At 52.2% G+C, this 57,671-nt stretch carries 50 protein-coding genes, 1 tRNA gene and 1 pseudogene (2 of these 52 running past the window's edge); 31 read left to right on the top strand and 21 right to left on the bottom strand.

Annotated features, from left to right (window positions below; translation table 11 throughout):
- Positions 1–1,151, top strand: partial view of a TonB-dependent receptor gene (locus DW189_RS01200; RefSeq protein ID WP_117506592.1) — the 3' portion only. 1,078 nt of this gene lie to the left of the window's left edge; the window shows 1,151 of its 2,229 coding nt (coding positions 1,079–2,229); its start codon lies off the left edge, out of view; its stop codon occupies positions 1,149–1,151.
- Positions 1,152–1,157: 6 nt separating this feature from the next.
- Entirely contained in the window at positions 1,158–1,727 is a 570-nt protein-coding gene (gene pnuC / locus DW189_RS01195; RefSeq protein ID WP_117506591.1) for a nicotinamide riboside transporter PnuC, read from the top strand.
- 88 nt (positions 1,728–1,815) lie between these two features.
- Here the strand turns inward: pnuC and DW189_RS01190 are convergent, their stop codons facing one another.
- Together DW189_RS01190 and DW189_RS01185 are read right to left on the bottom strand one after the other, a co-directional pair.
- Positions 1,816–2,448 carry a DUF1080 domain-containing protein gene (locus DW189_RS01190; RefSeq protein WP_117506590.1) on the bottom strand — a complete coding sequence of 211 codons (633 nt, stop codon included), beginning with the start codon at positions 2,446–2,448 and terminating at the stop codon, positions 1,816–1,818.
- Between the two features lie 58 nt (positions 2,449–2,506).
- Positions 2,507–2,890, bottom strand: a complete 384-nt coding sequence (locus DW189_RS01185; protein WP_117506589.1) for an MmcQ/YjbR family DNA-binding protein — start codon at positions 2,888–2,890, stop codon at positions 2,507–2,509.
- Between the two features lie 86 nt (positions 2,891–2,976).
- Between DW189_RS01185 and DW189_RS01180 the strand changes: the two genes are divergently transcribed.
- Positions 2,977–3,552 (top strand): hypothetical protein, encoded by a 576-nt coding sequence (locus DW189_RS01180; RefSeq protein ID WP_117506588.1) that lies wholly within the window; start codon positions 2,977–2,979, stop codon positions 3,550–3,552.
- Positions 3,553–3,643: 91 nt separating this feature from the next.
- Here the strand turns inward: DW189_RS01180 and DW189_RS01175 are convergent, their stop codons facing one another.
- Genes DW189_RS01175 through DW189_RS01155 form a run of 5 tightly spaced genes read right to left on the bottom strand, consistent with a single transcriptional unit; the run spans position 3,644 to position 8,882 of the window.
- Complete coding sequence (locus tag DW189_RS01175; RefSeq protein WP_117506587.1) at positions 3,644–4,636, bottom strand: diacylglycerol/lipid kinase family protein; 993 nt, start codon at positions 4,634–4,636, stop codon at positions 3,644–3,646.
- A 6-nt stretch (positions 4,637–4,642) separates the two neighbouring features.
- Positions 4,643–6,106 (bottom strand): aminoacyl-histidine dipeptidase, encoded by a 1,464-nt coding sequence (locus tag DW189_RS01170; protein WP_117506586.1) that lies wholly within the window; start codon positions 6,104–6,106, stop codon positions 4,643–4,645.
- A 2-nt stretch (positions 6,107–6,108) separates the two neighbouring features.
- Positions 6,109–7,101 carry a PhoH family protein gene (locus DW189_RS01165; protein ID WP_117506585.1) on the bottom strand — a complete coding sequence of 331 codons (993 nt, stop codon included), beginning with the start codon at positions 7,099–7,101 and terminating at the stop codon, positions 6,109–6,111.
- A gap of 3 nt (positions 7,102–7,104) precedes the next feature.
- Positions 7,105–7,701: a porin family protein gene (locus tag DW189_RS01160; RefSeq protein ID WP_117506584.1), complete on the bottom strand. Its 597-nt coding sequence runs from the start codon at positions 7,699–7,701 to the stop codon at positions 7,105–7,107.
- A gap of 11 nt (positions 7,702–7,712) precedes the next feature.
- On the bottom strand, positions 7,713–8,882 hold the full coding sequence (locus tag DW189_RS01155; RefSeq protein WP_229107374.1) for an MFS transporter: 1,170 nt from the start codon (positions 8,880–8,882) through the stop codon (positions 7,713–7,715).
- 215 nt (positions 8,883–9,097) lie between these two features.
- On the opposite strand from DW189_RS01155, the gene DW189_RS01150 reads away from it, so the two are divergent.
- Entirely contained in the window at positions 9,098–11,155 is a 2,058-nt protein-coding gene (locus DW189_RS01150; RefSeq protein WP_055211185.1) for a cation:proton antiporter, read from the top strand.
- A 648-nt stretch (positions 11,156–11,803) separates the two neighbouring features.
- Here DW189_RS01150 and DW189_RS01140 read toward each other — a convergent pair.
- Entirely contained in the window at positions 11,804–13,147 is a 1,344-nt protein-coding gene (locus DW189_RS01140) for a toxin-antitoxin system YwqK family antitoxin (RefSeq protein WP_117506582.1), read from the bottom strand.
- A 308-nt stretch (positions 13,148–13,455) separates the two neighbouring features.
- On the opposite strand from DW189_RS01140, the gene DW189_RS01135 reads away from it, so the two are divergent.
- The 7 genes from DW189_RS01135 (at position 13,456) to DW189_RS14340 (ending at position 17,272) form a co-directional block, all read left to right on the top strand.
- On the top strand, positions 13,456–13,668 hold the full coding sequence (locus DW189_RS01135) for a 4Fe-4S binding protein (protein ID WP_117506581.1): 213 nt from the start codon (positions 13,456–13,458) through the stop codon (positions 13,666–13,668).
- A complete protein-coding gene (locus DW189_RS01130; RefSeq protein ID WP_022332303.1) occupies positions 13,665–14,033 on the top strand; it encodes a hypothetical protein in 369 nt (122 codons plus the stop codon). Before DW189_RS01135 ends, DW189_RS01130 begins: the two co-directional genes overlap by 4 nt.
- 11 nt (positions 14,034–14,044) lie before the next feature.
- On the top strand, positions 14,045–14,218 hold the full coding sequence (locus DW189_RS14345; RefSeq protein ID WP_022332302.1) for a hypothetical protein: 174 nt from the start codon (positions 14,045–14,047) through the stop codon (positions 14,216–14,218).
- A 20-nt stretch (positions 14,219–14,238) separates the two neighbouring features.
- The gene (locus DW189_RS01125) at positions 14,239–14,652 is read left to right on the top strand and encodes a hypothetical protein (protein ID WP_147326486.1); all 414 of its coding nucleotides are present in this window, start codon (positions 14,239–14,241) and stop codon (positions 14,650–14,652) included.
- A gap of 139 nt (positions 14,653–14,791) precedes the next feature.
- A complete protein-coding gene (locus DW189_RS01120) occupies positions 14,792–15,613 on the top strand; it encodes a hypothetical protein (RefSeq protein WP_117506579.1) in 822 nt (273 codons plus the stop codon).
- 7 nt (positions 15,614–15,620) lie between these two features.
- Positions 15,621–16,619, top strand: coding sequence for an XAC2610-related protein (locus DW189_RS01115; protein ID WP_141417521.1), 999 nt, complete (start codon positions 15,621–15,623; stop codon positions 16,617–16,619).
- Complete coding sequence (locus DW189_RS14340; RefSeq protein ID WP_022332298.1) at positions 16,616–17,272, top strand: hypothetical protein; 657 nt, start codon at positions 16,616–16,618, stop codon at positions 17,270–17,272. Before DW189_RS01115 ends, DW189_RS14340 begins: the two co-directional genes overlap by 4 nt.
- Positions 17,273–17,351: 79 nt before the next feature.
- On the opposite strand, the pseudogene DW189_RS01105 reads toward DW189_RS14340, so the two are convergent.
- Positions 17,352–17,788, bottom strand: a pseudogene (locus DW189_RS01105) (Arm DNA-binding domain-containing protein); the annotation flags it as partial.
- A 477-nt stretch (positions 17,789–18,265) separates the two neighbouring features.
- On the opposite strand from DW189_RS01105, the gene der reads away from it, so the two are divergent.
- On the top strand, positions 18,266–19,570 hold the full coding sequence (der, locus tag DW189_RS01100) for a ribosome biogenesis GTPase Der (RefSeq protein WP_117506576.1): 1,305 nt from the start codon (positions 18,266–18,268) through the stop codon (positions 19,568–19,570).
- A gap of 245 nt (positions 19,571–19,815) precedes the next feature.
- On the opposite strand, the gene DW189_RS01095 is transcribed toward der, so the two are convergent.
- Together DW189_RS01095 and DW189_RS01090 are read right to left on the bottom strand one after the other, a co-directional pair.
- Positions 19,816–20,409 carry a DUF417 family protein gene (locus DW189_RS01095; protein ID WP_117506575.1) on the bottom strand — a complete coding sequence of 198 codons (594 nt, stop codon included), beginning with the start codon at positions 20,407–20,409 and terminating at the stop codon, positions 19,816–19,818.
- Between the two features lie 87 nt (positions 20,410–20,496).
- Entirely contained in the window at positions 20,497–21,330 is an 834-nt protein-coding gene (locus DW189_RS01090) for a helix-turn-helix domain-containing protein (protein ID WP_117506574.1), read from the bottom strand.
- 238 nt (positions 21,331–21,568) lie between these two features.
- Between DW189_RS01090 and DW189_RS01085 the strand changes: the two genes are divergently transcribed.
- Complete coding sequence (locus DW189_RS01085) at positions 21,569–23,068, top strand: catalase (RefSeq protein WP_117506573.1); 1,500 nt, start codon at positions 21,569–21,571, stop codon at positions 23,066–23,068.
- 253 nt (positions 23,069–23,321) lie between these two features.
- Here the strand turns inward: DW189_RS01085 and DW189_RS01080 are convergent, their stop codons facing one another.
- Genes DW189_RS01080 through DW189_RS01070 form a run of 3 tightly spaced genes read right to left on the bottom strand, consistent with a single transcriptional unit; the run spans position 23,322 to position 27,202 of the window.
- Positions 23,322–24,815 carry a DEAD/DEAH box helicase gene (locus DW189_RS01080; RefSeq protein ID WP_117506572.1) on the bottom strand — a complete coding sequence of 498 codons (1,494 nt, stop codon included), beginning with the start codon at positions 24,813–24,815 and terminating at the stop codon, positions 23,322–23,324.
- A gap of 24 nt (positions 24,816–24,839) precedes the next feature.
- A complete protein-coding gene (gene miaB, locus DW189_RS01075; protein ID WP_390613183.1) occupies positions 24,840–26,216 on the bottom strand; it encodes a tRNA (N6-isopentenyl adenosine(37)-C2)-methylthiotransferase MiaB in 1,377 nt (458 codons plus the stop codon).
- Positions 26,213–27,202: a YitT family protein gene (locus tag DW189_RS01070; RefSeq protein WP_117506571.1), complete on the bottom strand. Its 990-nt coding sequence runs from the start codon at positions 27,200–27,202 to the stop codon at positions 26,213–26,215. Before DW189_RS01070 ends, miaB begins: the two co-directional genes overlap by 4 nt.
- Positions 27,203–27,343: 141 nt before the next feature.
- Between DW189_RS01070 and plsY the strand changes: the two genes are divergently transcribed.
- The 4 genes from plsY to DW189_RS01050 all read left to right on the top strand — a co-directional run bounded on the left by plsY (position 27,344) and on the right by DW189_RS01050 (position 31,851).
- Positions 27,344–28,048, top strand: a complete 705-nt coding sequence (plsY, locus tag DW189_RS01065) for a glycerol-3-phosphate 1-O-acyltransferase PlsY (RefSeq protein ID WP_018695323.1) — start codon at positions 27,344–27,346, stop codon at positions 28,046–28,048.
- A 126-nt stretch (positions 28,049–28,174) separates the two neighbouring features.
- On the top strand, positions 28,175–29,875 hold the full coding sequence (locus DW189_RS01060; protein WP_117506570.1) for an AMP-binding protein: 1,701 nt from the start codon (positions 28,175–28,177) through the stop codon (positions 29,873–29,875).
- Positions 29,876–30,044: 169 nt separating this feature from the next.
- Entirely contained in the window at positions 30,045–31,115 is a 1,071-nt protein-coding gene (locus tag DW189_RS01055) for a sensor histidine kinase (RefSeq protein WP_117506569.1), read from the top strand.
- Entirely contained in the window at positions 31,108–31,851 is a 744-nt protein-coding gene (locus tag DW189_RS01050) for a LytR/AlgR family response regulator transcription factor (RefSeq protein WP_117506568.1), read from the top strand. The genes DW189_RS01055 and DW189_RS01050 overlap by 8 nt, the downstream gene beginning before the upstream one ends.
- On the opposite strand, the gene DW189_RS01045 is transcribed toward DW189_RS01050, so the two are convergent.
- Positions 31,846–32,298: a type I restriction enzyme HsdR N-terminal domain-containing protein gene (locus DW189_RS01045; protein WP_055203175.1), complete on the bottom strand. Its 453-nt coding sequence runs from the start codon at positions 32,296–32,298 to the stop codon at positions 31,846–31,848. The two genes, DW189_RS01050 and DW189_RS01045, sit on opposite strands and share 6 nt — an antisense overlap.
- A 121-nt stretch (positions 32,299–32,419) precedes the next feature.
- Here DW189_RS01045 and DW189_RS01040 point away from each other — a divergent pair, with 121 nt between their 5' ends.
- From DW189_RS01040 to DW189_RS01030, 3 genes are all read left to right on the top strand, one after another.
- Positions 32,420–33,724, top strand: coding sequence for a glycoside hydrolase family 2 TIM barrel-domain containing protein (locus tag DW189_RS01040; RefSeq protein WP_117506567.1), 1,305 nt, complete (start codon positions 32,420–32,422; stop codon positions 33,722–33,724).
- Positions 33,725–33,851: 127 nt separating this feature from the next.
- Positions 33,852–33,924 (top strand) — tRNA-Lys (locus tag DW189_RS01035).
- A gap of 166 nt (positions 33,925–34,090) precedes the next feature.
- Positions 34,091–35,302, top strand: a complete 1,212-nt coding sequence (locus tag DW189_RS01030; protein ID WP_117506566.1) for a site-specific integrase — start codon at positions 34,091–34,093, stop codon at positions 35,300–35,302.
- A gap of 68 nt (positions 35,303–35,370) precedes the next feature.
- On the opposite strand, the gene DW189_RS01025 is transcribed toward DW189_RS01030, so the two are convergent.
- Positions 35,371–36,210, bottom strand: coding sequence for a hypothetical protein (locus tag DW189_RS01025; RefSeq protein WP_117506565.1), 840 nt, complete (start codon positions 36,208–36,210; stop codon positions 35,371–35,373).
- 148 nt (positions 36,211–36,358) lie between these two features.
- On the bottom strand, positions 36,359–37,192 hold the full coding sequence (locus DW189_RS01020; RefSeq protein WP_117506564.1) for a hypothetical protein: 834 nt from the start codon (positions 37,190–37,192) through the stop codon (positions 36,359–36,361).
- 744 nt (positions 37,193–37,936) lie between these two features.
- On the opposite strand from DW189_RS01020, the gene DW189_RS14720 reads away from it, so the two are divergent.
- Together DW189_RS14720 and DW189_RS01005 are read left to right on the top strand one after the other, a co-directional pair.
- Positions 37,937–38,260, top strand: a complete 324-nt coding sequence (locus tag DW189_RS14720) for a helix-turn-helix domain-containing protein (RefSeq protein WP_349908730.1) — start codon at positions 37,937–37,939, stop codon at positions 38,258–38,260.
- Between the two features lie 827 nt (positions 38,261–39,087).
- Positions 39,088–40,320 (top strand): ImmA/IrrE family metallo-endopeptidase, encoded by a 1,233-nt coding sequence (locus DW189_RS01005; protein ID WP_117506561.1) that lies wholly within the window; start codon positions 39,088–39,090, stop codon positions 40,318–40,320.
- Between the two features lie 39 nt (positions 40,321–40,359).
- Here the strand turns inward: DW189_RS01005 and DW189_RS01000 are convergent, their stop codons facing one another.
- Positions 40,360–41,295: a Fic family protein gene (locus DW189_RS01000; RefSeq protein WP_117506560.1), complete on the bottom strand. Its 936-nt coding sequence runs from the start codon at positions 41,293–41,295 to the stop codon at positions 40,360–40,362.
- A 149-nt stretch (positions 41,296–41,444) separates the two neighbouring features.
- Here DW189_RS01000 and DW189_RS00995 point away from each other — a divergent pair, with 149 nt between their 5' ends.
- The 3 genes from DW189_RS00995 to DW189_RS00985 all read left to right on the top strand — a co-directional run bounded on the left by DW189_RS00995 (position 41,445) and on the right by DW189_RS00985 (position 42,562).
- Positions 41,445–41,831, top strand: coding sequence for a DUF6908 domain-containing protein (locus DW189_RS00995; RefSeq protein WP_117506559.1), 387 nt, complete (start codon positions 41,445–41,447; stop codon positions 41,829–41,831).
- Complete coding sequence (locus DW189_RS00990; RefSeq protein ID WP_117506558.1) at positions 41,828–42,103, top strand: hypothetical protein; 276 nt, start codon at positions 41,828–41,830, stop codon at positions 42,101–42,103. Before DW189_RS00995 ends, DW189_RS00990 begins: the two co-directional genes overlap by 4 nt.
- A gap of 228 nt (positions 42,104–42,331) precedes the next feature.
- Positions 42,332–42,562, top strand: a complete 231-nt coding sequence (locus DW189_RS00985; RefSeq protein ID WP_117506557.1) for a YodC family protein — start codon at positions 42,332–42,334, stop codon at positions 42,560–42,562.
- An 893-nt stretch (positions 42,563–43,455) separates the two neighbouring features.
- On the opposite strand, the gene DW189_RS00980 is transcribed toward DW189_RS00985, so the two are convergent.
- From DW189_RS00980 to DW189_RS00970, 3 genes are all read right to left on the bottom strand, one after another.
- Positions 43,456–45,204, bottom strand: coding sequence for a SusD/RagB family nutrient-binding outer membrane lipoprotein (locus tag DW189_RS00980; protein WP_044054481.1), 1,749 nt, complete (start codon positions 45,202–45,204; stop codon positions 43,456–43,458).
- Between the two features lie 19 nt (positions 45,205–45,223).
- Positions 45,224–48,256 carry a SusC/RagA family TonB-linked outer membrane protein gene (locus DW189_RS00975; protein WP_117506556.1) on the bottom strand — a complete coding sequence of 1,011 codons (3,033 nt, stop codon included), beginning with the start codon at positions 48,254–48,256 and terminating at the stop codon, positions 45,224–45,226.
- Positions 48,257–48,715: 459 nt separating this feature from the next.
- Positions 48,716–49,456, bottom strand: a complete 741-nt coding sequence (locus tag DW189_RS00970; RefSeq protein WP_009599008.1) for a hypothetical protein — start codon at positions 49,454–49,456, stop codon at positions 48,716–48,718.
- Between the two features lie 1,636 nt (positions 49,457–51,092).
- On the opposite strand from DW189_RS00970, the gene DW189_RS00965 reads away from it, so the two are divergent.
- The 6 genes from DW189_RS00965 to DW189_RS00945 form a co-directional block, all read left to right on the top strand.
- Positions 51,093–52,235: a site-specific integrase gene (locus tag DW189_RS00965; RefSeq protein ID WP_117506555.1), complete on the top strand. Its 1,143-nt coding sequence runs from the start codon at positions 51,093–51,095 to the stop codon at positions 52,233–52,235.
- 709 nt (positions 52,236–52,944) lie between these two features.
- The gene (locus DW189_RS14335) at positions 52,945–53,118 is read left to right on the top strand and encodes a hypothetical protein (protein WP_162508140.1); all 174 of its coding nucleotides are present in this window, start codon (positions 52,945–52,947) and stop codon (positions 53,116–53,118) included.
- Positions 53,087–54,433: an ATP-binding protein gene (locus tag DW189_RS00960; protein WP_174760543.1), complete on the top strand. Its 1,347-nt coding sequence runs from the start codon at positions 53,087–53,089 to the stop codon at positions 54,431–54,433. Before DW189_RS14335 ends, DW189_RS00960 begins: the two co-directional genes overlap by 32 nt.
- 23 nt (positions 54,434–54,456) lie before the next feature.
- Positions 54,457–55,629 carry a hypothetical protein gene (locus DW189_RS00955; protein ID WP_117506554.1) on the top strand — a complete coding sequence of 391 codons (1,173 nt, stop codon included), beginning with the start codon at positions 54,457–54,459 and terminating at the stop codon, positions 55,627–55,629.
- Positions 55,630–55,637: 8 nt separating this feature from the next.
- Complete coding sequence (locus DW189_RS00950; RefSeq protein WP_117506553.1) at positions 55,638–57,308, top strand: ATP-binding protein; 1,671 nt, start codon at positions 55,638–55,640, stop codon at positions 57,306–57,308.
- A 6-nt stretch (positions 57,309–57,314) separates the two neighbouring features.
- A protein-coding gene (locus tag DW189_RS00945; protein WP_117506552.1) for an ATP-binding protein crosses the window boundary here: on the top strand, positions 57,315–57,671 show its 5' end (the start). The gene runs 1,218 nt beyond the window's last position; the window shows 357 of its 1,575 coding nt (coding positions 1–357); the start codon lies at positions 57,315–57,317; its stop codon lies beyond the right edge, outside the window.

Genomic DNA, 57,671 nt, shown 5'->3' with positions numbered 1-57,671 from the left:
ACCACCTGGGAGGCATCAACGCCTCGGCAGCCTATTCGGTACGCAACCTCGACCTCACGTTCGGCGGTTCGTGGAGCTATTACTCCTGTCCCCACTGGGGCACGCTGGACTGGGTGGACGGACTGAAGAAAAGCGACATCCGGGGACGCTGGTACGACAACGATGTCGACAAACAAGACGCCAACGTCTTCGTGCGCGCCAACTGGACAGTCGCCCGGGGGTTGCGCCTGTTCGCCGACATGCAATACCGCTATGTGCATTACCAGGCATGGGGCGTCAACGACAACTACAACTGGGACACCTCCGCGATGCAACCTATCGACGTAGATAAGAAATACCATTTCTTCAACCCGCGCGCGGGCATCCATTACACGCTCGCCGACCGCCACAACTTCTACGCATCGTTCGCCGTCGCACAGAAGGAGCCTACGCGCAGCGACTTCACCGACCGTTATATGTTCTCCGGCGACAACTCCTATCCTTCGTCCGAGAAACTCTACGACTATGAACTGGGCTACCGGTACGACGCGCCGAAATTCAGCGCGGGCGTGAACCTCTACTACATGAAATACAAGGATCAGCTGATCGCCACGGGCATGGTCAACGACGGCGACGACGCCCTGAACACGAACGTGGAGGACAGCTACCGCCGGGGCATCGAACTTTCGGCGCAGTGGAAAGCCACGGGCTGGTTCACGCTCAGCGGGCACGCCACGTTCAGCCAGAACAGGATCGAGGATTACGTCGACGCCCTCAAGGACAGCCCTACCTTCGGGCAGAACCTGGGCGACATGACCATCTCCTACTCGCCCGACGTAATCGCCGGGGTGCTCTTCGACTTCCACTGCAAGGGCTTCGAGGCCGTATTCCACACGCAGTATGTCGGCAAGCAGTATTTCACGAACAACGAAATCGACGCCCTGTCGCTCGACAGCTATTGCACGACCAACCTCAACCTGGGCTATACGCTCCGCACGAAAGCCGCCCGCAGCGTCCGCTTCGGGCTCATGGTCTACAACCTCTTCGATTCGGAGTACTGCGGCAATGGGTACGGCTATTCCTACATGGACGACGGCAAGCGTACGGACGTCGCACTCTACTTCCCGCAGGCCCCGCTGAACGTGCTGGCCAACGTGACGGTGAAATTCTGAGAACGGATGGACTGGAAACTCGTACTGCAAATCGCCGGGGTCGTGCTGGGGCTGCTCTACCTGTGGCTGGAATACCGGGCCGACATCCGCCTGTGGATCGTCGGGCTCATCATGCCGCTGGTGCACGGCGCCCTCTACTACAAGGCGGGGCTTTATGCCGACTGCTCGATGCAGGCCTACTACGTACTGGCCGGCCTTTACGGGTGGATCGTATGGCATAACGCACCGCGCAGGAAAGCAGCGGCCGACCAGATCGGGCATACGCCCCTGCGCCAGGCTGCGGGGCTGGTCGCCGTCTACGCCGCAGCGCATACGGGCATCTACTTCCTGCTCGTGGCATTCACCAATAGCACCGTGCCGTTCTGGGACGCGATGACCACGGCCGGAAGCATCGTGGCGATGTGGATGCTCTCGCGCAAGTACGTCGAGCAATGGCTCGTATGGCTGGCCGTAGACCTGGTAACGGTGGGGCTGTACCTCTACAAGGGCATCCCGCTGACGGCAGGCCTGTACGCCCTCTACTCGGCGCTGGCAGTCGCGGGCTACCTTCGCTGGAAAGCAAAAATGCGCGCATAGCAATCCGGCCTCAAAACGACGGAAGGCCGTCCCCTGCTGCGGGGACGGCCTTCGCTTTCCGAGTATCCGGGCCGCTGTGCCGGATGCCCTATTTCACATCGGTGAGGTAGACATTACGGAACTCCAGGGTGCCGCCTTCGCTCTGGAGCGCAATGTAGCCCGTGCGGTTCGTACCCGAACATTCGTTCTGCAATATGCCGTTGATATAGACGGTCATCCGGTCACCCTGGCAAACGATCTCGGCCTCGTTCCACTCGCCTGCAGGCTTCTCGCAATCGGCATCGCCGATACGCGCCTTTATAGGGAATTTGCCGACGGGTTCGATCCCGGCGGCCCTTGCACCCCCGAGCAACACCAGGTCGCCCGCACGCCCGGCCATGAGCTGGCATTCGATCCCTTGAGGCCAGACCTTGTCGCCCTCCTGCACGCGCTGGAAAATGCCGCTGTTCGTTGCTTCGCCGATCCAGCGCCACTCGGCGTGGAGCCTGTAATCGCCGTACTGCCGCGCGGTACGCATGTAGCCGAACGGCTGCCCCGCGATACGGATATTGCCGTCCCGGACGGTGAATACCTCCCCGGCAGGCACTTCGCCCAGGCTGTCGACGACGCATACCCAACCCGCAAGGTCTTTGCCATTGAAAAGTTCGGTTCGGGCATTTCCGTCGCACGAACCCAAAGCCAGCGCACAAACCAGCGCTGCGAAAAGAAATCGGATATTCATAGTTTATCGAGTTATTTGATCGGACAATCTCAGGGCCGGGCAGGATCCGGCACAGCGGCTATTCGGGCAGGCCGTGTTCCCCGACATAGGCCAGTATCTCCTCGCGCAGGGACTTGGGCGTAACGTTCTGCCGCAGCACGAGCAGGTAGGAATTGCGGATCTGCGTCCGGATAAAGGCATCGGGCAGGTCGCCCGTCGTGCGGATGTCGTTCCAGTGCTTTTTGCTCGAATGCCACGCAGGCGTGACGTCGGGATACTCCTCGCGCAGGGAAACCGCCTCGTCGGGATCGCACTTTACGGCGACCCGCCCGAAATTCTCCATATCGGCATAGGCATACATCTTCCCGCCGACCTTGTAGACCAGCGTAGTTTCGTCGAAGGGCGTACATTCCTCGGTCAGGGGCAGCGACAGGCAGTAGTCGCGAAAAGCCAGGACATCCATAGCAAACTGATTTTCGGGTAAAGATATGAAATTTTTGGCACACGGATTGCGTTCCTGCCATAAGTAAAACCAAAATCAAGGAAACGATGAAAAAAATTCTCCTCTGTGTATCCCTGCTCTCGATGTTCGCGGCAGGCTTCGTAGGCTGCTCGCAAAAGCGGGAGTGGAACCACGAACAACGCAAGGCCATGCGCGAAGCGCTGCGCAGCTACCGCCAGATGGTTTACCTCGACGACCTGACCGACGCCGAGTTCGTACTCTTCACCGACCAGGTGGCCGGGGAGCTGGAAGGCACCTATCCCGTCTACGCAACCTTCGTGGAGATGCCGGGCGTAACCGACACGGTCGACATGGTGGTCGTCACGACCATCGTGGACGAACTGAACGCCGACGCACGCAACATGCGGCATATCTTCCCCTACAACTACCTCGTAGCGCAGGGCGTGCTCCCCGCAGGCCTCGACCACGACCAGCAGAAGGCTTTTTACAACTGCTTCGCCGGGAAGGTGAACGCCACCTACAACACGATGTCGCAATTCTTCAATGCCATCCTGGCCGATACGACCGACATGTCGCAGCTGCGCCAGTTGCAGGGGCAGTGCGCCAACGACCTTTTCGAATGGGTGATTACCGAAGTCGACGTGATCGAGAGCGTCAACTGACGCATCGCACGACCAAACGCAACCGGGCGGGATTTTTCAAAAAATCCCGCCCGGTTATCTTTACCCCGCCACTCCGGCGGCGTAACAAGCGCTACACCTCCGGCACCGTGCACGAACACGACGTCTCGGGGCGTTTGTCGTAAAATTCCTTGGACACCACGATCCGGATCGCCTTGTGGAGGATCGAGAATTCGAGCGGCGTTTCGCCCAGCAGCTCCCCGTCCACCTCGACCGATATTTCGGGCGACGACTCGATGCGGATACGGCTGCCGCGCTCCTGGAGGATATGCCGGATACGGTAGATACCGCCGTTGAACAGGTAGTGGAACCGGAACAGCAGGTGCCAGAAATGCACCGGCCGGATGAGCGACACGTCGAGCATGCCGTCGTCGGCCACAGCCTCGGGAAGCTGCTGCATACCGCCGCCGTTGTACTTGCAGATACCGATGGCGATGCTCAGCAGCAGGTTATTGTAGACCAGCCGGTCATCGACCCACACCTTCATTCCGGTAGATTTATAACGGAAGAACTGCTTTACCAGACACCACGTGTAGATCCAGCGGTTCTTGCGTCCCTTCTTCTTGAGGTGCGAGAACTTGCGCACCACATGGGCGTCGAAGCCCGCACCCGCGACATTGGCCATGTAGCGGCTCTGACGGTAGTGCGACTCCTCGTAGGAGACCACGCCCACGTCCTGCAGGAACGAATACCCTTCGCTGATCGCCTTCACGGCGTCCTGGTAGCGGTTCGAAATGCCGAATGTGCGCACCCAGTCGTTGCCCGTACCGACGGCGACCACCGCAAGCAGCACCTCGTCGGGGCAGACCTTCTGCTGGATGAACAGGCCGTTGACCACCTCGTGCAGGGTGCCGTCGCCCCCGACGACGATGATATGCCGATACCCCTCATTGACGGCCGTCACGGTAAGTTCCGTGGCGTGGAACTTATGTTCGGTGAAGACCGGTTCGCAGAGTATCTGCGCATCGCGCAGGTAGCGCGATATCTGCGGGAAATGGTCAAGCCCGCGGCCGCCTCCGGCCACGGGATTGACGATGACGAACCATTTGACCTTTCCGGCTTCCAAAACACGCTACTTTTTGGGGATGTTGCGCAGCGTGTCGACCATGAACTCGTAGAACTTGCCGACCGATGCGATCTCCACCTTCTCGTCGGGCGAGTGCGGGTAGCAGATCGTGGGGCCGAACGAGATCATGTCCATCTTGGGGTATTTGCTGCCGATGATGCCGCACTCCAGCCCGGCGTGAATCGCCGTCACGGCGGGCTGCTTGCCGTAAAGGGCTTTGTACGAAGCGGTCATGGCCTTCAGGATCGGCGAATCCATGTCGGGGTTCCATCCGTCGTAGCTGCCCGAAAGCTGCACCTTGGCGCCGGCCAGTGAGAACACGGCGGCAATGGCCTCGCCCAGCGCGGCCTTTTCGGTGTTGACCGAACTGCGCAGCAGGCATTGCAATTTGACCGTCTTTCCGTCGGACACCACGCGTGCGAGGTTGCTCGAAGTCTGCACCAGCCCCGGCATGGCCATCGACATCTTCTGCACGCCGTCGGGGCAGCCGACCACTGCCTTCGTAAGTTTCTCAGCCACCTCGCGGGCAACCATCTCCGCAGGGGCTTCGCACTCCCTGATCTTGACCGACACGGCATCCTCGATGCCCGCGTATTCGGCCCTGACAACCTTCTCATACACCTTCAGCTCCTTGGCGAATGCCTCGTACTCTTTCGTTTTGACCATCACCACAGCCTCGGCCTCGCGAGGGATGGCATTACGCAGGCCACCGCCGTCCACCGAACACAGCAACACGTCGCACGACGCCGAAGCGGCGTTCAGGAAGCGGAACAGCACCTTGTTGGCATTGGCACGCTGGCATCCGATCTGGATGCCCGAGTGGCCGCCCTTGAGCCCCTTGACCGTGATCTTCGCAGCGGTATAATTCCGTGCGGGCGTCTTCTCCGCCGTATATTTGAAGGTGACGTTGGCATCGAGCCCGCCGGCACAGCCCACATACAGCTCGCCTTCGGTCTCCGAATCGAGGTTCAGCAGGATATCGCCGCGGAGCAGGCCCTTTTTCAGCCCGAAGGCACCGTCCATGCCGGTCTCCTCGGTTGCGGTAAACAAGGCCTCGAGGGGGCCGTGCACCAGTGTATCGTCCTCCAGCACGGCAAGGATCGCCGCGGCGCCGATGCCGTTGTCGGCCCCGAGCGTCGTGCCGTCGGCCGTGACCCACTCGCCGTCGACGTAGGCGTCGATGGGGTCTTTTGTGAAGTCGAACTTCTTATCGTTGTTCTTCTGGGGCACCATGTCGAGGTGCGCCTGCAGGATGACGCCCTTGCGGTCTTCCATCCCTTTCGAGGCGGGCTTGCGGACATAGACGTTGTGCGCAGCGTCCTCCTTGCATTCCAGTCCCCGGGACTTGGCGAAATCCATGACGTACTTGCGGATCTTCTCCTCGTGCGACGAGGGGCGCGGGATGCGGACGATCTGAGCAAAATGTTTCCAGACGAGCGCGGGCTTGAGCGCAGACAGGTTCTTGTCCATAACTATTCGGTTTTTAGGTTTGATTGTTCGGGTTCTCTCCGGGTATCCCCGGCATATTTGTCGAATGCGTCGACGATGTATTTGACCAGTTGGTGGCGCACGATGTCGCGTTTGTCGAACTCCACGATGCCGATCCCCCCGACACCGCGCAGGATCTCCATTGAGCGGGTCAGCCCGCTGTCGCTTTTCTTCGGCAGGTCGATCTGCGTCACGTCGCCCGTGACGATGAACCTGGCGTTGCGCCCCATGCGCGTGAGGAACATCTTGATCTGCGACAGGGTCGTATTCTGCGCCTCGTCGAGGATGACGAACGCATTGTCGAGCGTACGGCCGCGCATGTAGGCCAGCGGCGCGATCTGTACCGTCCCCTCTTCGAGGTATTTCGCCAGCTTGGCCGGCGGGATCATGTCGTTCAGCGCATCGTAGAGGGGTTGCAGGTAGGGGTCGAGCTTCTCCTTCAAGTCGCCCGGCAGGAACCCGAGCTTCTCGCCCGCCTCGACCGCCGGGCGCGTGAGGATGATACGCCGCACCTCCTTCTCCTTCAACGCGCGCACGGCCAGCGCGATGGCCGTATAGGTCTTGCCCGACCCGGCGGGGCCCACGGCGAACAACAGGTCGTTTTTGTCGTAAAGTTTCACCAGCTTTTGCTGGTTGACCGTACGCGCGCGAATGATATTGCCGTTGTTGCCGTAAACGATGACGTCCTTGTCAGCCGGGGCTTCCTGTCCGGCGATATCACCGGCGAAAGCCTGGCCGATGACTTCGGACGAGATATGCCCGTATTTGAGGTAATAGGCCACCAACCCCTCCATATGCCGGCCGAACCGTTGGGTTTCGGCCTCCGAGCCCAGCACTTTGAGCGACGAACCGCGCGCTACGATCCTGAGTTGGGGATGGAGCGCCTTGATCTGGTCGAGGTAGACATTCCGGGGGCCGTAGAGCTCCCGGGGGTCGACACCCTCGATGGCGATCTCTTTTCCGACAGCTTCGGTCATAGGCTAAAACAGGTAACCGACGCTCAGGGCGACGTTATACGAACGGAGCTTGTCGAGGCGGCTGCCGTCGGGCAGCACCACGTCCTCCTTGCCTTTGAACTGGCCGTTGTAGCGGAGGTCGATGAGCATGTGACCCAGCAATTTGACGCCCGCACCCACCGTATAGGACATCGTGGGACGTACGCGGCCAAAATCCAGCAGGTCGCCGCCCGACTTCTGTTTACAGTCGTTCATCACGGTGAACACCGGGCCCGCATAGAAACGGAACGGCCTGAGCAGGCGCAGCGACACGAGCACCGGGACGTCGATCGAATTCGACTTGAGGTTGATCTCCTTCGCCCCTTCGGGTTTGATGCGGAGCCCCTGGCGCACATACAGGATCTGCGGCTCGATGGCGAAGGCGCCCAGATTTACCGCCGTGACGATACCGGCCTGCCAGCCCAGTTTATTCTTGACATCGGTCTTCGACATGTTGGTCGTATAATCGGGGACGTTGATACCGCCGATCACCCCCCACTCGACCCGCGTGCGGGGGCGCTGCGCTAAGGCCGACCATACGCAGGCCCCCAACAGCAGGGTTATTACAATTTTACGAATCATTGAACAACTGTTTATTTGATTTTCAACTTGATACTTGCCCAGAGCATATAACCCACGCAGAGGGCGACGAACAGCATCCCCAGGTGGGGGTTCCCCGTCCAGCGGATGATCGCCCCGCATACGGGCCCCGAGACGGCCCCGGCGGCAATCGCCATAATCATCAGCCCCGCGACCCCGTTGGCCTGTTCGGGTACGGCTTTGGTCGCCACGGCATAGAAGGTGGCGAAGACGCAGGCCATGGCGAAGCCCATCAGCCCGACGGCCGCATAAATCGCAGCCTCGTTGCGTACGAAAAGCAGCACCACGCAGAGCACCAGCGCCCCGGCCATATTCCAGCTCAGGTATTTCACGTCCGAAAGGCGCACCAGCACCCAGGCTCCGACCAGCGTACCGACGATGCGGCAGGCATAGAAACCCGTAGTGGTGAGGATCGAATCGGGGTTGTCGATCAGCCGTACCGAGAGGAACCCGATCCCGACGTCCCCGGCGATGAAACACGCCACACCCAGCGTACACAACAGGACGGCCCTGTTCCTCAGCAGCCGGAAACAATCGGACATCCCCGCCGCATGCCCGCTGCGTTCGGGTTCGGCCACGGTGGTAAATTGCAGCCAGATGCCGCCCAGCACGGTGAGCCCTGCATAGATCGGCAACAGCAAGCGCCATGAACCCGTGAGCGCCACGAGCGCCGTGACGATGGGCGCCAGCAACAGCAGCGAGGTGTTGCGGAAAATCTGTCCCACGGTCAGGTAGCTCGTCATCCGCTCGCCCGGCACGATGGTCGCCAGCAGGGGGTTGACCGCCACCTGGAGCGCCGTATTGCCGATGCCGAGCAGCCCGAAGCCGGCGAAGTACCAGCCCAGTGCGCAGCCCTCGCCTGCGAGGAAGGGCACCAGCAAGCCGGCGATCGTGAAGGCATAGCCGATCATCGACATGGCCTTGCGGCCGATGCGGTTCATCAGTGCCGCCAAGGGGGTCGACAGGACGAGGAACCAAAGGAACACCATCGTGGGCAGGAAACTCACGGCCGCCTGCTGCGATGCGGGAAATTCGGTGGCGATACGCCCCGAGATCGGAGCCACGATATCGCAGAACCCCATGATAAAGAAGCCCATAAGCACGGGCCCGAGAACACGTTTATCTACTTTGTCGACACGCATCGGCGACGATTTTTTATCCATACGATTTTTCAAAGTTACGTTTTTTTGGCGAAACGCGAAACATCGACCCGTTTTTTTCACCCCTTACTGCAACTTGCACGCCCGAATCGGCACGGCACCGCCTCCCCGTACGCCACGGAATCCCTGCTGGATTTTTTTACGATACAAACGTCGCCGGCGACTTGCGTATTATCTGTTTTTTCTTATCTTTGTCCTCAGACTAAACAGATCCGACAATGTTAATGACCGCATTCCCCATAACGTTGCCGCTCGAAGACCCGATCCTGAAATTCCTGCTGATCCTGGTCATCATTCTGGCGGCACCGTTGTTACTGAACAAACTCAAAATCCCCTATTTGCTGGGGCTCATCATCGCAGGTGCGGTGATCGGCCCCCACGGCCTGAACCTGGTTCTGCGCGATAGCAGCATCATCCTCTCGGGAACGGCCGGCCTCCTGTACATCATGTTCCTGTCGGGGCTGGACATGGACATGTCCGATTTCAAGAAAAACAGCTGGCGCAGCCTCATCTTCGGGCTCTACACCTTCTGCGTGCCGCTCGGGCTCGGCATCCTGGCCGGGTATTACATCCTGGGCTTCCCGATTTACTCCTCGATCCTGCTGGCCGGGCTCTTCGCCTCGCAAACCCTCATCGCCTACCCCATCGTCAGCAAACTCGGCATCTCGCGCGACAAGGCCGTCACGATCGCGGTCGGCGGCACGGTCATCACCGACACGCTCGCCCTGCTGCTGCTCACGGTCATCGTCGGGATGGCCACGGGCAATGTCGACGAAACATTCTGGTGGAGGCTCAGCGCCTCGGTACTGCTCTCGATCGGCATCATCCTGTTCCTGTTCCCGCTGCTGGCGCACTGGTTCTTCAAACATTGCAGCGACAGCGTATCGCAGTATATCTTCGTGCTGGCGATGGTATTCCTGGGAGCCTACCTCGCCCACATGGCCGGGCTGGAGCCGATCATCGGCGCCTTCCTCTCGGGACTGGCCCTCAACCGCCAGATCCCCCGCACCTCGCCCCTGATGAACAGGATCGAATTCGTGGGAAACGCCATCTTCATCCCCTTCTTTCTGATCGGCGTGGGCATGCTCATCGACTACCGGGCGTTCTTCCGCGACTGGGAGAGCATCGAAGTGGCGCTGGTGATGATCGCCCTGATTACGCTCGCGAAATTCCTCGCGGCCTATTTCACGCAAAAGACCTTCCGGCTCTCGAACGACCAGCGTACGGTGATCTTCGGGCTGAGCAGCGCCCATGTGGCGGCGACGCTCGCGGCCGTCATGGTCGGCTACAACGTCATACTCGGGCACACGGCGGACGGCGAACCGATCCGCCTGCTGAGCGAAAGCGTCCTGAACGGCACGATCCTGATGATCCTCGCCACCTGCACCGTCTCGACCTTCGCCACGCAACGGGGGGCACACAACATCGCAATGCGCAATGCGCAGGACGACGACAAGGAGCCGCAGGAGGAAGACCATATCCTGATCCCGCTCGCCAACGAGCAGACCGCCTACGAACTGGTCTGCCTGAGCATGACGCTCAAAAAGGCCAAGGAGCGGAACGGGCTGTATGCGCTGAACGCCATCGACAACAAGGTCGAAGACCCCAACCTCGAAAAACAGGGGCGCAAACTGCTCGACATGGCGGCGCAGGCGGCGGCATCGGCCGACAACTACATGCAACAACTGCTCCGCTACGACGTGAACATCGCCAACGCCATCGTCAGCGTGGTCAAGGAGCGCAATATCTCCGACATCGTGATGGGTATGCACCACGACCGTACGCCCGGCGGGTCGGGCATCGGCAGGATGGCCGCCGACCTGCTGGGCTACAGCAACGTCACCACGTTCTTCTACCATCCCGAACAACCGCTCACCACCGTCAAGCGGCACCTGGTCATCGTACCCGAGAAAGCCGAGAAAGAGGCCGGGTTCCAGCTCTGGATGCAGAAATTACGCAACCTGGCCGAGAATTCGAGTGCCAGGATCGTCTTCTACGCCCCGGCCAGCACGATGCAATACCTGCGGCCTTCGCGCGGAAAACGCTCGTCGAAAGCCGAATACGTGGTTTCCGACTGCTGGGACGACCTGACAGCGCTGACCTATGAAACCAAACGCGACGATTGCCTGTGGGTGGTGATGAGCCGCCGCGACCGGCTCTCCTACCACCCCGCCATGAGCAAGGTGCCGGGGTATATGGAGCAGTTCTTCGCCGGGCACAGTTTCGTGCTGATCTATCCCGTACAGGCGGGCGATACGGACAACCGCTATCTGTAACGTACGCCCGGGCCACCGGTGCGGGGAGTTTCCCGTTTCCGGATTTTATACTACCTTTACGGGCGACGGACGCCCCCGGAAAAACCCGGACAGGTTTGGTTTTGCGTCCTCGTTGTATTATCTTTGCAGCGGATAAGAAACTTTTGCATATCTGCCTGAATGACAGCGTTGAGTAGAGAGAAAGAAAGTAGTTGGTAACGATTTAGCAACAATGCAACTGCGCTGAACCGCTGCGCTTGCATCTCGTCAAACAACTCTATGCAAATATAAATCAAAATCGGATATGGCAAAAGATATCCGTACATTATAATCCGTTCTCCAGTCTTTTCTCCAACAATGGCATAACCGTATAAAGGCTCTCCGCTTCTTGCGAAGCGGAGAGTTTTTCTTTTTCGGGGGGGGCTCCGCCCTTTATATTGCGAATAGCGCAGGCACTATTCTTACCGTCTCGAATCTGCCTAACAATTCGTTTACCTCCGGTTTTACTGTCTTCCCATCGTATTGTGGCGTCGTTACGTTGCAGGTGCAAAGATGTTTACGAGGTCTTCACGTACAAGGTCGCGTCTTGCGGTTTGGCGAAAAATCTTCCCTGCGCCTCGATGGGACTGCTGCTTTTTTATGCACCTTAACCAGGGAGGGCAATAAATATCATTTGATGAGTTCCCCGTTTTTATCGTAATTATTTTCGATAAATCCGCCGTCGTCTGTCCATTCGGAGGTGGAACTCAGCGAGCCGTCGGAACGATACGTTTCACGGTAAACCAGCTTGTCGTTCTTGTAGCGCCCCTTGTAATACCATCCGTCGCTGTCATGCGTTTCATAGGGTCCTTCTTTTCTGTCATCACGATAGGTATACACCGAAAGGAGTTTTCCGTGGCTGTCATAGCGTTTTACAGCGCCTTCGAGTTTGCCTTCGACATACTCCTCCTCCATTCTGAGTCTCCCGTCCTCATCGTACCAACGGGCCGTACCATAGCGTTCGTCGTCGAGATAGTCGCAGCAATATTCGATATTTCCATGCGGCCGGAACGCCGTCGAATCGGCATGGTAGGTCGTATATCGGCCTTGGGTCTCTCCTCCGGCATAGAAACCCTCGCTTCTCAGCTGTCCGTTGGGGTGATATGTTTTCACGGCGCCGTCGAGCTTTCCGTCGATGTAAGTCGCAGTCTTGGCAACGGTCAGTCTGCCGTCTATGGTGTAATATTCGCAATACCCGCCGTCGCATACCCCTTCTTTGACCTGTGTCGTAAAGAGATTCGGGAAAAAGGCCTTTCTTACAATTCCGGTCTTTTCGAGTTTGCCCGTAAAGGGCCTGCGATCCGCGATCGTGCAGATAAGCCCGGCGGAGTCGCAATAGTAGAGGTATTTTTCGGAGCTGAGCAGTTCGCCCTTTTCGTAGATCCGCCTGTCGTCCAGCCTGCCGTCTTGGCGGTAGTAGCTCCACGTACCGTCGGGAATCCCCGTCAGTTTCCGGTCGTGGCCTTTTTCACGGCCTTTGGCCATCATCTTGCCATCAGGGTAGAAGAACTCGCAAGGGCCGTCCGGTTCCCCATGCCGGTAAGTTTCGACAGACCAGACCGTGCCGTCGGAACGGTATTCAGTAATCTTACCGTGCCTTCGGAACCTGAGTTTTTTCCCGGTTTCGCAAACATTACCGTCCGCATCGTATTCCGTGTAGGAATGGGGCACATGATCCCGGATGTAGTTCTGGCCGAAAAAGATCGCCTGCAAGATTATGGCTACCGTTACCGGCGCAAGAAGGCCGATCCACCACGCACGGAAGTATACCTGTGCCAGGACGATAGAGAGAATGAACCAGACGATGCATACGAAGATGCTTGAGTAGATAAACGTAAAACCCCTGGCCATGCCCGCACCGGCCGGGTCAGTTCCGGCACTGAAATTTATAAGCCGGACAATCAGCGCAACGGCTCCTACCAACAACGGATAGACTGCCGCGGTCACAAAGAAGAAGAGGAGTTTCATTTTCATTTTAGGTCGGGGTAAAGATTTTTTTTACGGGTTTTCCGGGGACACTGTCCCGGCATATAAAGATAAATTAAAAATTACCTCCGGTTGTTATCCATTCGGATCAATTAGTTATTATTCGTCATTATTTTACGCTTTTTCCGCAAACCGGATCGGAGGCATACACATTCCCGGAAAACGTATGCAGCACTCCTTGCGGGCCGCTGCTTTCTATGCACTTTCCCCGAACACTCCGGAAAATTCGCAAACTTTACGCAGGATTTAAAATATCCGGGCTGCCGGATCCTCTGCATAAGTAGAACGCAGCGGCAATGACAGCACAAAAACGAAAGACCGTACTTTACACCTTCGACTGCTCCGGATGCGGTTACTGCACCGAAGTCTGCGACAGCGGGATCCTCAAGCTGGTCGACAACGGCACATGCCGCTTCGTCAACGTCGCAGACGCTTCGCGCTGCACGGAATGCGGACGGTGCGAACGGCGATGCCCGAACAATGCGATTTTACTTAAACCAATAGCATGAAAGAAAAACTAAAAATTGCAGGATACGCCCAGAGAGGCGTGGTTCCGCTCGCCCTGGGCGTCGCCGTGACCATGTGGCTGTGGAATGCGCTGATTCCCGAGATCGTGGGCTGGAAAGCCATCAACCACGGGCAATCGCTGGGCCTGCTGGTACTGCTGCGGCTGCTCTTCGGGCATTTCGGATACTTCGGCCGCGGAGGTTTCGGCCGTCCGCACATGTCGCGCCGGGAGCACCGCCGCCTGCACGAGGCTATGAGGGGCATGTCGCACAGCGAAAAGCGGGAGTTCATCCGCCGCCGGATGCGGGAATTATGCGAACGGTGCCGCCGACACACGGCAGGCGGAGAAAACACGCACCCATTTTAAAATCTGAACCGATGTATAGTAATGAACAGGCAAAGAATGTGACCTTCCGCACGGACGAGCGCATGACCTACGGTGCAATGAACTACGACGGCGCGGAGCTGATGGAGCAACTGTTGGCGCAGAAAGTATCGCTTGCTCAACAACCGGCCGTACAAACGCCTATTCTTCCCAAAGAGACACCATGAACGAAGATACACAACAGAATATGGAACTGACCGCACAGGAGGAGGCTTTCTGCGACCTCTATGTCCACGGAGGAATGGAGTTCGCAGGGCAGATCCTCAAATGCTACCGTAAGATCTTCGGCGGCACCGCATCGATGCGGGATTCGGCACAGGCCCGCAGCCTGCTGCTCCAGCCCCGCGTGATGGCCCGCGTCAAGGAGATGATCTCAACGGAACAGTACGAGATGGAGACGGCCGCCGTGAAGCTCCAGATCGCCGAGACCCTCAAAGCCGTGATGGCCGAGGCGGCGACACAGAACTACATAGACCGCTTCGGGGCGCCTCTCTCCCCGGCGTCCGTCGTTGCCGGCGGGCTTCCTGTCCGCGGCGGTGCGGTGCGCAATTCGAAAGACGCCGTCGACAAATGGATCCGGGGCCTCGGGCTGGGCATATGATGAAAAAAGGCTTTTGCCGCCGCCTGACCTCCCATTTTCGTTTCCTGCAGCTCTGATTTGTGTTCAAAAAGTTGGAAAATGTTTGCTGTTTGTCCGAAAAAATCCATATATTGGGCATATAAACACTAAACATGCAAACATGTTCTTACGCTCCATTTTATCCGTCGCGGCACTGTTGTGCCTCGTCACGCCCGCCGTGTTGCGCGGCGCGGCGTATGCCGATTACGATCAAACAATATCCGAACCGCTGGAAATACGGATCAACGACAGCCTCAGCATCCGGATAAGATCGATCTCCAAAGAGGAATATGAAACCCGGAAACAGGCGGCTGAACACTTGCGGCATAAACCTTACCGGAAAATCGAGGATCTTGCCAAAGTGCAGAAAATCCTCGGCCGGAGACTGAAGGTTATCCCCAAAGATTATGGGGGCCGTATTGTCAACGAGTTTGAAATCACTTTCGACGACGGAACCAAGGAGCACAAGGAGTACTTGGATTTGGAATTCGTCTTTTACGCCTACTATCCGGAGCTCAGGATATTGTGTTTCGATTCTGACGGCGGTTACAGTAAGGTCGACTTCAACACCAATTCGGAAGAGTGGAACGGAAATATAAGTCCCGATGAGTGGTCCGTTTCGCCCGACAAACAATTGCGGATCAATGCCGATGGTCCCGACTGTATAGCGAGAGAGGGCTACAGCTATTTTTTAGAGAAATGGAACAAGGAAAAGAGACGGTACGAGCATATCGGCGATTTGTTTTATACCGATAAGATGCTCTGGTCGTGGACGGACGACGGCGACGGTTTAAATTTCGAACGTGTACAACATGTGATTCTGTGCTGGTACTACGGTACGGACTGGTCGTGGACGGACAATAATACGGTATTGTATACATGCCCCGATTCCTACACGGAAGGAGGCCGTCTCTACGGTGAAATGGAGATTATCGTAAAATAACGATCCTATGAAAAAAACAGCACTTCTATTGAGCCTGTTGATTTCCCTGTTCCTGCCCGGACTGCAGGCGCAGGAGAATTCCGCGATGCCGCGCTTCACGGAGTTTCGTACTCCCGAAGAGTTCGATAGCGGCGGGTGGCAAAACAAAATTATTGATGAAGCACAAATCGATTCCCGCATACTGCAACTGGTAACATCCAAGGATACAGTCGATTACTACAATCGATGGATATGTGTTCAGGTGCTCGATAAAACCACGCGCCGGCTCCTGCAGGAAATCGACCTGGCAGCAGACGAAGAAGGGGGTGTGGGAGACATGCTTTGTGTCGATGACTACAATTTCGACGGCTACGACGATTTTTCCATGTTGGAAGGGGTATATGCGAGTGGGAATACATCGAGTGTTTATTTTCTGTTCGATCCCGGAACCGGCACTTTTTTCCTGAGTAATATCGGCGGAACCAACCTGGAATTTAACGACGTTTCCAAAACGATCACTTCGACGAACTATTGCTGCGCCGGAAGTAGAAAGATGGAGCAAATCTACAAACTGGTGGATAACCGGGCGGTGCTTATCGAACAGCACTGCCTGACCTGGGTAGAGGTAGAAGAAAAGGGCACGTATTTGGAGGACGAAGATGGATATCCGGTCTTCGAAGAAGAGGATTGCTATCCCGACAGCTATATCGATGTGGAATTGGAATCCGTCGGATCGAAAGATACCTGCCGGCTGAGGCTTGCGATTTACGATGAAGATATGGCAGGCGGTTTTGTTCAGTATAAAGATCAGAAGGAGCGGATACCCCTGTATCTGAATCATTCTCAAACCGTAGAGCCAGGCAGCGGCGGCGGTCCCGATACACGCCGCCTGTTCTATAACGAAATGCGTCAGGGCGTTGCCGACGGGGAGTATGTGGTGACGCTCCGGTATCCAGACGTTATCGAGGTATATTATCTGCGCGGGAAAGAGGAACGGGAATTCATGTTGAAAAAAACAACGGAATGAAAAGAACTGCGGTCTTATTGAGTGTGTTGCTGTCTTTGCTTTTCTCTGCGCTGCACGCGCAGAGAACAAAGTGCCTGCGCATAACGAAGAAGGCGCTGGATATAGGGGTTTACGATTACGGAAAGGTCAAAAAATCTCCGTATAAAGTTTACTACGGGAAGCAGGCCGAGGACAAATTCACCGAAGTGCTGATGAAAAGCGAGCGGCTTATGAATTCGGGTAAATTCGGTCAGTATCGGACACCTGACGATTTTGTTACGGACGATGTTGTGGCTTACGAATATTGTCCTGAACTGAACTATGTGATGACCACGGGCGGGCATGGCTATGCCTTTGCGTATGATTTGGAAACTTTGGAAGAGATCTTCGTCAATCCCTCTACTTTTGTCTATTCTCCGTCGGGTTGCTATCGCTTTGGAACATTTGACGTCGAAGCAGGAACGGAGATTTATTTGGAGGTAAAGCAGGGTGATAAATGGGTTTCACATCTTAGAGGAGTCTGCCCGACCATGATAGAGGGCGTTTACTGGTTCGACGATCAGACGATACATTATCTGAAAAAAAAAGAAAGCCCCTCTGGCACAAGCTACTGGATCGGATATTCGATGAAATTCTCTTTTGAAAATGAACCGGAAGAATCCATCCGGCCATGACGCAGGCGGCTGCCCCGCATGCCGCGGCGGCAGGTCGCGGGCCGGATTGATCGCATAGCCCGCCGGACTGATTTCCGGCAAACTCCGTGAGGTGGTTATACACGGTGCAGTATTTCCAATAGCTGCGCAGGCTTTTGAGCTTGCCCACCTGCTTTTCGTAATCTTCGTTATGCTGCCGGAATACCGCCAGCAGCGTTTCATGGTTCATACCCAATCCCAGATAGGCGTTACGCACTTTCTCGGCGGTTACATAGTTATCCCGGTCGGCGATCTTCCGGTAGGCCTGATTGATACCCACACGGATTTTATCCAGCATCCGGTTGTCCTCCTGCGCCACCACGCTGCGACCGGCCCGCGGCCGAACTCCACGCTCCATGATTTCTCCTCCACGTCCAGCTTGCAACTGCACTGTGCGATTTTACCGTTTACCGTAATCCGGCACATCACCGAAGCAAGCCCGTTCTTTTTCGTGGCGTTGCGTTTCAGATAGAATAAAACTTTAAATGTCGATCTCATAACTCTACAATTTTTTAGGGTTCAACCTCCGATCACAGATGGAGCAGAATATGCTTGCATACTATGCCCTGCAAGGAGGAGGTCGCCGCCGTTTCTTTGGCGGCAAAAATATTTCTTGCAGAGCTGTTTATCGATACGCAAAAACACAGCGAATCAGTGTAATAGCATTCGGAAACCGACTTTTTTCGAGGTGTGCTGCCCATAATCCGAAAATCCTACTACATTTGCAGTCGCAATCCTCCGAATCAGGCTTGTAATTCAGCGTTTTGAAAGCCTCCCAAAATCTCCGCCGCCGTTTTGAAAAGAGTAACGGGATAGTAACGTAACTCCGGTTTCATTTGGCTTTTTGGCGGTTTCGCCTGGCTTTGTCTTTGCAATACGTTTTCCTCTAAACCCCTTATTTACAACCTTCCTGCGCTCATCTGCTCAATCTCTCATTTTTTATTCTTATCTTTGCAGCGGAAAAAGAAATAAAGTATGAGTCTCGTAGCAATCGTGGGCCGTCCGAATGTCGGCAAAAGCACCCTCTTCAACCGTCTGGTAGGCCAGCGAAAGGCCATCGTCGATGCCACGGCCGGAACCACCCGCGACCGCCATTACGGTAAGACCGACTGGAACGGCCGGGAATTTTCCGTGATAGACACGGGCGGCTACACCGTCAATTCGGAAGATATCTTCGAGGACGAAATCCGCCGCCAGGTATTGCTGGCGATCGACGAAGCCGACGTGATCCTCTTCCTGGTCGAAGTCAAGACCGGCATCACCGACCTCGACATGCTGATGGCCGATCTCCTGCGCCGCACATCGAAAAAGGTGATCCTCGTCTGCAACAAGGTCGACAACAACGACCAGATATACTCTTCGCACGAGTTCTATGCCCTGGGGCTGGGCGATCCCTACTGCATCAGTTCGATGAGCGGCAGCGGCACGGGCGACCTGATGGATGCCATCCTCGCGGCGCTGCCCGCCGAGGCCGTGGCCGAAGAGGAGGAGAACCTGCCGCACATCACCATCGTGGGGCGTCCGAACGTCGGCAAATCGTCGATGACCAACGCCCTGCTGGGCGAGGAGCGCAATATCGTGACCTCGATCGCCGGCACCACGCGCGACTCGATCCACACCCGCTACAACAAATTCGGGATGGACTTCTACCTCGTGGACACGGCGGGTATGCGCAAGAAGGGCAAGGCGATGGAAGACCTCGAATTTTACTCGGTGATGCGTTCGATCCGCGCCATCGAAAATTCCGACGTCTGCATCCTGATGCTCGACGCACAGCAGGGGCTCGAATCGCAAGACCTCAACATCCACAACCTGATCGTCCGCAACCGCAAGGGTTGCGTGATCGTGGTCAACAAATGGGATCTGGTCGAGAAGGACAACAATACGATGAAGGAGTGGACGGAGTTCCTGAAGAAGAAACTCGCACCGTTCAACGATATTCCGATCATCTTCACCTCGGTTTTGAGCAAACAACGCATTTTCGACGTACTCCAGACGGCTATCCGGGTCTACGAGTCGCGCAAACGCCGCATCTCGACCTCGGCGCTCAACGATTTCCTGCTGCCGCTGATCGAAAATTACCCGCCCCCCGTGACCAAAGGCAAATACATCAAGATCAAATATGTAACCCAGTTGCCGACGCCGACGCCGCAGTTCGCGTTCTTCGTCAATCTGCCGCAGTACATCAAGGAGCCTTACCGCCGCTTCCTCGAAAACAACATCCGCGACCACTGGGATTTCTCCGGTGTACCGATGCAGATCTACTTCCGGCAGAAATAAGGATGGGCTGCGGCATCGCCCGGTCTCGTCACCAGAGAAATCCGGCCTCGACATTCCCCCTAAATCCCCCTTTGGCAAAGGGGGACTTTTACAAACCGGGATGCCGATGCAAATCTACTTCCGGCAGAAATAAGGATGGGCTACGGCATCGCCCGGTCTCGTCACCGGAGGAATCCGGCCTCGCTCCTGCCATTCGCACAAAACAAAAAGGGACGACATGCAGTGTCGTCCCTTTTTACACTCCGTTACGCCTCCCGCCGTCGCGCCAATAGCTTACGCGCCGTATCGGAGAGCAGCACCACGGCACCGGCAAGGATCGCAGTATCCTTTATCACCAGCCGCCCGGCGCCCGAAAGCAACGGAAACCCGAATTCCCCGCTGCCCAGATCCGGCACCCAGACTTCGGGCGTAGTCACCAGGAACGACAGTGTTCCGAGGGTCATAATCACTGCCAGCACCTCCCCCGCCAGGCCGATGCGGGCCGAGAAGAACCCGAGGAAGGTCAGGATGCCGATCCCCATGATCAGCAACCCCAACCCGTGGGAAAAGCCATAGGTGTTGTTCTGCTCGTGCCACGCATGTTTTTCAGCGTCGTATTCGCCCTCCTTGAGTTTATAATCCCTGTACTCGGGTGCTTTTTCGTTGTAAAAGAAACTCATGAAGGGGCTGTTCGCCACGAAGGGCACGATGCCTTCGGCTTCGTAATTCCGGAATTTAAGTCCACCGATCCAGACAAAAATGATAAGGATAGCCACCCGGATCATCCCCAGGCCGAGCCGTTGCGCATTGGCCGCAATTTTCAGAAAGCCGTAAAACAGGCAGGAAAGTCTTTGCATCATATTCGTTTTTCGTTAATTGTCCGATGATGCAAAGGTCTGGATTCCGGATCAGACATACGATGGCAGGAATGCCGGAAATGTTGGAAATTATTCCCGTTTTTCGCGCTGCCGGAACTCGGTGATGCTCTCGCCGTTCATTTTGGCGAAGAAACGGCTGAAAGCCGCGGTATCCTCATAGCCCAGCAGGTAGGCAATCTCCTTGGCGCTTTTCGTAGTATAGAGCAGCAGGCGGCGCGCCTCGGCATTGACCCGGTCGTGGATAATGTTCAGCGGCGAGGGCTGTCCGCACGAGGCGAAAAGGTTTGCGAGCGTCTTGGGCGACCGGTGGAGCAGCCCGGCATAGTCCTGCACCCGTTTTTTCGTCCGGAAATGCTTGTCGACCAGCACATAGTAGCGGCGCACCGTGTCGAAGAGTTTTTCACGGTCGGCACCGACGGAGAAGTGCTCGCGCGCAACACGCGTACATATAATGATGAACCGCTTGAGCTGCATGCGGAGCATCTCTTCGCGCAGGCCGTCGACCACCCCATATTCGGCCCGCAGATCGTCCACCACCCGTTGCAGGGCGGCCGTGCGCACTTCGGAGAGTTCGAGCCGCAGCACTTCGGAACTGCCGTTGAAAAGCAGCCCGCTGCACGACACCTCGCCGTCATGGCCGAAGATGCAGTAGAAATTGCTGTCGAAAGCAAGGATCAGGTATTCGCCCTCGGCGCGCGTCACGTCGAGGGTATGGAGCGGCGTCAGGGGCAGCAGCATCCCAGCCCGGAGCTCCATGGGAATATGGTCGACTTCGAGCCAAAGGCATCCACGCCTTACCCAGACGAATTTATAGAGCCCGGGGCTGCGATGCAGCGCGGCATCGCGGTAGTCGCTGCACAGGACGAGGTTGCCTTTCAGGGGCGTGCTGAATGTCAGATCCATGGTTCGAAGGTTTAGGTTCGGGGAAACAATCGCAAGCGGTATCTCAAAGATAATGCACAAAAATAAAAATACCCGCATTTCGGGCCGAAAAATCGCATCCGCCTTCGGAGGCAGTCGGGGCACGGTTTTCGACCTGTATAACTTCAGGTTATACCATCATCAGAATTACCGATTTGCAAATCCGTCAAACATAACTTATATTTATAAAAAATTCCAAACCGCATAATCAGAAAACCCCATGGACAAAAAGAAACAGCTTACCGCAGAGAACGGCCGGCCGATCGCCGACAACCAGAACATCCAGACCGCAGGCGTCCGCGGCCCCGTGACGCTGCAAGACCCGTGGTTCCTCGAGAAACTCGCGCATTTCGACCGCGAAGTAATCCCCGAGCGGCGCATGCACGCCAAAGGCTCGGGCGCATTCGGCACCTTCACGGTGACGCAGGACATCACCCAATATACGCGTGCGTCGATCTTCGCCCGGGTCGGCAAGAAAACCGAATGCTTCGTGCGCTTCTCGACCGTCGCCGGCGAGCGCGGCGCTGCCGATGCCGAGCGCGACATCCGCGGCTTCGCCATGAAGTTCTACACCGATGCGGGCAACTGGGATCTCGTGGGCAACAACACCCCCGTATTCTTCCTGCGCGACCCGCTGAAATTCCCCGACCTGAACCATGCCGTGAAGCGCGACCCGCGCACCAACCTGCGTTCGGCCAACAACAACTGGGATTTCTGGACGCTGCTGCCCGAAGCGCTGCACCAGGTGACGATCACCATGTCACCGCGGGGCATTCCGGCATCGTACCGCCACATGCATGGATTCGGAAGCCACACATACAGTTTCTATGACAAGGACAACAAGCGCACGTGGGTGAAGTTCCACCTCACGACCCAGCAAGGCATCAAAAACCTGACGGACGCCGAAGCCGAAGCCCTTGTGGGCAAAGACCGCGAGTCGCACCAGAGAGATCTCTACGAGTCCATCGAACGCGGCGATTTCCCGCGCTGGACGATGTACGTGCAGCTAATGACCGAGGAAGAGGCGCGCAACTACAAGCTCAACCCGTTCGACCTGACGAAGGTGTGGTACCACAAGGATTTCCCGCTGCACGAGGTGGGCGTGCTGGAATTGAACCGCAATCCCGAGAATTACTATGCCGATGTCGAGCAGGCGGCGTTCAACCCGATGAACATCGTCGAAGGCATCGGCTTCTCGCCCGACAAGATGTTGCAGGGGCGCCTGTTCTCCTACGGCGACGCACAGCGCTACCGCCTGGGCGTGAACCACACGGAAATCCCCGTGAATAGGCCCCGCTGCCCGTTCCACGCCTTCCACCGCGACGGGCAAATGCGCACCGACGGCAACTACGGATCGGCAAAGGGTTACGAACCCAACAGCTACGGCGAATGGCAGGACAACCCCGCCCTCAAAGAGCCGCCCCTGGCCGTGAACGGCGACGTTTACAACTACGACGAGCGCGAACTGGACAGCGACTATTTCACGCAGCCCGGCCTGCTGTGGCGCGTGATGTCGGCAGAAGACCGGAAAGCCACCTGCGAAAATACGGCGCGCGCCATGGGCGATGCCGAGCTGTTCATCAAACAGCGCCACACGCGCCACTGCTACTATGCCGACCCGGCATATGGCAAGGGAGTGGCCGAGGCGCTGGGCATCTCGCTCGAAGAGGCCCTCAGGGCCGAAGACCCGGCGCATCCTTCGTGGGATCCGCGTAAATGATCGGCGGGATTCCTCGCAGGCAATCCGCGCAGCCCGCTCCGGCAAACCGATTCGCACCCCACCGCCGGCCACGGCAGGCCGATGTCTGAAAACGGCAGGCGGAAAAACTGCCGGACAATAACGGCAAGGCCGGGCTTTCAGAAAGCCCGGCCTTGCATTTTACCCATGCAGGGATATTTACGGCTGCTGCCGGTTAGGGAAACCTTCAGCCCGTCAACCAGCATGCCGTCTTTCCCTGTGTAGCCCACACGGGCTACTCCCGGGGCACGCTACCGCCCGGCTGCGGGGTTTCGCCGCCCTGAGGCTTATCGCCGCGGCGACGGTTCCTGCCCCCGCGATGGCGATGTTTGCGGTCACGCGTCCCACGATTGCCTTCGCCGCGCCCGGAGGCGTGGTCGTTATCGGCAGGTGCCGCCTGAGGGACTGCGATCCCGGGATTTTCGGCAGCCGCCGTACCCCGTTCCCGGTCGTTGCGGCGTTCGCGCCCTGCGCGTTCGCCCTTGTCTGCGCGTCCGCGCCCACGGCTTCCGCCGTTCGAACCGCCGCGGCCACGGCCTCCGCCACGGCCACCGCGCCCACGGCCGTTATTGACGGCGGGATTGTATACGGGGCCCGCGCCCACGCTGGCCGGCAATTCGGCCTTGCGGATATCTTTCTCGATGAACTTCTCGATCGCGTGGAACTTGCCCTGCTCGTCCTCGCTGACGAACGTCACGGCGCTGCCCGTAGCCGCGGCGCGCGCCGTACGGCCGATACGGTGGATGTAATCCTCAGGGTCGTGCGGCACGTCGTAATTGATGACCAGCCCGATATCCTCGATGTCGATGCCGCGTGCCACGATGTCCGTAGCCACCAGGATCGACACCTTGTTGTTCTTGAAGTCGAGCATCACCTCCTCGCGCTGCGCCTGTTCCAGGTCGGAGTGCATGGCGGCCACATTGAGTTTCATGCGCTTGAGCGTGTGCGCCAGCTCCTTGACCTTGAGCTTCGACGACGAGAAGATGATCGTCTTCGAATCGGTCGGCTCGGCAAACATCTCGCGGATGATGCCCAGCTTCTGGTTCTCGTAGCAGACATAGGCCGACTGGTCGATCGCCTCGTTGGGTTTCGAAATGGCGATGTTCACCTCGGCGGGATTGCGCAGGATCGTCCTGGCCATCTCGCGTATCTTCGGGGGCAGCGTCGCCGAGAACATGATCGTCTGCCGATCCTTGGGCATATAGGAGACGATCTTCATGATGTCCTCGCTGAAACCCATGTCGAGCATACGGTCGGCCTCGTCGAGGATCAGGCATTCGACGTGCGAAAGGTCGATGCCGCTGTTCTGGATGTGCGAGATCATGCGCCCGGGGGTAGCGATCACCACGTCCGAACCCATCAGCATACCGCGCTTCTGCACATCCCAGCCCTTGCCGTCGCCACCACCGTATACGACCGTGGTCGACACGGGCAGGTAGTACGAAAATCCCTGGAACTGCTGGTCGATCTGCTGCGCCAGCTCGCGCGTCGGCACGATGATCACCGACTTTATCACATTGTCTTCGTTGCCTTCGATCAACAGCCTGTTGAGCAGCGGCAGCGTGTAGGCCGCCGTCTTGCCGGTTCCGGTCTGGGCGCAACCGATGATGTCGCGGCCCTCCAGGATCACCGGGATGGTGTGTTCCTGAACAGGAGTCATCTCCTGGAAATTCATATCGTCGAGTCCGTCGAGGATCTCATCCTCCAAATCGAGTTCGTCAAATCGCATCTTACGTTTCAGTTTATTATATCCTTAAATGATTTCTTCTCCGAACAGCGTCGCCGGGGTGCACCCCGTAATGCGCACGCGCACATAGTCGCCGACGTCGTGCCGGCCGCGGTCGAAGACCACGACCTTGTTCTGCGACGTCCGGCCCGAGAGCTGCTTTTCGTCGCGCTTCGAGCGCCCCTCGACCAGCACTTCGAACTCGCGCCCCACGTCGCGCAGGTTGCTCGCATGCCCCAGTTCGTTTTGCAGGGCGATGATCTCCGAAAGCCGCCGCGACTTCACCTCGTCGGGCACGTCGTCCGGCAGGTGCTCGTGCGCGAAAGTCCCGGGACGCTCCGAGTATTTGAACATGTAGGCGAACTCGTACCCCACCTCGCGCATGAGCGAAAGCGTCGCTTCGTGCTCCTTCTCGGTCTCGCCCGAGAAGCCGGCGATCAGGTCGGTCGTGACGGCGCAATCGGGCAGGTAACGGCGGATGGCGGCGACGCGGCCGAGATACCATTCGCGGGTGTATTTGCGGTTCATACGTTCGAGCATCGACGTGGCACCCGACTGCGCAGGCAGGTGGATGGCACGGCAGATATTGGGCATCGAGGCCATGACCTCCAGCAGGCGGTCGCTCATGTCCTTGGGGTGCGACGTGGCGAAGCGCACGCGCAGCAGGGGCGAGATCGACGCCACGAGGCGCATCAGTTCGGGAAAGTCCACCTCGCCGGCCTTGTACGAATTGACGTTCTGCCCCAGCAGCGTCACTTCGCGGTATCCGTTCCCGAAGAGCGAGCGGGCCTCCGCAACGATCGTTTGCGGGTCGCGGCTCCGTTCGCGGCCGCGGGTGTAGGGCACCACACAGTAGGAACAGAAATTATTGCATCCGCGCATGATGGCCACATAGGCGCTCACGCCGTTGCGGTCGAGCCGCACGGGGGCGATCTCGGCATAGGTCTCCTCCGTGGAGAGCAGGACGTTCACCCCCTTGCCGCCCGCCTCGGCCTCGCGCACCAGGCGCGGCAGGTCGCGGTAGGCATCCGGCCCGGCCACGACGTCGACGCCGTAAGGGCCCTCGACCAATTTCTCCTTGAGGCGTTCGGCCATGCAGCCGATGATGCCCACGACGAGCCCCGGTTTGGCCCGGCGGTAGCGTTTCATCTCGGCCAGACGCCCCCAGATACGCTGCTCGGCATTGTCGCGGATCGAGCAGGTGTTGATCAGGATGACATCGGCCAGGCCGATATCCTCGGTGTAGACGTATCCCTCCCGCTGCATCAGGGCAACCACGACTTCCGTGTCGCCGACATTCATCTGGCAGCCGTAGGTTTCGACGAAAAGTTTGCGTCCGGCGCCCGACAGGGGGCGCAATGTATTCGTATTGAGTTTAAATTCCACGTTCCAAATTTCCGTTATTCCGCATGTATCTCGTTCTTGTCGGGGAACTGTTTGAACCCTTCGCCGAACGTCTCGTAGGCATCGGTCACGACTACGAACGCCGCCGGGTCGATCTCTTTGATCTTATGTTGCACGAGGTGCACCTCCTTGCGGCTCACGACCAGGAAGATCATGTCCCGCGAAGCGTCCGTATACATCCCCTTCGACTTGATGTAGGTCGCACTGCGGTCGAGGTCTTCGATGATGAAGCGTTTGAGCGCCTGATGGTGGTCGCTGATGATGAAGAGCAGCTTGTCGTACGACGCACCGTTGAGCAGGTAGGCGATCACACGCGAGGTGATATAAATCGTGATGAGCGAATAGAGCGTCAGCATCCAGCCGTTCGAGGCGGCTTCGCCCGTCCCCAGCCCGAAGCCGATGACGGCCAGGCCGGACAGCACGACGAAACCGTCGGCCAGGAAGATGCCCGACGAGAACTTGATACCCGCGAATTTCTGCAACAGCATCGCCACGATGTCGGTGCCGCCCGTGGTCGCCTGCTGGCGCACGACGATGCCCTGCCCCACGCCGATGACGACGGCGCCGATGACGCACGTCAGCAGCAAGTCGTTCGACAGGTCGAGCCGCCCGCCCAGCAACAGCGACGGGTCGAGGCTCTCGACCGCCGCGGCGTCGGGGTAGACCAGCCGTGTGAGCACGTTCATAAAGCCGGGCGTATAGAGCGCGGCCAGCACCGTACGCGTTCCGAACTGCCCGCCGAAAACCAGCATCGCAACGAGCATCAGCGGCACGTCGAACATATAGCCGAACGTACCCACCTGGATCGACGGAAAAATGTTGTGCAGCACGATACCCATACCGTACACGCCTCCCGGCACGAAATTGTAAGGGTTCACAAACAGCACGAAGCCGGCACCCATGACCGAACACCCGAAAAAGATCAGGAACCACGAGCGCCACCACGCCCACGAGCCCATAGGTTCCAGTAATGCTTTCGTATTCATACCCTGTTATACATTTAAAGTATGCAAAGATACGATATTCCCCCGAATCCGCCAGCAGAACGGCGCGGATTTTTCACGCAGGGCTTCCGTTTCCGGATTTTTTAATTATATTTGCATTACACAAACCCTTGGAAAACCGTTATGATCCTCACATATTACACCGCTACCACCATGATTATCATCGCCTATCTGCTGGGCTCGATTCCGAGCGCCGTGTGGATCGGCAAGAAATATTACGGCATCGACATCCGCGAATACGGCAGCAAGAACGCCGGCACGACCAACATGCTGCGCGTGCTGGGCAGGCGGGCCGCACTGCCCGTATTCGGACTCGATTTCCTGAAGGGTTTCGTGGCAGTGACGATCATCGACCTGATGAAATACGACAGCGTATTCGCCGACGGGGCCAATGAAAACTGGTTCTACATCCTGCGTTTCATCGCCGTGTTCGCCGCCGTGGTGGGACACATCTTCCCGATCTTCGCCAATTTCCGGGGCGGCAAGGGCGTAGCGACGCTCGTCGGGGCCATCATGGGCGTCAACGCCCCGCTCGTACTGCTCTGCTTCGGCGTATGGTTCCTGGTGCTGATGGTCACCCACTACGTGTCGCTGGCCTCGATGGTCGCAGGCTGTTCCTTCCCGATCTTTACGCTCATATCGCCGAAGGTCAACCACCTGGTGCCGTTCGTGGTTTTTTCGTTCATCATCGCCATCCTGCTGATTTACACCCACCGCAAGAACATCGAGCGGCTGAAGGCCGGCACCGAATCGAAGATATACATCTGGAAACCCCGGCATGTAAAAGTCGACCCGGAAGAAGCCAAGGACAAGGGAGCAAACAAATAAGGCTCCGGAAGCTGCCCCACAGGACTTTTTGGAGCAAAAAGTAAGCACAATAGGATAAAAAATGCGGGTTCCCTGCTGGAAAATCGTTTTTTTGTCTATCTTTGCACCGGACATTAGGACGCAATCATGTTAGAGGAAAACCTGATAAAAATATACGAGACGAGTTTCCGCGAGAACCGTGAAATGCCGGCACTGACCGACTATTTCAAGGGCGAAACCTTCTCGTATTACGAGATGGCCAAGGAGATCGCCAAGCTGCACCTCCTGTTCAAAAAGGCCGGCGTAAAGAAGGGCGACAAGATAGCGCTGATCGGGCGCAACAATCCCCGGTGGTGCATCACCTACATCGCCACGATCTCCTACGGCGCCGTAATCGTCCCGATATTGCAGGATTTCGCTCCGGCCGACATCATCCACATCATCAACCACTCGGAGAGCAAGCTGCTCTTTCTGGGCGACAACTTTTGGGACATCATCGAAGAAGACCAGATACGCCAGATCGAGGCCGTGTTTTCGCTCACCGATTTCCACGCCATCTACGAACGCAACGGCAAGGCGCTCACCAAGTTCCAGCGCGATATCCTGAAAAACTACCGTTCGAAATATCCGCGCGGGTTCAGCGTAAACGACATCAAGTACCCCGAGATCCCCAACGACGAGGTCATCCTGCTCAACTACACGTCGGGCACCACGGGCTATTCGAAGGGAGTGATGCTCACGGTGAACAACCTCACGGGCAACGTAAGTTTCGCCCGCGGCATGGTCAACACGCAGACCGGCACCCACTATTTCCGCAAGGGCGGACGCACGCTGTCGTTCCTGCCGCTGGCCCACGCCTACGGCTGCGCCTTCGACTTCCTCTCGCCGCTGGCCGTCGGGGGGCACGTCACCCTGCTGGGTAAGATCCCGGCCGCAAAGATCCTGCTGGAAGCCATGTCCGTGGTCAAACCGACGATCATCTGCTGCGTACCGATGATCCTCGAAAAGGTCTACCGCAAGCAGGTGATGCCGATGCTCGAAAAAGGCCCGATGTCGATCGCCGTCAAGATCCCGCTGCTCAACACGGCCATCTACTCGGTGATCCGCAAAAAACTGCTGGATGCCTTCGGCGGCAACGTCGACATATTCATCGTCGGCGGCGCCCCGATGAACCTGGAGACCGAGTCGTTCCTGATGAAGATCAAATTCCCGATCACCATCGGTTACGGCATGACCGAATGCGCGCCGCTCATCAGTTTCACGCCCGACAACGAATTCAAGGCGGGCTCCTGCGGCCGCTACCTGAAAGGGCTGCTCGACGTCCGGATCGACTCCCCCGACCCGGAACACGTGGCCGGCGAAATCGTCGTGCGCGGCGAGCATGTGATGAAAGGCTACTACAAGAACGAAAAAGATACGGAGAAGGTACTCGAACCCGACGGCTGGCTCCACACGGGCGACATGGGCACGATGGATCCGGACGGGACGCTCTACATCCGCGGACGCTCGAAGACGATGATCCTCTCCGGAAGCGGGCAAAACATCTATCCCGAGGAGATCGAGGACAAGCTCAACAACATGTACCTCGTACTCGAATCCCTGATACTCGACTCGGGCAACGGCAAGCTCAAAGCGATGGTCGTCCCCGACTACGAACAGGCCGAGGCGGAAGGCGTGGACAAGAACGACCTGCCGCAGATCATGCAGAACAACCTCACGGAGCTGAACTCGCTCCTGGCGGCATACGAACGGGTGTCGGAAATAATAATTTATCCGACGGAGTTCGAAAAGACACCAAAACGGAGTATCAAACGTTATTTATACAGTCCGTCGCTACTGAACAAATAAAAACACACATAAAGGCTCAGCAGGTAACCACTTGGATTCTCTATCCCAAATTCTTCATAGTCACTGAATCCATTCCAACAATGAGGCGTCACTAATAGTTCGGTTACCTGCTTTTTTTACGAAAGCTACCCGGGAGCACCGGGTAACTTTTTTTTATTATCTTTACGGCATGAAAATGACCCGCAAACAAACCGTCGGAGAAAACCTGCTCTACGTAATGGTGTGGGCAGCCATCATCCTGGTGCCGGTGCTCAATTCGCAGATGATGTCGGAACTGCACATCAGTTTCGAAAACGTACTCATCGCATGGCGGCAGATAGCCCCCTATTTCATCATCTTCATCATCCATAATTCCGTCCTCGCCCCGCGGCTCATGCTGCGCCGCAAGTACAAAACATACCTGCTCTGCGACCTTGCACTCATCATCGCCGTATTCTGGCTGGTGAACATATACGAAGAACACCTCACCGACCGCTTCCTCCCCCACGGCGACCCCGAAGCGTTCGACGCCTACCGGAAAGCTTCGTTCTCGAACCTGGAAATGTACTGGAACGTCGTGCTGGGGTTCTTCATGACGGGGGCCAACACGGGTATCAAGCTCATCTACCAGTCGATGCGCGACGAACAGCAGATGGAGGAACTCAAACGCCAGAACCTGGAAGCCGAAATGGACTATCTGAAATACCAGATAAACCCCCATTTCTTCATGAACACGCTCAACAACATCCACGCCCTGATAGACATCGACACCGAATACGCCAAGAGCGCCGTGATCGAGCTTTCGAAGATGATGCGCTACGTGCTCTATGAATCGGGACACGAGATCATCTCCCTGAACAGGGACATCCAGTTCGTACAGAATTACATCGGGCTGATGCGCATCCGCTACACCGACGCCGTGGACATTCGCGTGGAATACCCGCACGACCTGCCGCCCCAGATTTCCATCCCGCCGCTGTTGCTGATCGTTTTCGTGGAAAACGCCTTCAAGCATGGCGTGAGTTACAGCAAGCCGTCGTTCATCCACCTGCGGATCGACTACGCCGACGGCAAGGTCGTCAGCACCATCGGCAACAGCCTCCACAGCCCGCAGGCGGAGAAGCACAACGCCGGAATCGGGCTGGAGAACGTCCGCAAACGCCTCTCGCTGATCTACGGCCCGAAAAATTATTCGCTCGATATCGAAGAGACCAAAGAGACCTATACCGTAAAACTCGTAATACCTACCCTCAATGCTTAAATGTATCGCCATAGACGATGAACCGCTGGCCCTGCGCCAACTGACAAGCTACATCGAGAAAATCCCGTACCTGGAACTTACTGCGACGTGCAACAACGCGCTCGAAGCCCAGCAGTTACTGGCTTCGCAGCATGTAGACCTGATATTCGTCGACATCAACATGCCCGACCTGAGCGGCGTGGAGTTCGTCCGCTCGCTGGTCGACAGGCCGATGGTGATTTTCACGACGGCCTACTCGGAATACGCTGTCGAAGGGTTCAAGCTCGACGCCGTGGATTACCTGCTCAAACCCTTCAGCTTTGCCGACTTCAGCCGCTCGGCGGGGAAAGCCAATTCGCTCTACGAACTGCGCCACAACCAGCGTGCTGGGGAACCCGAGGCCACTCCCGAAGCACTGCCAAAAGACAAGGAATACATCTCCGTGAAAGCGGATTACAAGGTTTCGCTGGTCAAGATCAGCAACATCGTGTACCTGGAAAGCGAAGGGGAGTACGTGCGGATGCACCTCGACGACGGCACGACGATCACCACGCTTTTCCGGCTCAAGAACATGGAGGCGGCGCTCCCGTCGGATATGTTCATGCGCGTGCACCGTTCCTACATCGTCAACCTGCGTTGCATCAAAGGCTATGTCCGCGGCCGCGTGTTCCTGAGCGATACGGCATACGTCCCCATCGGTGAAAACTACAAGGAGAGTTTCCAGCACTACATCGATTCGAATTTCAAGAATTTATAGGGCCGAGAAATCGGGGAACCCCGACAACTGGACGTACTTGCCGTCGCGGTACTCGCAGCAGTAGTGCCGCAGGCCGTTGGTCAGGATCACGAACCGCGCCCCCAGCACCGAATTGTAGCGCACAGCCTGCGCCAGGGTTCGCTCGCCGATCCGGATTTCCGGCGCTTTGCATTCGGCCAGCACCAGCGGCTCGGCACGGTCGCCGACCACCACCACGTCGGCCCGCTGCGGCTGCCCGTTGACCGGCACGGCATATTCCTGCACGACGCGCTTGGGCAGCACCCCGCAGTGCGAAACGAGGTAAGCGATCAGGTGGCGCCGCACCCACTCTTCGGGGGTCAGCACGAGGTAAATACCCCGCAGGTCATCCCACACCTCGACCTGTCCCTCGCGGCGGCGGGCACGCAGCCGGATGGCAGGAAAATTGAGTTTGGGGAGCGCAGACATCTTAGTTCCGGAAAATTTACTATCTTTACGTGCACAAATATACGAACATTTTCGATACGCCGGGCCGCACGGGGCACTCGTTTGGCCGGGCGTAAGGGAATGGTCACAAAAAAACAACCTTATGAGGAGTATTCTTTCGATCATAGCACTTTTTTCGTGCTGCACGCTGGCGGCACAGGAGTATATTCCGACCTACGGCCGCGAACCGATGCGCGGTGAACTGCTCGTCTACCCAAGCGCCCGGGAGGCTGCGGAGGCCGACGGCAGCGACAACAAATATTTCAAGCGCCTGAACGAATGGACGCAAAAGGGGAACAGTTTCACGACGGACTTCACCGTACCGTTCGCCTGGGCCAACCGGCAGGTATTGTTCCGGCTCGGGTGGGCATCGGCCGACTATGAGATCCGCGTAAACGGCGAGGCGGTAGCCTACAACAGCGACTGCAACGCCCCGGCTGAATTCAACCTCACGCGCCATGCCAAAGAGGGGCGTAACACGCTGGAGGTCATTCTCAGTTCCCCGTCGAAGGTCGAACGGCTCGAAAGCTGGAAAAACGACGCGTCACCGGCCATCGGAGCGGCATGGGTCATGAGCCAGCCCACATTGCGCGTACGCGACATACTCACCAAGACATGGCGCAGCACCGAAGAGGGAGACAACGTCATGGCCGAAGTCGGACTCGTCGTCAAGAGCGAAGCCCTCAACCCGCGCACGTCGCGCGTTCACTACGAATTGCTGTCCCCAGCCGGTAAGACCTCGGCAACGGGCTACAAGGACATCAAACTCAACATGCGCGGCGAGGACACCCTGCGGTTCCTGGCACGTATTCCGGACAGCCTGCTTTGGAGCCCGGAAAAGACCACACGCTTCACCTTGCGGGTCAAAACCCAGCACGAAGGCCGCTATATGGAGTATATCGAGGTTCCGCTGGGGTTCCGTACCGTAGAGGTACAAAACGGACAGCTGGCGGTGAACGGCACACCCGTCACGCTCCGCACGCGCGAGATTCCCGCCCAGGCCTCGGCAGACGAGATCGCGGCATTGCGCGGACAAGGGTACAACACGCTTAAACTCCTCCCGGGGTCGGTGTCCCCAACGCTGTATGACACCTGCGACACGCTGGGAATGTACGTGATCGTACAGGCGCCGATCGACACCCGCAGCAGCGGTGAATCGAGGCGGATCGGCGGCAATCCGTCGAACGACCCGGAATGGCTGGGGGCATACGTCGAACGTACGGCGGACAGCTACCATGCCTCGAAACGGCATCCGTCGGTAATCGCTTTTTCGCTGGCCACGCAATCGGCCAACGGCATCAACCTCTACGAAAGTTACCTGAACATGAAGAAGTCCGGCGACCCGCGGCCGTTCATCTATCCCGATGCCGCCGGAGAGTGGAACAGCGACAAACTGGAGATGCAATAAACCCGAAGTGGCTCTGCGATAACGCGAAAAGCTTTTATTGCAAAAAAATCGGGATTTTTTTGCAGGATTTTTTTGCAATAAAAAAAATTATCACTAATTTTGCACTCGCAATCGGATAACGATTGATGCCTCTTTAGCTCAGTTGGTAGAGCACGACACTCTTAATGTTGGGGTCCAGGGTTCGAGCCCCTGAGGGGGTACAAAGCAAAAGACTGATAATCAATGATTATCGGTCTTTTTTGTGTTTATACTATTCCTTCCCCTTTGGCATTTTTAGGGCAAAAACAGCCCGTTTGAGGGTGCAGAGTACACATTAGGCTCCACATAGAGAACTACACACCCAACTGCATATAACAATGTAATCAAATGACATTCAAAGTTATATGCCGCAAAGAAATTATTTATAAAAATTCCACCTCTCCATTGTGCCTTTTATTCTTTCAGGGCAAACGCAAAAAGGCAGTCGGATTGGGCGTTTCCGTTGCGCTTAAACATTGGGACGCAGAAGCACAAAAGGTCACGGACGACTGCCCCGACAGGGACAATATTCAGTTTCAGATAACAGCCAAAATAAAAGAGTACGAGAAGAAAATCCAGCGTTTAGAGGTTATGGATATTCCCGTAACCTTTGAAAATCTCTTTGAGCAGAACAGCAAACGATTGAATTGTTCTGTTGGAGAATATCTGAAACAGACCATAGAACGGCTGGAAACGCTCGGCAAATACGGCTCGGCATCCAAACACCGTTCCCTACTCTCCCGCTTGTCTGAATTTAGGTCGCTGAACACTCGGTTCGATGAAATAGATTTAGCGTTCCTGCGTGATTTTGAATTGTTCCTGCGTAAAGAGGGCAATGTAAACAACAGCATAGCCACGAAATTTGCCATCTTTAAGGCCGCCTATAACAAGGCTCTTGCAGAGGGTTTGTTTCTCCAAAAGATAAATCCGTTTGCAAAATACAAGGTCGGTAGCCTATGGACACGGACGAGGAAACGAGCCATCACGAAAGAGGATATACAGAAACTCGTTGCATTGGAGATAGCCCCTAATTATAGGACGAACTATGCCGAATTTGCACGGGACATCTTTCTGTTCTCCTACTACACGGCAGGCATTAATTTTACGGATATGGCTACCCTGCGTTACTGCGATATTGTGGACGGCAGGATTTACTACTCCCGCCACAAGACACAGAAATTGCTGTCCTTTCAACTCGTACCGAACGCCATGCGGATTATCGAGAAATACAGCAAGGCCAACCACGCACAAGAAGATTATATCTTCCCTATTCTCGACCGCACGGAACACAAGACAGCACAACAGATTTTCAACCGCACACACAAGGTTCTGCGGAAAGTCAATCGGGAGTTAAAGACGCTGGGTGAGCAGATAGGATTGGAAATGCCATTGACTACCTATGTCGCTCGGCATACGTTCGCCACCGTGCTGAAAAGGTCGGGAGTGAATATTGCCATCATTTCCGAATCATTGGGGCATTCAGACCTATCCACGACACAGATTTACTTGGACAGTTTCGAGAACTCACAAATCGACGCTGCAATGCAACACTTGTTATAGGAGTTTGGAGGTCGGCGACCAATATGGTAACCGACCTCCTTTTTTCCTAATGATGGGTAGCCTCCTCATTATCCGAGGTGTTTTTCCAGCATATCATATGTGGCCTGTTCCCGTGACAGCCCCTCTCCTGTCTGAGGTTTCATAATCTCTTGCGCTTGTTCGGCAGTCAGTCGATTGATTTGCTCCACCATCTGAACAGTAAACGCCGTAGGGTCTGCCGCATTGCTGAATTTCTTGGAGAGGTGGGTAATCAGGTACTTTTTTGCCAAGAACGTATCTGGAAATTTGCCTTGCGCGGCCTCATACCACTTGACACTCCGTTCATACCATCCAGCCTCTCCAAATGCTTTGGGCAGTTCCTTACTCTTGACACAGGCCACAAGGTCTTTTGGTTTGAGGGAATTTGCGCCCGTACACCATAAGGAAATGGTTGCCAGCGGGCAGCCTTTGCTACGGAGGTACATTGCAAACTCAAAGACTTTATTTTCGACACCGAGCATCATTGCAGGAGCCGCCATATAATCCGTACCCGTCCACGTCTTTGTGCAGATATTCATTTCTGCAATCAGTGCCGCAATCGACATTTCGACATTCAGCGGCTCACAAATTACGAAGTCATCCAGATTCAGTTTCAAATTCAGATAGGCAACCAATCGGTGCTGACCGTCCAGCACGGCATAGTAGTTTTCGGTCTGGTCATCGGGAATGTCGTTCCCATCGAGGTCTACCAGATGACCGTCCATAAGGTAGACATCCTCTCCCTTAACTACTATGATGGGCGACAACTGCCCGTACTCCTTAATGGAATTTTCTTTGGCCTTAACCGTCTTGGCGTTGATCGCGCGGTTGCCCTTGACAAATGCAAACTGGCGTGCTTCGTTCTCGATGGTGATGTTCATCTTTTTCATAGCTGTGGATTACTCCGTCCTTTACGGAGGGGCTTCTATTTGCTTCAGACCATCGCCCTCTGGCTGGAGCATCGAGAGGAACGCCCTCCCGACACCACAAAGGTCGATAGAAATTCAGCCCTTATTAGGGAGTAAAACACAGGCCGATTTACTCACCCTCTTCTTTGGGGAGTTTCAAACCACCTGCATAAGTCTTGGGATGCCGTTGGTTGAAATCGAAATCTCCATATTGTTTGATATTTCTTTTCAACGCAGAATCACTTACCAAAAATACCTCCTTTCTCGATAGTCGGCAGAAATGGATAATCCGAGAAATAAGTAATAGTTTGCTGTATGAAACGGTACTACCACGTTCGGCTCGTAAATCGGGCATGCCGAGGACATCGAACAATACCTTAAATAATTTGTACAACAACACCTGTTGTTGAGCAGCACCAAATGATTTCGTGTAATTCCTGCACATAATATCAAGCGTCCATACCTTTAATTGTGGTGCTTCTTGGTATTTGTCAAGTTCCCGCTTCACGAATCGACGTAGATTTTGCAATATTACAGGGCTGTTGGTCTCATAACGGTAGCTTTTGCGAATCTCCTTATCGTCCGACAGGTAAAGAACGGCTTGTGGATGATTCTCCAGATAATCTTCAATTTCAACCAATATATCATAATCCGTCTTGCTGGCGTCTGCTGCATTTATTCCAAAATCCATTGTAATATCGTAAATATAAAGCAGGGCGAACCAGAATTTTTTTACATCTAATTCGTATCCTTCCAATGTAGCGATAATGTCTTTATTATCGAGGAATGCTTGATATGTGAACGGCGGTTTTATTACCTCTCTATTCATTCGGGAGAGAAACCGCAAATTCCAGTCGCTCAAACAATAGTCCTCGCCATCCCAACCGACATTGATTTTGTCTGTCAGTTTATTGACATACTCCATAGCTTCATCATTCCAATTTTGAGGTATCGTATAGCCCATAATCGTAAAGTTTTCGGTTACTCAAAGATAATGAAAGCCTGCAAGAACAGCAACCATAAGACTTCGATTAAATTTTTTTTGTAAAATATTATGTTAAAATTTGGATTTTGATTAAATGCTTTATACCTTTGCACATCATTGTCACAGACAAGGGTAATTCTTGTTTCTTCCATAGAAAATATGTTATAGGACGGATAAGGATGGCATTATATGCTGTCCTTGTCTTTGGTTGATAGTCGCATATTTTTTGTGTCGGAAATGAAATTCCCTTATAAAAAGATATTTCACACACAGAAAAAATGCGGTGAAATCCTTTACCACATTTTTTGAGTGTGAAATGAAGATTTCCTATAAAGAATATATTTCAGAATCAGAAAATGTGGAAGATTCCAATTAAAGAGATAGTAGGTTTTTGAATGACGGGATAGAGAGTTGCTCAAATCTGTCCTATGCAAACTGCTCAAAAGTGTCCTATATATACATTACCTACTTATACACTACCTATTAAAGTCTTCCCGACCATGTACTACCATATCAAAGACCGCAAGTGATTCGATAACCGTAAACAGGCCAAAGAACATTACGGCGTAGCCTGCTTCCGAAAACTACTGCACTTAAAAGAGATTATATTTACGAACAATCACAATTCCATTGCTAACGATGAATTATACCGTAATCCCCAAATCAATCGTGAACTTTCAGACGGGAAACAGTAAACCCGTCGATATTTACGTGTGAGCAACCATTAAATATTGCTCCAACCACAAGACGAATATTTCCCATGTAACAGAAGAAAAGCTATCCTTACTGACGGGATTGGATGAAAGAACTATACGACGGAGCATTAAACGCTTAAAGGATGCAGGTTATCTGACCGTGCAGACTACCATTAAAGAAGATGCAGACAGAGGATTTATAAAGCGGAACACGTACTATATAGCCCCAATAAAGACCAACTATTTCTTCCTCGATAATAGTTTCTTTCAAAAGAACTATCCCGCCAAGATTGCAGGGTTTCTGCTCTTATTAAAGGCAATATGCCTTAATAATACGGATACCATTCAATGAAGTATATCCCAAATTGCAAAGGGTATCGGATTATCGAGAAACACGATAACAGCTCTCATTAAAGAATGTCAGCAATTAGGGCTTATAAAGCCTATTTCTAATGGCTACGAACTGACAGCAGGCTGTTTTATCAATTCCTCTGTTAAAAAGACCAATGCAGGGATTTATAAGGAGCTATGCGAGTTCTGCCAATCAAAAGGAGTAACCCCACCGAACTGGGATAAACGAGCCATGTCCGTACTGCTTACCAAGTATAATGCAATAGGCTTATTGAGAACAGAGCCAATAAGCATAACCTACCAACTTAATAAACGGTGTAAGACCCTGCCCGAAAAAGCATCGTTGCCTTACTTTATAAAGGTGCTCGATATGCAGGAACAGTATAAGGCAGTTATAGAACAGGTAGAGCAAAACAAACTCGATAAGGAAGATTTCAAAGGTTTTGCATTTGAATAACAACCAGCAAATAATAGTCTATATACAGCCCTCATGCTTACGCATGCAGGGCTTTTCCCATTTAATGAGAGTATGACATATTTTGCGGATATTCGATTTATATAGACCTTATTAATTGTGTTATTCATCTTTATATGGCGTGCCGTAGGCACTCACTCAATAAGCCCAAGATTATAAAAATTGCATATATACCGCCCACGAACAAAGTGCCAACATCTGAATCTACTTGCCGAAAATGGACACTCACAGACTATGTAAAATAGATGGTGAAAATATTATAAATAATATTATATTAGTCATTTTCAAAATATTACAGCATAAAATTGTGTATTAAATTTAATATTGCTAATTTTAGGAAACCTTTAACTACTATGAATACAACTGCCAAAGGAAATAAATTTGAAGACAAAATTTATCAAATCTTCAAAGGGCTATTGGAAGATGAAAAATTACCTGTCAATAGGAAACAGAGTGTTATTAAGAAAAAAGAGAAATATTATTCAGAAGCTCGAAAAAAGCACATAATTACAGATATATCTATTGAAACGACAATGGAGATATCATCTTCATATAATATTCTGACAATTATTGAATGTAAAGATTGTAATCGTCCTACTTCTGTTGATGATGTAGAAGAATTCTACACGAAAATATCCCAACTAAAAGCACAAAAAGGCATTGTAATATCAAGACATGGATTTCAACAGGGAGCAATACAAGTAGCGGAGCATTATCACATTGGTCTAATCCGAATAAATGATGATGATTCTATGTTGACCATAGCAAATAGAAAATTCAAATCATATAGTGTAATTAGGGCTAAAACACTATTAGCAACGCCTAATATTCCTGAGGGGCAAGTTGTCATTCTTGATTCTGGGATATGCTACAACAGTTTTTTAGAATTGTTTGAGCGGATAGGGCTTATTTTTCAAAAAACACAGAATAGCGTTGTCCCATACCGCTCTCCAGAAGAGATAATGAAATTTATTAACGAGTTGGATATCAACCATTGTTATGATAATGGCTGTCTAAATATTGAGAAAATATGTCAACATATAGCATCAAAATATAAGATTCTATTTGAGGATCAACTATTAGACTTAAGAACATTCGGCAGAACTGATTTTCAGAACAACCTCATAGTATTCAATTCTCGCTTAAAACAGGACGAACATAGATACAGATTTACAATCGCCCACGAAATAGGACACTTGTTGTTGCATCGAAAATTACATTCTAATTTCGAGGAGACAGAAAGTTCTCAGAATATTATTTACAAAGAAAAATTGTCGAATAATGACATAATGGAATATCAGGCAAATATTTTTGCAGAACATTTGTTGTTGCCCCTAAGGAATCTGCGAATGGCTTTTGCCCAATTTATGGTACAAGAGAATATTACGAAAGTACCTCTTTATCTCGATAATCAGCGTTGTAATATTGCATTGGGATACAAGGCATGTTCATATATTGGCGATAAATTCAATGTTTCAAAACAAATGGCAAAAATTGCGCTTAAACACAATAATTTACTTAAAGATGCATCTGATGTTATTGACTATTTGCGAAATATAAAATTCACCTCTACAGGAGAATACTAACGACAGGTATTATAGAAATGGGTTATGCATAGCTTTTCCCTACTTACAAATTATCCACTCCCCCGAGCGGGTAGAGCCAATATGCTTGAGAATACCAGACTTGGAGAGTTTCAGCAAATGATATTTCACGCCGTCAGGGGAAATACCTGCTATTTTTGCCAGTTCCACACGAGTAATTTTCGGATTCTTCTGAATCTCCTCTAAGATGATTTCTTGGGTAGACTTTGGGGTAGCGTCTTGGTCAGTCAAAGTTTCAGCAATTACCCCTAAAATAAATTCAATAAACGGAGAACAACCCTCCTTGCCACCACTTATGGCAATCGCGTTATAATACTCTTTTTGATACTTATAGACGATATTTTCGATAGGCAAATTCTTAAATACGGAACGCCAACGAGAGAGAATTAACGTCTGCCACAATCTTCCTGTTCGTCCGTTGCCATCGCTGAATGGATGTATAAACTCAAATTCGTAATGGAATACACAACTTGCAATCAGCGGATGTTCCTCGGTTGTATTCAACCATTGGAATAAATCATTTATCAGATACGGCACACGCTCGGCATCAGGGGCATAATGAATAACTGTCTTACCCGAAACCACACCTGCACCGCCTTTGCGGAATTGCCCTGCATCGTCAATTAGCCCCGCTTCCATAGCCGCATGAGCCTTTAACAGATCCTCGACCTTATGGGGGTTGAGCGTTGCAAGCAATTCATACGCCTTGATTGCATTACGTACTTCCTGCACCTCGTTCATTGGAGCAATGACGGGTTTCCCCTCCAGTACCGCTGTCACCTGCTCGGTCGAAAGCGTATTTCCCTCGATCGCCAAGGTGCCATGAATGGTCTTGATGCGGTTTGCACGATGCAGGCGTAAATTCACCTGTGCATAGTATCCTCCGACAGCCTCGCTAATTTGTGCAACCAGATGGGTAATCTTCGGAGTGACGGTGTAAGGTGGTTGGTAGGACATGGCGTGATCTTGTTTTGCACAAAGATAAAGATAATTTCCTTTTTGGGTAGTTTATTGGGTAAATTATTGGGTAGATATATACTGCCCACGAACAGATACATGAATCAAAGCCCCTCCCCCTTATTGAATGTGAAATCAATAAAAAAGCCATGAAAACATTGGACAAAAAGGCGGCTGAAATCCTGCGTGGATTATTGGCTCTACAAACTGCAAAGATTGACAACTCGGACGGGGTATATATGCCCGTTCACATTGAGTTGATAGACCTCACGGAAAAGTACAACCACATTTCGCTGGCTCATTACGGACAGCAGAACGGTGATGCCATGCGTGATCCCGAAATGATTTTTGCACTCCACAAAGAAAGCCAGCAGTTCATTCCTTACTATTACCGTAACGATTATATGGGTATAGAGCAGAACAGCGTGAAATGGTCGGAAGATGGCGTCTTCCTGATCCGTCGCTTGCAGGCAGAACACACCGCATTCGCTAATCAATGGTTACGCAACATAGCCACACAACAGCACCTATTATGACAGCACAGCGATTGGTGGAGAACTGCGTACTGACGAATCAAACCGCAGTCGTGGATGAAATGCTGAACAAGCACCTGCTACCCGAAGAATATATCTATCCATTCTTGGGTGATGTCATGGAATGGTGGTTGATTGACAGCTGGCTGGCAGAACGTCTGAAAAGAGAGGGAGAGGTAATCATTGAGGAATACGGTTGCTGTTGGTGGGGCAGGTTAGCCAGCGGACAGTCTGTCTGCATGGACAACGTGATTAGAAAGATTGCAGGTGAATAAAACTCGGCTTGCATATCGACATAGCAAATTTGTAAATTACAGAGATTAGGGGCATTGCAATTCCGAGAAGATTTTGCAGTCCCTAATTTCTGTTTTACGATGGCGTAAGGTCGATAATAATTAGTTCTAATCACTTAAAATCCATAGTTTGTAAAATTTCGCTTACATAAAGTTGCGAAATCGGATAAATATTTTTAATTTTAACTAATCTAATTAAAAATTACAACGATGGAGAAAGCAAATGTTGGAGATGTGGTCATATTGAAATCAGGTGGCCCGAAAATGACGGTTACTCATATTATTGGAGGGCATACTGAGCCTCAATACCGAATGCTGGACCATGCCTGCTTAGTCAAAGGCTGCCAAAATGGGGATGTTGTTTGCGAATGGTTTAATGGCTCTGAACGGAAACAGGACTGTTTTAAAATAGCAACGCTTGAAGAAGTTCCCAAAGAATAGGTCGTCTGTTTGCAATACGATTAAAAAGTCTATGAAAAATTCATAGACTTTTTTTATATTAAGTAACAGTTCCGAGAAATCGGAAAGATGTTTTGCTTTTTAGTTTGTCTTGTCTATCTTTGTGGGACATACGACAAACACGGAAAGTGTTGCTTATTCTCGTCAAACGAACGTAGGAAATTCGGACAAGGTAGAGAACGGCAGACATCTTCTCGCGTCATATCCATTTGTGGATATAGGCGTGGGGCTGTTGCTTATTTTAATAAATCAGTTGATAAATATATCAATCTGACAAACAGACTTTTAAGAAGATTTTACAGGGGTTTTAGTAACGATTTGGAGAATGTGCGAAATTCGCTACTTTGCGTAATCATCTTGTCAAATAACCCTTGTCAAAAACAAAGGTAGGAATTTTCTTTGAACTTGCAAAAATATTCGATTTAAGTGCTAAATACAAAACGAAGGCACGAGGTTATGAGCCTCGTACCTTCTTCCCTTTTATTTCTTGTTACCGTGTTAGATGGCTTTGATGACGAATGGGCAATAAGATTAAAATGGTTTTCTGCAAATTACGAAAAATAATTGATATATAGCCTATTTTCCGGTAATAAAAATGTAGCGACGGTGTTTCACAACTCTGTCGCTACCGCTACAACTAAAACAAGTTTTTAACCTTAATTTTTATCTTCATTACAAATGAATACAAAATAGTTGATATTTGCAAATCATCTGTCCGTTTCCGGTACGAGCCATTCGGGGGCATGAAAAAATGGTATGCCGCATGATAGTGGTCGGAAATGCGCCGGAGCCCGATTCGGATGTGTCGGATGGAAAAAAGGACTCCGTCGTTATACGACGGAGTCCCGGTTTATGAGTGAAACGGATCGGCGGGGTTAGAAATTGCCTTTGTCCTTGCGGTCCCACCACAGACGGGTGCCACCGGTGTCGCCGTCGCCTTTCACTTCGGAAGATTCAGCCTTCAGCAGCTGGATGGCATTGTTCACCTCGACGGTGTTGGAGCTCAGTTCCGTTTCGTTGTACAGCAGGCGGCGCGGGCCGAGCTGCGTGTCGATGATCGAGGGGGCCAGATTTTGCTTCGGACGGAAGAGTTTGGGGTAGCCCGTGCGGCGGTAATCGGCCCACGCTTCGGTCGAGAGCGGGAAGTTGGCGATCCATTTCTGGGTGATGATGCGTTCGAGCTTTTCTTCATTCGAAGCGCCTTCGTCCCACTTCACCGTGATACTGGTGGTCGGATCGGAGTTGTATTCCGGCTTCCACGGGTCCGTATAACCCTCAGGTGAGGAGGTATCGTCGTTGATGTAGCTGCTGATAGCCGCATCGTCGATAGCCGCCCAGTCGGGGGCCGTCAGTTTCTTCTCGGTCCATGCTGCCGCGGCGTCGGACTGTCGGTAGCTCTTCTGGTTGCGGATGGAAACCTCGATACCCTTTTCATAGAGTTCCTTTACGCTCTGCTGCCCGGCGTCGGTCCAGCGAAGTTTGGCTTCGGCGCGCAGGAACCAGCCTTCGGCGGCGAACATGATGGGCTGCGGCGTCGCATATCCGCCGGCCAGAAACGAGTAGTAGACGCGCTGGTTGTCGTTGCCGCCGTTCTTATTGCCCAATTCGCAGCCTACGGGAACTCCGATGTATTGCGCTCCCTTGCGGATCAGGATGTCGCTTTCGTTGTATATGTCCTCGTTGTTCTGGTCTTTCTCGCCTGTCGGTTCGGCGGTCTTCTTGACCAGATGGCGGACGTTGGTGGTGAAATAGAGCGGGCGGCGCGGGTCGTTGTAGCCGTTCATGAACGCTACGATCGACGAACCGATGCCCGAATCCAGCCAGTCCATCATGCGGCGCAGTTCGTTCGAGTAGGACTTGTTGATAAGGATGTCCTTGTCTTCGAGGACTCCGGCCTGAATGGCTTCCTTGGCGTATTTTTCAGCATCGACGGGGTTTACCTTGACGATGCGCAGCGCCATGCGCAGCTTGAGCTGGTTGGCGATCTTCTTCCAGAGCGTGCGGTCGCCGTTGCACCAGCTGTCGAACGATGCGAGACCTGCGGTCTCCGTATCCAGTCCTTCGAGCGCTTTGTCCAGCTGTGCGAATATCGCCTTGTAGATATCTTCCTGTTTGTCGTAGGCGTAGCTGCTGGGGCGTTCGGCCAGTTCGTCCGCTGCGAGGACCGACGAATAGGGAACCGGGCCATAGGTGTCGGTATACTGGAGCAGGTTATACGCTTCGACGATGCGGGCTACGGCTGCGAAGTCATGCTGTCCGGCGGCGTCGCACTGTTTGATCAGCCGGCGGGTGTTGTTGAATATTTTCTGCATGAAGTTCTCGTGCATGCCGCCGCAGAACCCGCGGGCGAGGTCGTAACGCGCCATCGTCCAGTTGCTGTGCGGCACCTCGAAATAACCGCCGTAGTTGTCGATCGACAACGAGGTCCAGTACTGGAACAGGTTCTGGTGGGTGGGGTAACTGAACGAGAGGGGAGTGGAGAACTGCGCTTCGAACGGCAGTTCTTCGGGGTCGATCTCGTAGGGATTGGTGTTCAGCTCTTCGAAATCTCCCGTACAACTTCCCAACAGTGCGAGGGGAAGCGCCATTGCGGTAACGTTTCTAAGAATATTCTTGAGTTTCATAATGTGTAAACGCTTTTGATTAGAAATTCAGTTTCACGTTCAGACCGAAGCTGCGCGTGGTCGGCAGGTTGAAGACATCGAAGCCTTGCAGGCCGTTGCCCGTACCCATCGACACGTCGGGATCCATCGGGGCGTCTTTGTAGAAGAAGAAAAGGTTGCGGGCGATGAACGCAAGGGTCAGGTTCTTCGACTGGCCGAACAGGTTACGGAAAGTGTAGCCCAGCGAAATCTCGCGCATACGGACGTTGGTCGCGTCGTATACGTAATCCTCGACGTTGTAGACCGAGTTGAAGCTTGTCGCGCCCACCACGTCGTAGTAAGCCTTGACGTTCGAGAATTTGATGCCCTCGCGCATCACGTAGCCGCGGTCGCGCGCCCGGCCCGTGCGTTCCGATACGCCGTATCCGTCGAGTGTGGCCTCGGTCATCGAAACGACCTTGCCGCCGATGCGGAAGTCGATGAGCATGCTCAGTGTCAGGTCCTTGTAGCGGAACGTGTTGTTCCAGCCCATGTTCCACTTCGAGTTCATGTTGCCCATGTATTTCAGGTCGGAATTCTGCTCGCCGCCGTTTACGGGGATCTGGTAGTCGGCGCCTTCGGGGGTTTCCGTCACCAGTTTGCCGCTCTCGTCGCGTTTGAGCGTGCGGACGTAGAGGTCGCCATACTGGCCGCCTTCATAGAGGATCACTTTGGCGCCGCCCAAGTTGGAGACCGTTACGCCGTCTTGGATACCGTCGAAAAGCTCGATGATCTTGTTGTCGTTGTACGAGAGATTCAGATCGGTGGACCATGTGAATTCGTTGCCGAAGTCTTGGAACCAGCCGGCCGTCAGTTCGAAGCCTTGGTTCTGGACGTTGCCCGCATTGACGAACTGCGATTTGTAACCGCTCTCCCACGGCAGCGTCACCTCGAAGTACTGGTTCTTGGTGTTGGTCTTGTAATAGGTGGCGTTTACGTGCAGACGGTGCTGGAAGAACTCTCCGTCGAAACCGACCTCGAACGAGTGGGTCTTTTCGGGTTTCAGCGTGCGGAACGGCACCGATTCGGGCGGGTTGATGGCGCCTTGGTCGCCGTAGGTATAGCGCGGATTGGTCTTGTAGACGGGGACGTCGTTGCCGACGATGGAGTACGAACCGCGGAATTTGAACAGGTCGATATTCCGGCCCATGTCCACGAAACGGTTGAGCAGAAGGCTGGCGCCCACCGAAGGATAGAAGAACGAGTAGCCGTCGGTGTAAGCGAGGGCCGACGACCAGTCGTTACGGGCCGTCACGTCGAGGAAGAGCGCCTCTTTGAAGCCGAACGTGACAGCTCCGAAGACCGAGTTGAGCCGTTTGCGCTCCAGTCCCATGGTCGTGCCGTTCATGTAGAAATTCGACGGGTTGAAGATGTTGGGATAGTAGGCGCCGCCGTTGCCCGGAGCGACGAACTTGCTCTGCTCGTAGAGCAGGCTCACGTTGTTCGAACGTGTCTGCATCATGCTGGTGCCGAGGGTGGCGTTGAGCGAGAAATCGTCCCACGTATGGTTGTACTGGGCGAGCAGGTCCGCATAGAGCTGTTCGCTGAAGTAGCGGTTGTCGTCCATTTTGCCGTAGGTGTATTTATTGCCGTAGGACGACGCGTAGTGGTTGCGTACGTAGTGTTCGTCGGCGCGCTCGTAGCGCATGCGGCCCGTGAGCGAAAGTCCGTCGATGATCTGGTATTTGATCGATCCGCCGAATTCGTAGCGGTTGCGTTCGACGACGGGGCGTTCGCGGTTGAGCAGCCAGTAGGGGTTGCTGTTGGTCTCGTCGGTGGTAGTCACCCAGTTCTGGACGTTGGCGTTGAGCTCGCCGTTGTAGGTCTCGAAGTTGCTTTTGTAGCCGTTCCAGTCGCCGCCGCGCGGGAAGGTGTAGGTGCCGACGAGCGGGTTGAAGACGAAACCGCCGGCCGGCTGGTTCGAGATGTGCTGGTTCACGTATTTGGCGTTGAAATCGACCTTGATGTGGTCGTTGAAAAGGTCGAAACCGACTTTGGCGTTGAGCGTGTGTTGCGAGTAGTCGTTTTCAGGGGTGATGCCGCCGGATGTTACGTTGCCGTAGGAGAAGTAGGCTCGCAGGTCTTCGGCGCCGCCGTTGATCGAGATCGAGTTGTTGGTCGTCCAGCCCGTACGGAAGAACTTCTCGGCGTAATCGGGAGCCTTCGACGCGAGTTTGTCGCCCCAACTGTATTGGCCGTTCGCCCCGTATGTGTTCTGGAATTCGGGCAGCGAGAGCGGGGTGTCAATGGTCGTGTTGCTCGATACGTTCACCGCCAGACGCCCTGCCATGGCCGATTTGGTCGTGATCATGATGGCGCCGTTGGCGGCTACCGCACCGTAGAGGGCGGCGGCCGACGCGCCTTTCAGCAGGGAGATCGAGGCGATGTCGTCGGGGTTGATCGTAGACATGGCGTCGCCGCCGTCGCGCTGGGCGCCCCAGTTGCTGTCGACCTGATCGGACGTGATGTTCATCATCAGGGGGACGCCGTCGACGACGACCAGCGGCTGGTTCGAGCCGTTGATCGACTTGTTACCGCGGAAGAGTATTTTCGACGATCCGCCCGCGCCCGTCGAGTTCGGGGTAATCTGCAGACCGGCGGCCTTGCCCTGCAGCGCGTTGATCATATTGACCGACTTGATGTCGGCCACGTCATCGCCGCCGACCGTTTCGGCAGCATAGGAGAGTGTTTTCGACTGACGTTCGATACCCATGGCAGTCACTACGACTGCGTTCAGCTGGTTGGCGGTCGTCGTCATCAGGATGTCCAGTGTCGTCTGACCTGTGTAGGTCACCTCGTAGGGGTCGTATCCTACGTAGGTTACTTGCAGTACGTCGCCGGGCTGCAACCCTTCCAGACGGAATTTGCCGTCCATGTCGGTTGTCGTTCCGCGCGTCGTGTTCTTCACAATCACCGTTGCTCCGAGAAGCGGCCCGGAGTCGTCTTTGATCAGGCCTTCAAGGGTGCTGCCCCCCCCCTCCTGCGCGTAGGAACGCAGAGCGGTAGCCGGCGCAATGAGGCAAAAGGACGTCATCAGAGCAAAGCAGATGAAAAGTGCTCGGTTGGTTAATTTCCTCATAAATAAGTGGGTTTTAGTTGAACAAGAGTAAAGATTCCGGAGTGACGCCGTATCTTTGGTTTGATAGAAAAAGCAGTGTTATAGCGGCATATTTTAATGTTAAAAAGTAGTGTTATGAAATCAAAGATAAATATATTTTAATTAAATATCAAATTATATATTAAAAAATAATACGTGAAGTTCAGTATGTCCATAATGATATTTCGATTGTTTATTTCATTATAAATATATTGAATTTCAGCAAAATACACAAATGTCTTTGTATAAATTTTACGCATGATTTATTCGTGTTATGTTAAAAATATTAACGGACGTTATACGGATAATCATATTTGCAAATTATTCTCGTTGTTATATTGAAAACCATCTCCGCTAATTGGTGAGGAGTACTCTGCGTTTTCCGATGGTTTACGCCTAACTTTTTACGCTTCGTGTCGGCACGAATTTCTTTCGACTGATCCTCGTCCTCGGTTTTTTGGCTATGGGCTGGATTTCGGCAGACACTTCGGCTTTAGGCTTCCGCCCCCGCCTTTTTGGAGGCACTACCTGCAGGCAGTCTATGGCTTTCAGCCGCTCGTATTCCTCGCGCAACTCGTCGATGATCCGTCGGTTGTTGCTTGCAATACAATCGCGCAGGAGTTTTACATCTTCGCGGCTGAATCCGTAATGTTTAATCGTTTCGCGCGTCAGTTCGAAGGGCGCGTTTTCCAGAACCGCCCGACGGCACAGGTAAGCCAACAAATGCGGATATTCCGTTACGAAAATTTCTACCGTCAGCTCCTTGCGGCTCGTAGCGCAGAAACGCTCCTCCCCGTTGAAAGGGTTCTCCATCAATTCCCATTCGGGAAACTTCGTGGCCCATTGCTCGCGAAAAAAATAGGCATTGAAATTAACCCGGAAAGAATCGATGCGGCTGTCGAAGTTTTCGTAATTGTCGTTAAACTCCGCAACTGAAAATGTCTTTTCGTCGGGATGGCTTTCTTCATCGTCCAGCGTAATCCAAAATACCGATTTCGGAGCACCGCACAAGATTGCATAGACAAAATGCGCCTTCTTTTTCAGATCATCGAAAAATTGCCGGATGTCGCTTTTGCGGATGTCGCAATCCAAACAGTCTTGAAGCAGATTCCCCAGCGTATAGGATTTTTGTGGCATGGTTCAGTAGTTATGGGTTTATAGAACAATTCTTAAACGTACGCAAAGGTTATAGGCACTTCGAGAATACAAAATAAAGGGACGACCGAATTGTAATTGCAATAAAATAACGATTGTCTGTTAACTAATCGTGGTTGGTCATCCCTTTTTCTATTAAAAAGACAATGCCAAATACGTTAGGCGATGGTTGTGTGACAGTGATGATGTAAGTCCGTATCGAGTTTCGGCATTGCATTTAACAAAAATCTTAAATTATTGTGAGAATACAAAATATATCGTAAAAAAACAGGTGCGGAAACAGTAAAGTCAGTAGTGGGAAAATATGAAGCTAAGATTCGAGTATCCCGCACCCGTTATCGTAAAATTGAAGTATCGAAAAAGAGGGGCGGTAACGGACTGGTACGCCTCACACCACGATAAACGAAAAAGAGCATCCTTCGGCTTATCGTTTCCGTCCGCCCCCTCGGCTTCCGAAACGCGAGCCTATGGAGGCAGGAGATTTCGGAAGCATTGTTACAGAAAAAGCAGGAACCGCAACGGACTTACTTGACATGATAGCTACATCACTTCCCTTGTCACTCTCTTTTTTAGCGGTTCCTGCATGATGAAAAACGGGTGCGGGACTGTCGATGAAAAAAATAGTGACGCAACTTCGACATGAAGAATTCCAATGTCCCGCACCCAGTTCGGAGAACGGCCCGCCGTTACCAGATTTAGGTGCCTTTAAAGCGGGATTATTATCGACGGCGAGCGTTCTCGTTACAGCGAATGACGGCGCCCCACCCCGCACCGACCGAGGGTCGGCGGAACGTGATTCTTTCCGATTGGGAGTATATGGCCGTAACATCGTATTATTAAGGGTTCGTTATTAAAATCCTCGTTCCGGCCTAAACACATAAAAAAGCACGGAACGCAGGTACAGCCCCAACGGTCGGCCTTGCGAGCCTTGGATTGGTAACTGCCCTTACGCCCGTGCCCGCCCACGGCACAAAGCCGCAGGCATGACAAGGGTTTCAGACAAATTTTACACCAATCCTAAAACCTATTATATCGCTATAATAGTCGCAAGTTTACCGCTGGTATAAAGGTTGTCCTAACCTTATGAATATGTTACGGCTATGGCGCCGTTTTCATCCGCAAAGGTAACATATCTTTTTCAATTTTAGTTATGCGACCCGACTGATGCCATAAAAGAATGACGAAACGTGAACCCGGCTCTGAAGAACCCCGCTGTCCTTTACAAGAAAGGTATGCGGCTTGCGTTACTTACGCTGCGTAGGTCGTAGGAAACCCGTCTGACTTCGTAACACAAGAGGCCCACGCCCGTCAGGTGTAGTTGCCTTAAATGTACTGCCCCGTCAAGGCGTGGTACGACCCGACAAGGACTCTCTTGTTGCCGCAGACTGTAAATTTCCTACATTTATAAAGTAAGATTCGGAAATGAAAACAAGAACCAATCAAATGAAGATAAAGCACTGTTATATCAGCATATTATAACGGATATTGCATTTTCACTTGTTAGCATCCTTTGCAGTTATTAGGTTCTTTTTCGGCGTATTTTTGTTTCTTATTTGTTCCTTTATTCGGATTATTCTTTCTACCTTTGCGGCAGAAATAACGAGTAAAAAGAGAAATTATGCCCCGAATAAAGAAACCCGCGAAAGTCAAGGAGCCGATCCGTCTTCGGATGAAAGAATTGGCCGACGGCAGCAAAAGTTTGTATCTCGACATATACCGCAACGGCAAGCGGTCGTATGAATATCTCAAGATGTACATCATCCCCGAAACGGACGATAATGCCCGCAAACGGAATGCAGCGACCATGACGGCGGCCAATACGATCAAGTCTCGGCGCATCATCGAACTGACCAACGGCGAAGCAGGAATCAAGCGTGCCGACAATCAGGAAACAGTTTCATTGCTGGATTGGATGAATACTTACATGGAGAACCAGCAGAAACGAGGCAAAAAGGACGGACACCAAATCAAGGTAGCCATCCAAATACTGAAAGACTATGCAGGCGAACGGGTAACGATGGGGCAGGTGGACAAAACCTTTTGTCAGGGATATATCGACTACCTTCTGACGGAATATCGTCCGCAAGGAAAACCCGTCTCGAAATTCACGGCACAGAACTATTACCGGGTGCTGAACGGAGCATTGAACGCTGCTGTCCGTGCCGACGTGATCAAACTGAATCCCTTTACGAAAATTGGCAATTCGGACAAGATACACCGTCCCGAAAGCAAAAGGGAGTATATGACTATCGAGGAGCTTCGGGCATTGATCGCCACCCCGATGAAGAACGAGGCGGTAAAACAGGCTTATCTGTTCTCCTGCTTCTGCGGACTGCGGATAAGCGATATAATCGGCTTGAAATGGGGCAACGTCTATGCGGATAATGGACAGTATCGGTTGGAGGTCGTGATGCAGAAGACCAAAGAGCCGATTTACCTCCCGCTTTCGCCCGAAGCGTTACGGTGGATGCCCGAGCGGGGCGAGAAGATGGCGGAGGATGCAGTGTTCGACCTGCCCTCTACAACGCATATCAACATCCTGCTCAAGCCATGGGCGAAAGCGGCGGGAATCGACAAGCGGTTTTCGTTCCACACGGCGAGGCATACGTTCGCCACGATGATGCTGACTCTCGGTGCAGATTTATACACGACTTCGAAATTGCTCGGGCATACGGACGTGAAGATGACGCAGGTTTACGCCAAAATCATCAACCGCAAGAAAGACGAAGCGGTGAATCTGGTGAACGGATTGTTCGATTGATTCGGAATCGAGAGCGGTTCGGAAAACGGTTTACTTTACTACGGGGGCGTATAGGAGAAAAAGAAAATAAACCTTTTTTGCGAGCTGAATATATAGCCCTAAATATAGCCGGCTATTAGTCGGTTCAAAATCGCGCTGTGAACTTTTTTCTGTTCCCTTTTCTCGTTCAAATTTTCGTCGTATGATGAATGATTGTTGTTCCGGCTGCGAATATATCCTTTGTTCATTTGTTCTGCCAGATCCCGACAGCCTAATATCGGACAATTACACCGCCTCTGCTTGCAGATTGAATGGCAGCACTCCCGACAACGAATGTTTGTTGGGGTATTAGGCTCCCCCGACTGTTGTCGGGCTGTACAGCAGGCAAGCTGGATCAACTTTGCAAATGGAAGATAAATGTGAATCATCACAAGCGTGTCAGTTGACATTAGCCAATCTCAAATCCGACCAGTATAAGGCGGAGAGTGGTTAATATGGAAATGGGGAAATCTCTTCAGTCGGGACGACCGAACATCCTCAATCAATTATAGTAGGGTAAATAAGAGTTTTATATTTTAAAATAATTGCTTGGCAACTGACGCTGAAACAAGCATGACGATAACTGAATTATGCGATAACTCAAATGTATTTATGTATTGTTATGACGTAGGTGGCTATTGGGGGATCAAGAATAGCCACTATAATTTTATCCTAAACACGCGGCAATTTGATGGAATATGCTATTGCAAAGTTAAAAACAGCGGAGATTGTCGGAATGGGTGCGAAACATTTAGCGCAAATTGACAAAATATGCGCAAAACATTTGGCGGATACCAACAAAAGCACTATATTTGCGCTATATATCAACGGCTATGGAGAAAGATACTATATTGTTCAAGCGTAAGATGTACGACCGATTGCTCAAATGGAAGAGGGAGCGGAACGGAGAATCCGCAATTCTCATACAAGGAGCAAGACGAATCGGAAAGTCCACACTTGCAGAAGAGTTTGCTCGAAATGAGTATGAGTCCTACATTCTCATCGACTTTGCCATTGCACCGGCAGAAGTGCAGGAGCTTTTTAATGATATATCAGACTTGAACTATATATTTCTTCGGCTGCAACTTATCTATCGGGTGCAGTTGATTGAACGCAAGTCGGTAATCATATTCGATGAGATACAAAAGGCTCCTTTGGCTCGTCAGGCTATCAAACATTTGGTTAAAGACCGTCGATACGACTATATCGAAACCGGCTCACTCATTACCGTTCACAAAAGCAGTCAGGATATCCTGCTGCCGAGCGAGGAGACGCGGGTCGATATGTTTCCGATGGACTATGAAGAATTTCGATGGGCGTTAGGCGATACCGCCACGATACCGTTGCTGCGCACGGCATTTGAAAAACGAATACCGTTAGGCGATGCCGTTCATCGTAGAATGATGCGCGATTTCCGCTTGTATATGTTGGTCGGAGGTATGCCGAAAGCAGTAGCAGAGTATATCAAGACGAACAATCTTGGAGCAGTAGATTTAGTAAAGCGGGATATTGTTTCGCTGTACGAGGAGGATTTTTGGAAGTTGGATAATACGGGCAGAGCTACGGCATTGTACGATGCAATACCTGCACAATTAAGTAAGAATGCTTCGCGGTATCAAATAGCATCGGCTATACCCGGCGAAAGAGCAGAGCGAGTTGCAGGCATCGTTAAAATGATGAATAATTTCATGTCTGCAAATGTTGCATATCATTCCAATGACCCGAATGTCGGATTGGCTCTTACGATGGATAATGAACGCTTTAAGATATATGCATCCGATACCGGAATGTTTGTAACACTGGCTTTCAAGGACAAGGACTTTACGGATAACATTATTTATGAAAAACTGCTGAACGACAAACTCAGCGCTAATTTAGGCTATGTCTATGAGAATGTTATAGCCCAGATGTTGAGGTCTGCCGGCAAGCAGTTGTTTTATCATACGATACCGACCCCGGATGGAAAGAAATACTATGAAATAGATTTCTTGATAGCAGACGAGCATAAAATATCGCCGATTGAAGTGAAGTCATCCGGCTATAAATCGCATACCTCGTTGGATGTTTTCTGTGATAAGTTCTCCGACCGCGTGCAGAACAAGTATGTTATCTACACCAAAGACCTGAAACGCGAGCAAGGAATTGACTATATCCCCGTATATATGACGATGTTTTTGTGATTTTAACAATAACGCATTGAGTTATGGGTAAGCTGTTAGATTATATAGCGAAGGAAACGCAAGGCGAATGCTTTGCGTCGTTCAAGTATTGTTATGACAATATGTTGCCCCCGAATATCGAGTACGAGGCGAAAGAAGACTCATATATCAATATGAAAGAATTTGCAGAGAGTATACATGACCCTCATATGAGAGACATGTGCCCCTTGGCTGAAAAGATGATGTCTATGCCTCCATTATTCAAATACTTTCTTGATGGTTCGCGCCGGGTCTATAAGGTGGATGACATACAGTACGATAAAAAGGTTTTTCCAATTGTCAGTGGACAGATTTCCGTTTCCTGCTGTGGCAGAGAGATGAATGATGATAATACATTCCGAAGTTTCGGTAAAGTTTTCGAGGAAGCATATCCGGTGGTCTGTTTACCGATAACAGCTAACGATGAAGGCATTGATAACGGAGTGTATTTTAATAATCTATGCAACAAACTAAACGAATTACCTTTTATTAAAGGCTCCGGAAATAAGTTTGGGAAGGTACTTTACTATTTAACGAAGATTGAAGGTAATGAAACTCTTGAGAACAAAGGCATCGCTCGTATCCAAGATGAGATGATAGAATGCGAGAAGCGGATTGTAGCAGAAATGATGAGCAAACATTTGCTGACACACGATCGCTATCTCATCAAAGATGGCTCGATACAATATAAACCGATGAAGACAGGAGATTATAAAGAATTGGCGCGTATTCGTAATAACTACCGGCATGTTGTAGGAGTGTCAAAACGATTTAATCCCAATTTGATGAAGGACAATAAGAACCAGAGTAGTGCAGGACAGATTGCAAAACTGCCGTTATTCCATCGGACACCTGCTTTTATGTGGAAGCCGGGAGAAGAATGGGGTAATGTGAATTTTGCTATTTGGTACGTCAGGATTCGCGAACGTAAATACACTGCAACACCATATTCTGGCATCTTAAAAATTGAAAAAATGCTTATGACTGGTAAAGAGGCAGAAAATGGACTGGAATCCGATGAGATCGATATGATTACTGCGAACATCATAAATGAACGCAATCCAGTTTGTTATGGCAATGATGCTCGATGGGCAAATCATCTCTATCCGGTTTATATGACAGAATGTTATTGTAAAAGTCGATTTAAGAGTGATATAAGTTTCATCAATTTATTTTAAGCGAGATAATGGAAGCAATTGGTAAAATTATAGCAACAGAGAAACAACCTTCAACGATAGAAGAGGTTACCTTCTGGACTCGAAAGGATTTGAAATTAAAGCCTTTTGATGTTGTTGTCGTTGAGCATGTGAAAGATGTAAATGGTGAGCCGACAAAGACATTTGGAGTGATTGAGGAGATCTCCCATATGACAGACTCTCCGAGCGCATTAGCAGGCTATATATCAAGCGATTTCGGACAGGTGGAATCAACCTTATACACAGAACGTATCGGTATGAACTATGTGAAGTGCAAGGTAGTTGGTAACACGAAGAATATCTACATCCCTGTTCAAGAAGGTAAAAAAGTATATCTTGCTGAACGCGATGAGATAATGGAAGCACTTGGTTTGAATAATGTAAAACATAAACTGCCGGCTGGATATATTGAGATGTATGAAGGTGCGAACAAGCAGACGCTTCCCGTATTTTTCAATTCACATTTTCTTATTGGACCGGAGGGCGCTCACTTAAATATATCAGGAATATCCGGTTTGGCTTCCAAGACCTCATATGCTATGTTCCTAATGAAAGCAATTCAAGATTATGCAGCCAAAGATGAGAAAGAGTCTGTTGCATTTATTATGATGAACGTGAAAGGGACCGATTTGTTAAAGATAGACCAAAAGAACACTCGCAAGGATGAACTTAAGCAGATAAAGCCAATCTATGATCTGCTGGAGTTAGAGTTTGAGCCATTCAAACAGGTAAAATACTTTTATCCGTACTCAAAAGACTTTACTTCTTACACTTATGAGAAAGAAGATATTATAAAGGCTCGGATTGAAGCGGGGAATGCATTGCAGTATAAGTATTTATTTGAAACGGATGAAGATAAGGAATGTCTTGACTTGCTGTTTGCTAATGTTGACGACCCGAATGACACGATAGAGTCAATAATTAATTTCATTATATCAAACGGTGGTGGTTTTAATGGCATTGAAACTTGGGAAGATTTCAAGGGTGAACTATATAAACAAACACAATCGGATAAAGCCAGCAAAGCCGGAAAAGAAATATCCGTTATGAGTTGGCGCAAGTTTTATCGTTTATTCAATAAGAGTTATCAGAAATGTCAGCAGATGTTTACTAACAAATTAGGTAGTGGTGTACGTTTGCGAGACCAAATTGCAAAAATTGGTAAAAATGATGTGATGGTAATTGATGTTGCTAAACTCGACGAAGAATCACAAGGATTTGTTTTCGGCGATGTTATGCGAGCTGTCTATAATCTCAAATTGGGTTCTACCGATCGTGTTGATTCCGATATTCCTGACCGCATAGTGATATTTATTGATGAGTTGAATAAATACGCATCTACGGATGTGCCGAAGTCGTCTCCGATCCTCCATCAACTGCTTGACATTACGGAACGCGGTCGATCATTGGGCATTGTCCTGTTTGGCGCAGAACAGTTTGTAAGCGACATTCATCGTCGAGTAAAAGGTAACTGTGCAACACAGGCATTTGGTCGCACAAATGCCATCGAAATATCGCGGGAAGATTTTAGATTTGTCCCCAGCGTGTACAAAACGATGCTGACTCGAATGAAACAAGGTGAATACATTATTCAGAATCCTGTGTTCCGTTCTATGCTGAATATAAAATTCCCGCTACCTATCTATAAATATTTTGATTAAACTATTATGACTGATAACCCAAGAATAGGAAAAGATGTTATAGAATCCTTAACTCTCGGTATGTATGAAGATTGTCGATTCATATATCGAGAGTATATACAGAACTCTGCAGACCAAGTTGATAAGGCTGTCGCTGAGAAATTGATAAATGCAGGTGAAGATGAGATTCACATTACTATTAACCCCGAAGAACGTTGTATTGTTATTGAAGACAACGCAACAGGTATATCATCAGACAAAGTCGTTCCTATCCTGAGAAATATTGCTCATTCGACAAAGAAGCGAGGGGAAGATAAAGGATTTCGAGGCATTGGTCGATTAGGAGGATTGGGTTATTGCTCAAAGCTTATATTCGAAACGACA

The sequence above is a fragment of the Alistipes sp. AM16-43 genome, assembly GCF_003435745.1.
GTDB lineage: Bacteria > Bacteroidota > Bacteroidia > Bacteroidales > Rikenellaceae > Alistipes > Alistipes onderdonkii.
The sequence above is the reverse complement of the archived record's forward strand: the minus strand, read 5'-3'. Positions and strand labels throughout refer to the sequence as shown.

What these genes read in the sequence shown, in the direction of transcription:
- pnuC (WP_117506591.1), top strand. Translation starts at nt 1,158, where the DNA reads ATGGACTGGAAACTCGTACTGCAAATCGCCGGGGTCGTGCTGGGGCTG.
- DW189_RS01190 (WP_117506590.1), bottom strand. Translation starts at nt 2,448, where the DNA reads ATGAATATCCGATTTCTTTTCGCAGCGCTGGTTTGTGCGCTGGCTTTG.
- DW189_RS01185 (WP_117506589.1), bottom strand. Translation starts at nt 2,890, where the DNA reads ATGGATGTCCTGGCTTTTCGCGACTACTGCCTGTCGCTGCCCCTGACC.
- DW189_RS01180 (WP_117506588.1), top strand. Translation starts at nt 2,977, where the DNA reads ATGAAAAAAATTCTCCTCTGTGTATCCCTGCTCTCGATGTTCGCGGCA.
- DW189_RS01170 (WP_117506586.1), bottom strand. Translation starts at nt 6,106, where the DNA reads ATGGACAAGAACCTGTCTGCGCTCAAGCCCGCGCTCGTCTGGAAACAT.
- DW189_RS01165 (WP_117506585.1), bottom strand. Translation starts at nt 7,101, where the DNA reads ATGACCGAAGCTGTCGGAAAAGAGATCGCCATCGAGGGTGTCGACCCC.
- DW189_RS01160 (WP_117506584.1), bottom strand. Translation starts at nt 7,701, where the DNA reads ATGATTCGTAAAATTGTAATAACCCTGCTGTTGGGGGCCTGCGTATGG.
- DW189_RS01155 (WP_229107374.1), bottom strand. Translation starts at nt 8,882, where the DNA reads ATGGATAAAAAATCGTCGCCGATGCGTGTCGACAAAGTAGATAAACGT.
- DW189_RS01150 (WP_055211185.1), top strand. Translation starts at nt 9,098, where the DNA reads ATGTTAATGACCGCATTCCCCATAACGTTGCCGCTCGAAGACCCGATC.
- DW189_RS01140 (WP_117506582.1), bottom strand. Translation starts at nt 13,147, where the DNA reads ATGAAAATGAAACTCCTCTTCTTCTTTGTGACCGCGGCAGTCTATCCG.
- DW189_RS01135 (WP_117506581.1), top strand. Translation starts at nt 13,456, where the DNA reads ATGACAGCACAAAAACGAAAGACCGTACTTTACACCTTCGACTGCTCC.
- DW189_RS01130 (WP_022332303.1), top strand. Translation starts at nt 13,665, where the DNA reads ATGAAAGAAAAACTAAAAATTGCAGGATACGCCCAGAGAGGCGTGGTT.
- DW189_RS14345 (WP_022332302.1), top strand. Translation starts at nt 14,045, where the DNA reads ATGTATAGTAATGAACAGGCAAAGAATGTGACCTTCCGCACGGACGAG.
- DW189_RS01125 (WP_147326486.1), top strand. Translation starts at nt 14,239, where the DNA reads ATGGAACTGACCGCACAGGAGGAGGCTTTCTGCGACCTCTATGTCCAC.
- DW189_RS01120 (WP_117506579.1), top strand. Translation starts at nt 14,792, where the DNA reads ATGTTCTTACGCTCCATTTTATCCGTCGCGGCACTGTTGTGCCTCGTC.
- DW189_RS01115 (WP_141417521.1), top strand. Translation starts at nt 15,621, where the DNA reads ATGAAAAAAACAGCACTTCTATTGAGCCTGTTGATTTCCCTGTTCCTG.
- DW189_RS14340 (WP_022332298.1), top strand. Translation starts at nt 16,616, where the DNA reads ATGAAAAGAACTGCGGTCTTATTGAGTGTGTTGCTGTCTTTGCTTTTC.
- der (WP_117506576.1), top strand. Translation starts at nt 18,266, where the DNA reads ATGAGTCTCGTAGCAATCGTGGGCCGTCCGAATGTCGGCAAAAGCACC.
- DW189_RS01095 (WP_117506575.1), bottom strand. Translation starts at nt 20,409, where the DNA reads ATGATGCAAAGACTTTCCTGCCTGTTTTACGGCTTTCTGAAAATTGCG.
- DW189_RS01090 (WP_117506574.1), bottom strand. Translation starts at nt 21,330, where the DNA reads ATGGATCTGACATTCAGCACGCCCCTGAAAGGCAACCTCGTCCTGTGC.
- DW189_RS01085 (WP_117506573.1), top strand. Translation starts at nt 21,569, where the DNA reads ATGGACAAAAAGAAACAGCTTACCGCAGAGAACGGCCGGCCGATCGCC.
- DW189_RS01080 (WP_117506572.1), bottom strand. Translation starts at nt 24,815, where the DNA reads ATGCGATTTGACGAACTCGATTTGGAGGATGAGATCCTCGACGGACTC.
- DW189_RS01070 (WP_117506571.1), bottom strand. Translation starts at nt 27,202, where the DNA reads ATGAATACGAAAGCATTACTGGAACCTATGGGCTCGTGGGCGTGGTGG.
- plsY (WP_018695323.1), top strand. Translation starts at nt 27,344, where the DNA reads ATGATCCTCACATATTACACCGCTACCACCATGATTATCATCGCCTAT.
- DW189_RS01060 (WP_117506570.1), top strand. Translation starts at nt 28,175, where the DNA reads ATGTTAGAGGAAAACCTGATAAAAATATACGAGACGAGTTTCCGCGAG.
- DW189_RS01055 (WP_117506569.1), top strand. Translation starts at nt 30,045, where the DNA reads ATGAAAATGACCCGCAAACAAACCGTCGGAGAAAACCTGCTCTACGTA.
- DW189_RS01050 (WP_117506568.1), top strand. Translation starts at nt 31,108, where the DNA reads ATGCTTAAATGTATCGCCATAGACGATGAACCGCTGGCCCTGCGCCAA.
- DW189_RS01045 (WP_055203175.1), bottom strand. Translation starts at nt 32,298, where the DNA reads ATGTCTGCGCTCCCCAAACTCAATTTTCCTGCCATCCGGCTGCGTGCC.
- DW189_RS01040 (WP_117506567.1), top strand. Translation starts at nt 32,420, where the DNA reads ATGAGGAGTATTCTTTCGATCATAGCACTTTTTTCGTGCTGCACGCTG.
- DW189_RS01030 (WP_117506566.1), top strand. Translation starts at nt 34,091, where the DNA reads ATGACATTCAAAGTTATATGCCGCAAAGAAATTATTTATAAAAATTCC.
- DW189_RS01025 (WP_117506565.1), bottom strand. Translation starts at nt 36,210, where the DNA reads ATGAAAAAGATGAACATCACCATCGAGAACGAAGCACGCCAGTTTGCA.
- DW189_RS01020 (WP_117506564.1), bottom strand. Translation starts at nt 37,192, where the DNA reads ATGGGCTATACGATACCTCAAAATTGGAATGATGAAGCTATGGAGTAT.
- DW189_RS01005 (WP_117506561.1), top strand. Translation starts at nt 39,088, where the DNA reads ATGAATACAACTGCCAAAGGAAATAAATTTGAAGACAAAATTTATCAA.
- DW189_RS01000 (WP_117506560.1), bottom strand. Translation starts at nt 41,295, where the DNA reads ATGTCCTACCAACCACCTTACACCGTCACTCCGAAGATTACCCATCTG.
- DW189_RS00995 (WP_117506559.1), top strand. Translation starts at nt 41,445, where the DNA reads ATGAAAACATTGGACAAAAAGGCGGCTGAAATCCTGCGTGGATTATTG.
- DW189_RS00990 (WP_117506558.1), top strand. Translation starts at nt 41,828, where the DNA reads ATGACAGCACAGCGATTGGTGGAGAACTGCGTACTGACGAATCAAACC.
- DW189_RS00985 (WP_117506557.1), top strand. Translation starts at nt 42,332, where the DNA reads ATGGAGAAAGCAAATGTTGGAGATGTGGTCATATTGAAATCAGGTGGC.
- DW189_RS00980 (WP_044054481.1), bottom strand. Translation starts at nt 45,204, where the DNA reads ATGAAACTCAAGAATATTCTTAGAAACGTTACCGCAATGGCGCTTCCC.
- DW189_RS00975 (WP_117506556.1), bottom strand. Translation starts at nt 48,256, where the DNA reads ATGACGTCCTTTTGCCTCATTGCGCCGGCTACCGCTCTGCGTTCCTAC.
- DW189_RS00970 (WP_009599008.1), bottom strand. Translation starts at nt 49,456, where the DNA reads ATGCCACAAAAATCCTATACGCTGGGGAATCTGCTTCAAGACTGTTTG.
- DW189_RS00965 (WP_117506555.1), top strand. Translation starts at nt 51,093, where the DNA reads ATGCCCCGAATAAAGAAACCCGCGAAAGTCAAGGAGCCGATCCGTCTT.
- DW189_RS14335 (WP_162508140.1), top strand. Translation starts at nt 52,945, where the DNA reads ATGGAATATGCTATTGCAAAGTTAAAAACAGCGGAGATTGTCGGAATG.
- DW189_RS00960 (WP_174760543.1), top strand. Translation starts at nt 53,087, where the DNA reads ATGGAGAAAGATACTATATTGTTCAAGCGTAAGATGTACGACCGATTG.
- DW189_RS00955 (WP_117506554.1), top strand. Translation starts at nt 54,457, where the DNA reads ATGGGTAAGCTGTTAGATTATATAGCGAAGGAAACGCAAGGCGAATGC.
- DW189_RS00950 (WP_117506553.1), top strand. Translation starts at nt 55,638, where the DNA reads ATGGAAGCAATTGGTAAAATTATAGCAACAGAGAAACAACCTTCAACG.